Origin of the sequence: Bifidobacterium sp. UTCIF-39 (assembly GCF_006408715.1) — a bacterium.
In the GTDB taxonomy this organism is placed as follows: Bacteria; Actinomycetota; Actinomycetes; order Actinomycetales; family Bifidobacteriaceae; genus Galliscardovia; species Galliscardovia tissieri.
In genome coordinates this window covers 115,343-170,026 of record NZ_JEOG01000003.1, presented here as the reverse complement: position 1 = coordinate 170,026, position 54,684 = coordinate 115,343, and the positions used below count along the sequence as shown (strand labels likewise).

At 61.8% G+C, this 54,684-nt stretch carries 39 protein-coding genes and 1 tRNA gene (1 of these 40 running past the window's edge); 6 read left to right on the top strand and 34 right to left on the bottom strand.

Annotated features, from left to right (window positions below):
- Window positions 1-167: 167 nt before the first annotated feature.
- The gene (locus EP30_RS02700) at window positions 168-1,508 is read left to right on the top strand and encodes an MFS transporter (protein WP_140555943.1); all 1,341 of its coding nucleotides are present in this window, start codon (window positions 168-170) and stop codon (window positions 1,506-1,508) included.
- Window positions 1,509-1,598: 90 nt separating this feature from the next.
- On the opposite strand, the gene EP30_RS02695 is transcribed toward EP30_RS02700, so the two are convergent.
- Window positions 1,599-2,924 (bottom strand): hypothetical protein, encoded by a 1,326-nt coding sequence (locus EP30_RS02695; RefSeq protein WP_140555942.1) that lies wholly within the window; start codon window positions 2,922-2,924, stop codon window positions 1,599-1,601.
- Between the two features lie 105 nt (window positions 2,925-3,029).
- Between EP30_RS02695 and EP30_RS02690 the strand changes: the two genes are divergently transcribed.
- Window positions 3,030-3,758 carry a gamma-glutamyl-gamma-aminobutyrate hydrolase family protein gene (locus tag EP30_RS02690; protein WP_140555941.1) on the top strand — a complete coding sequence of 243 codons (729 nt, stop codon included), beginning with the start codon at window positions 3,030-3,032 and terminating at the stop codon, window positions 3,756-3,758.
- A 55-nt stretch (window positions 3,759-3,813) separates the two neighbouring features.
- On the opposite strand, the gene EP30_RS02685 is transcribed toward EP30_RS02690, so the two are convergent.
- Entirely contained in the window at window positions 3,814-4,764 is a 951-nt protein-coding gene (locus EP30_RS02685) for a 5'-nucleotidase (RefSeq protein WP_140555940.1), read from the bottom strand.
- A gap of 246 nt (window positions 4,765-5,010) precedes the next feature.
- Here EP30_RS02685 and EP30_RS02680 point away from each other — a divergent pair, with 246 nt between their 5' ends.
- Entirely contained in the window at window positions 5,011-6,831 is a 1,821-nt protein-coding gene (locus EP30_RS02680; RefSeq protein ID WP_094664788.1) for a long-chain fatty acid--CoA ligase, read from the top strand.
- Window positions 6,832-6,968: 137 nt separating this feature from the next.
- Here the strand turns inward: EP30_RS02680 and EP30_RS02675 are convergent, their stop codons facing one another.
- The 17 genes from EP30_RS02675 to EP30_RS02595 all read right to left on the bottom strand — a co-directional run bounded on the left by EP30_RS02675 (window position 6,969) and on the right by EP30_RS02595 (window position 33,844).
- Window positions 6,969-7,793 carry an SDR family NAD(P)-dependent oxidoreductase gene (locus EP30_RS02675; protein ID WP_140555939.1) on the bottom strand — a complete coding sequence of 275 codons (825 nt, stop codon included), beginning with the start codon at window positions 7,791-7,793 and terminating at the stop codon, window positions 6,969-6,971.
- Between the two features lie 32 nt (window positions 7,794-7,825).
- Complete coding sequence (locus EP30_RS02670) at window positions 7,826-9,037, bottom strand: hypothetical protein (protein ID WP_140555938.1); 1,212 nt, start codon at window positions 9,035-9,037, stop codon at window positions 7,826-7,828.
- Window positions 9,021-9,671, bottom strand: coding sequence for a 4'-phosphopantetheinyl transferase superfamily protein (locus tag EP30_RS02665; RefSeq protein WP_140555937.1), 651 nt, complete (start codon window positions 9,669-9,671; stop codon window positions 9,021-9,023). The genes EP30_RS02670 and EP30_RS02665 overlap by 17 nt, the downstream gene beginning before the upstream one ends.
- Complete coding sequence (locus EP30_RS02660) at window positions 9,668-11,263, bottom strand: condensation domain-containing protein (protein ID WP_140555936.1); 1,596 nt, start codon at window positions 11,261-11,263, stop codon at window positions 9,668-9,670. Before EP30_RS02660 ends, EP30_RS02665 begins: the two co-directional genes overlap by 4 nt.
- 15 nt (window positions 11,264-11,278) lie before the next feature.
- On the bottom strand, window positions 11,279-14,599 hold the full coding sequence (locus EP30_RS02655; RefSeq protein ID WP_140555933.1) for an FtsX-like permease family protein: 3,321 nt from the start codon (window positions 14,597-14,599) through the stop codon (window positions 11,279-11,281).
- A 7-nt stretch (window positions 14,600-14,606) separates the two neighbouring features.
- Window positions 14,607-15,266, bottom strand: a complete 660-nt coding sequence (locus EP30_RS02650) for an ABC transporter ATP-binding protein (RefSeq protein ID WP_094664859.1) — start codon at window positions 15,264-15,266, stop codon at window positions 14,607-14,609.
- 577 nt (window positions 15,267-15,843) lie between these two features.
- Window positions 15,844-16,068, bottom strand: a complete 225-nt coding sequence (locus EP30_RS02645) for an acyl carrier protein (protein ID WP_094664778.1) — start codon at window positions 16,066-16,068, stop codon at window positions 15,844-15,846.
- Between the two features lie 64 nt (window positions 16,069-16,132).
- A complete protein-coding gene (locus EP30_RS02640; RefSeq protein WP_140555931.1) occupies window positions 16,133-18,013 on the bottom strand; it encodes an AMP-binding protein in 1,881 nt (626 codons plus the stop codon).
- A gap of 742 nt (window positions 18,014-18,755) precedes the next feature.
- Window positions 18,756-20,273 carry an L-arabinose isomerase gene (gene araA, locus EP30_RS02635; protein ID WP_140555928.1) on the bottom strand — a complete coding sequence of 506 codons (1,518 nt, stop codon included), beginning with the start codon at window positions 20,271-20,273 and terminating at the stop codon, window positions 18,756-18,758.
- Window positions 20,274-20,573: 300 nt separating this feature from the next.
- Window positions 20,574-21,947 carry a sugar porter family MFS transporter gene (locus tag EP30_RS02630; protein WP_094664772.1) on the bottom strand — a complete coding sequence of 458 codons (1,374 nt, stop codon included), beginning with the start codon at window positions 21,945-21,947 and terminating at the stop codon, window positions 20,574-20,576.
- 3,379 nt (window positions 21,948-25,326) lie between these two features.
- Window positions 25,327-26,019, bottom strand: coding sequence for an L-ribulose-5-phosphate 4-epimerase (locus EP30_RS02625; RefSeq protein WP_140555926.1), 693 nt, complete (start codon window positions 26,017-26,019; stop codon window positions 25,327-25,329).
- Window positions 26,020-26,097: 78 nt separating this feature from the next.
- Window positions 26,098-27,729 (bottom strand): xylulokinase, encoded by a 1,632-nt coding sequence (locus EP30_RS02620; RefSeq protein WP_140555923.1) that lies wholly within the window; start codon window positions 27,727-27,729, stop codon window positions 26,098-26,100.
- 356 nt (window positions 27,730-28,085) lie between these two features.
- Entirely contained in the window at window positions 28,086-29,171 is a 1,086-nt protein-coding gene (locus tag EP30_RS02615) for a LacI family DNA-binding transcriptional regulator (RefSeq protein WP_140555921.1), read from the bottom strand.
- A gap of 356 nt (window positions 29,172-29,527) precedes the next feature.
- Window positions 29,528-30,520: a class 1b ribonucleoside-diphosphate reductase subunit beta gene (nrdF, locus tag EP30_RS02610; RefSeq protein WP_094661622.1), complete on the bottom strand. Its 993-nt coding sequence runs from the start codon at window positions 30,518-30,520 to the stop codon at window positions 29,528-29,530.
- Between the two features lie 406 nt (window positions 30,521-30,926).
- A complete protein-coding gene (gene nrdE / locus EP30_RS02605) occupies window positions 30,927-33,086 on the bottom strand; it encodes a class 1b ribonucleoside-diphosphate reductase subunit alpha (protein ID WP_140555918.1) in 2,160 nt (719 codons plus the stop codon).
- Between the two features lie 75 nt (window positions 33,087-33,161).
- Window positions 33,162-33,605 carry a class Ib ribonucleoside-diphosphate reductase assembly flavoprotein NrdI gene (gene nrdI, locus EP30_RS02600; protein WP_094661624.1) on the bottom strand — a complete coding sequence of 148 codons (444 nt, stop codon included), beginning with the start codon at window positions 33,603-33,605 and terminating at the stop codon, window positions 33,162-33,164.
- Window positions 33,602-33,844, bottom strand: a complete 243-nt coding sequence (locus tag EP30_RS02595; protein ID WP_140555916.1) for a glutaredoxin family protein — start codon at window positions 33,842-33,844, stop codon at window positions 33,602-33,604. The genes nrdI and EP30_RS02595 overlap by 4 nt, the downstream gene beginning before the upstream one ends.
- A 449-nt stretch (window positions 33,845-34,293) precedes the next feature.
- Here EP30_RS02595 and EP30_RS02590 point away from each other — a divergent pair, with 449 nt between their 5' ends.
- Window positions 34,294-35,235, top strand: a complete 942-nt coding sequence (locus EP30_RS02590) for an AEC family transporter (RefSeq protein ID WP_094661625.1) — start codon at window positions 34,294-34,296, stop codon at window positions 35,233-35,235.
- On the opposite strand, the gene EP30_RS02585 is transcribed toward EP30_RS02590, so the two are convergent.
- The 12 genes from EP30_RS02585 to EP30_RS02530 form a co-directional block, all read right to left on the bottom strand.
- Window positions 35,213-35,902: an HAD family phosphatase gene (locus tag EP30_RS02585; RefSeq protein WP_140555913.1), complete on the bottom strand. Its 690-nt coding sequence runs from the start codon at window positions 35,900-35,902 to the stop codon at window positions 35,213-35,215. The genes EP30_RS02590 and EP30_RS02585 overlap by 23 nt on opposite strands.
- Window positions 35,903-35,909: 7 nt before the next feature.
- Complete coding sequence (locus EP30_RS02580; protein WP_140555910.1) at window positions 35,910-37,247, bottom strand: Maf family nucleotide pyrophosphatase; 1,338 nt, start codon at window positions 37,245-37,247, stop codon at window positions 35,910-35,912.
- Between the two features lie 166 nt (window positions 37,248-37,413).
- The gene (thrB, locus tag EP30_RS02575; RefSeq protein ID WP_140555908.1) at window positions 37,414-38,460 is read right to left on the bottom strand and encodes a homoserine kinase; all 1,047 of its coding nucleotides are present in this window, start codon (window positions 38,458-38,460) and stop codon (window positions 37,414-37,416) included.
- 65 nt (window positions 38,461-38,525) lie between these two features.
- Complete coding sequence (locus EP30_RS02570) at window positions 38,526-39,857, bottom strand: homoserine dehydrogenase (RefSeq protein WP_094661628.1); 1,332 nt, start codon at window positions 39,855-39,857, stop codon at window positions 38,526-38,528.
- A 182-nt stretch (window positions 39,858-40,039) separates the two neighbouring features.
- Window positions 40,040-41,698, bottom strand: a complete 1,659-nt coding sequence (locus EP30_RS02565) for a diaminopimelate decarboxylase (RefSeq protein ID WP_140555905.1) — start codon at window positions 41,696-41,698, stop codon at window positions 40,040-40,042.
- 315 nt (window positions 41,699-42,013) lie between these two features.
- The gene (gene argS / locus EP30_RS02560) at window positions 42,014-43,792 is read right to left on the bottom strand and encodes an arginine--tRNA ligase (protein WP_140555902.1); all 1,779 of its coding nucleotides are present in this window, start codon (window positions 43,790-43,792) and stop codon (window positions 42,014-42,016) included.
- A gap of 128 nt (window positions 43,793-43,920) precedes the next feature.
- Window positions 43,921-45,318, bottom strand: coding sequence for an amino acid permease (locus EP30_RS02555; RefSeq protein WP_140555954.1), 1,398 nt, complete (start codon window positions 45,316-45,318; stop codon window positions 43,921-43,923).
- A 126-nt stretch (window positions 45,319-45,444) separates the two neighbouring features.
- Window positions 45,445-45,636, bottom strand: coding sequence for a hypothetical protein (locus tag EP30_RS02550; protein ID WP_140555900.1), 192 nt, complete (start codon window positions 45,634-45,636; stop codon window positions 45,445-45,447).
- A 199-nt stretch (window positions 45,637-45,835) separates the two neighbouring features.
- Entirely contained in the window at window positions 45,836-46,237 is a 402-nt protein-coding gene (locus EP30_RS02545; RefSeq protein ID WP_140555897.1) for a Rid family detoxifying hydrolase, read from the bottom strand.
- Between the two features lie 273 nt (window positions 46,238-46,510).
- A tRNA-Arg gene (locus EP30_RS02540) sits at window positions 46,511-46,586 on the bottom strand.
- Window positions 46,587-46,829: 243 nt separating this feature from the next.
- Window positions 46,830-47,645, bottom strand: coding sequence for an amino acid ABC transporter ATP-binding protein (locus EP30_RS02535; protein ID WP_140555894.1), 816 nt, complete (start codon window positions 47,643-47,645; stop codon window positions 46,830-46,832).
- Window positions 47,642-49,207 (bottom strand): amino acid ABC transporter substrate-binding protein/permease, encoded by a 1,566-nt coding sequence (locus tag EP30_RS02530; RefSeq protein ID WP_258185317.1) that lies wholly within the window; start codon window positions 49,205-49,207, stop codon window positions 47,642-47,644. The genes EP30_RS02535 and EP30_RS02530 overlap by 4 nt, the downstream gene beginning before the upstream one ends.
- Before the next feature lie 172 nt (window positions 49,208-49,379).
- Between EP30_RS02530 and EP30_RS02525 the strand changes: the two genes are divergently transcribed.
- Window positions 49,380-49,997 carry a hypothetical protein gene (locus EP30_RS02525; RefSeq protein WP_140555891.1) on the top strand — a complete coding sequence of 206 codons (618 nt, stop codon included), beginning with the start codon at window positions 49,380-49,382 and terminating at the stop codon, window positions 49,995-49,997.
- Window positions 49,998-50,003: 6 nt separating this feature from the next.
- On the opposite strand, the gene EP30_RS02520 is transcribed toward EP30_RS02525, so the two are convergent.
- The 3 genes from EP30_RS02520 to EP30_RS02510 form a co-directional block, all read right to left on the bottom strand.
- Window positions 50,004-50,960 carry a tetratricopeptide repeat protein gene (locus tag EP30_RS02520; RefSeq protein WP_140555888.1) on the bottom strand — a complete coding sequence of 319 codons (957 nt, stop codon included), beginning with the start codon at window positions 50,958-50,960 and terminating at the stop codon, window positions 50,004-50,006.
- Between the two features lie 84 nt (window positions 50,961-51,044).
- Window positions 51,045-52,049, bottom strand: coding sequence for a hypothetical protein (locus tag EP30_RS02515; RefSeq protein WP_094661637.1), 1,005 nt, complete (start codon window positions 52,047-52,049; stop codon window positions 51,045-51,047).
- Window positions 52,049-53,620 carry a hypothetical protein gene (locus tag EP30_RS02510; RefSeq protein ID WP_140555885.1) on the bottom strand — a complete coding sequence of 524 codons (1,572 nt, stop codon included), beginning with the start codon at window positions 53,618-53,620 and terminating at the stop codon, window positions 52,049-52,051. The genes EP30_RS02515 and EP30_RS02510 overlap by 1 nt, the downstream gene beginning before the upstream one ends.
- Before the next feature lie 63 nt (window positions 53,621-53,683).
- On the opposite strand from EP30_RS02510, the gene EP30_RS02505 reads away from it, so the two are divergent.
- Window positions 53,684-54,684, top strand: partial view of an FKBP-type peptidyl-prolyl cis-trans isomerase gene (locus tag EP30_RS02505; protein ID WP_140555883.1) — the 5' portion only. 19 nt of this gene lie beyond the right edge of the window; 1,001 of the gene's 1,020 nt are visible here — the first part of the coding sequence; its start codon is at window positions 53,684-53,686; its stop codon lies off the right edge, out of view.

Sequence of the window (54,684 nt, the reverse complement as noted above, 5' to 3'; positions counted from 1 at the left end):
CGCTCAGGTTGAGCGAATACTTGGCCTGGAGGGCATGTTGGTGGCAGCGCCTGTGGCGGCTGCCACCAACAACAATGACTGTGACGCCGAAAGTTCCCGGCGGATTCATGCTTTTGGACAATGATGAAAAATAGGACCGCGACGAGGCGGTTGTTAGGTGGATTGTTATGATTAAGGCGATTGAAAAGTTCGGAATCCCCCGAGCGTTGTTGCTGGGGTTCCTGGCGGTGGCCATCTTCATGACGGGCGATGGCTTTGAGCTGACGTTCCTGTCGAAGTACATGGTCGATCAGGGATTCACGGCGGCGCAAGCGTCCGGACTGGTCACCGTGTACGGTCTGTTCGCGGCACTCGGCGGATGGACGGCCGGCGTGCTCGCCGAGATGTTCGGCGCACGTCGGGTCATGATGTTCGGCGCCTGCTGGTGGATCGGCGTGCATCTGGTCTTCCTCGCCGTGGCACTGCCCAGCGGCATCTACCCGCTCATCCTCGGCGTCTACGCGATCCGCGGCATCGGCTACCCGCTGTTCATCTACAGCTTCGTGGTGCTCATGGCCCAGTACATCGCCCCCGCCAGGCTCGCCAGCGCCACCGGCTTCTTCTGGACCTGCTTCTCGCTGGGCATCGGCGTGTTCGGCGCCTACCTGCCGAGCTTCATCATGCCACACTTCGGCGAATACAAGACCTTCTGGTTCGCACTGCCGTTCTCGATCATCGGCACGATCATGTGCTTCTTCTGCGTCCCGAAGAACAAAGTGATCAAGGGCGAGGGCCTGAGCCGCGCCGAACAGCTCAAGGAACTGGCCGAAGGCGCCACCATCCTGTTCACTAACCGCAAGATCGCCATCTGCGCTATCATCCGCATCATCAACAACCTGCTGCTGTACGGATTCCCGGTGATCATGCCGCTGTACCTGTGCACCACGAAATACGGCGGCATCAACATCTTCAAGACCGAGGAATGGATGCGCATCTGGGGATTCGTGTTCGTCGTCACCCTGATCTTCAACACGTTCTGGGGCTGGTTCATGGACCGCTTCGGCTGGATCTGGCCGATGCGCTGGTTCGGATGCGGCGTGCTCGCTGTCGGATCCGTGCTCTTCTACTACATGCCGCGTTGGTTCGGACCGAATGCGCTGATGATGATCGTCGCCTCGATCGTGGTGGGCATCGGCACCTGCGCCTTCTCCTGCCTGCCCACGGTGATGACGCTTGAGGCCCCCGGCAAGCAGGGCGCGGCACTGTCCGCCTACAACCTAGCCGCCGGACTCACCACGTTCGTCGGCCCCGGCATCGCCACCCTCCTGCTGCCGGTCATCGGCATCGAAGGCATCTGCTGGACGTACGCCGGACTGTACATGCTGGCGTTCCTCCTCACGCTCACCCTGCACCCGAAGCAGCCCGGCTTCGACGAGAAGGGCCATCGCATCCCCGGCGCCAAGACGCTCGGCGACGCGCTCATGGAGGAGCAGGAGCAGATCGAACTCGTCGCCACCGCCAAGGCGTGACGACACCGACGACGAAAGGCCGGGCGGCTCGTATCCACACGAGTCGCCCGGCCCTTCGCATTGCAGACCTCGAAACCGAACCGACAGCCGTCATCGGATGACGAGATACATCAGCATGGCGGTCACGATGACCACCAGACCGATGACGATCACTGCGATCAGCCCAGTACGCACACCGAACATACGCCCCTGTTTCGGATTCTTCGGATCGACGGCACGGCCGCTTTCCAACAGCATGGAAAACGCGCCGAACGCCACCAGCAACGATCCCATGACGATCAGCACCATCAGGGTGCGCGTGGGGAACGACAGACCGTCGCCGAGCTGAATCGAGGCGATGACGAACGAGATGATGCCGGCGAAGAAGCCGATGAACTCCAGCATGTCGATGCGTTCGTTATCGAAACGCCGGCCAAGCTCGTCCATCTTGTCGTCAAGTTCGCGCGCACGGGCCCGCTGCGCGTCCTGCGCATCATCGATGACCGCCGACAGCGAGCGCATGTTCGACAGCATATTGCACGTGTTGCGCGCGTCGAAGATCTCATTCATCTCGGTCACGTACGTGCTGCCCTTGATCGTGGTCGTCTGCGCGGCATCACTGGACTCACTCCACGCGTTGTACCGGGCGTTCTCCAGATCCACGGCCTGGGAGAACTCGCTCTGTGCTTCGCCGTACCGGCCGAGGCATGCGAGGATCCGTCCGTAGCTCACATGGAAGATCGGATGCCATCCGTCCCTCGGACGCTTCTCGAAGTCGTCCAGAAGATGCTCAAGCGACTGCCGGTCATCCTCGTCGGGCATCTGCCGGCCCGAGGAGATGAGCTCATGCTCCACACGGTCCAGAATCTGCTCGGTGTAGGTGTTGAGAAAACCGATATGGTCCGGGGCCGTGTCGAGGGCGCGGCGGGCAGCCGCCTCGGCCCCCTGCTCGTCACCGCCATACAGGCAGAACATGGACAGCGCGTACTGGTAGAGCGAGAACCCGCCAAGACACGGACGCAGCAACGGCACGAACCGCCGCCAGTACAGCAACCGCTGATCGGCGTCGAATTCACACCGGTGGAACCACTCGAACGCGACGAAGAACGGCACCAGCAGCGCGGGATCGTTCTTGTGCCGGGCGCTGACGTCCAGCACGGAATCACTGATATCAATGGCCTCGGCACGCGTGAACGTCCCATGTTCGATCACGTCCTCGCGCAGGTACCGTTCGAATTCGGGATCGTCGGGCAAGACGTCGGCAAGACGATCGTAGATACCACGTAGGCGTTCGATCACGTCGTCGGATACAGGAAATTCGGATCGTGCAAGTTCATGCAGCAGCGCGTCGGCTCCTGGAAACGTCGCCGCGTCATCATGATGATCGTTATGCCCGGCAGTGGGATTGCCGCATTCCGCAGTGGAATCGTCAGCCATTGATGGAACCTCCACTCATGCACTCATGTAATCGCATCACTCATATAATCGCAATTGACATTCAGTGTATCGCCGCCATACGCGGCCCGGGGAAAGGCGACGTCGATGAAGCCTGTCGTGGCGTTGATGATGCAGTATTCGGAGACGGTGGCGGGAGCGTTCGACATCGATCCCGGATACCTGCGGCTGGTGGAGTTTGCGGGAGCCAACGTACTGACCGTGGACCCGTCTGACGACGACCGCTATCTCATCGACATGATCGACCGCGCCGACGGGCTGCTGATTCCCGGTGGCAATGACATCGATCCGGATCTGTACGGAGGCCGCCATCTGCCGGGCATGGACGAACCGGTCCCGTTGCGCGATCATGCGGAGGCAACACTGCTGAAGGCCGCCTACGAACGGCATATGCCCTATCTTGGCGTATGCCGCGGTCTGCAGATGATGTGCGTACTGGCGGGCGGCAACCTCTACCAGCAGATCGCCGACGATATTCCGGGTGCTCTGGATCACTGGCAGAAGCAGCCATTCAATCAGCCGAGTCACTCGGTGACCGTGCTGCCGGGCACTCCCCTGCGCGGCATTCTGGGATGCGACGGCATCATGGTCAACAGCGTGCATCATCAGGCCGTGCATAAACCGGGCGAGGGCGTGGCCGTGCAGGCGAGCGCCCCCGACGGCGTTATCGAGTCCGCGTATCGGCCGGATCGCGAGTTCTTCATGGCCGTGCAGTGGCATCCCGAGCAGACGCCGGACGACAAGCCGAGTCATCGTCTGGCGACGGCGTTCGTGGATGCCTGCCGCGCGTATCGGCGAAACCGCGATCGCGGATAGGCGCGGATAGGCGCGGATAGGCGCGGATAGGCGCGGATAGGCGGAAATGGGTCGCTCACTCGCCGTCGTTGCGGATGCCGAACGGGATGTGCACGGCGGGGATGTTGAGATCGGGGTTCTCCAGATTCATCATGTCGTCATCGAAGAAGATGTGCGGCTGCACCTCGTTGAGGAACGGCGTCTTGCTGAGCCCGCCGAGGAAGAACGCCTCGTCCACGGTCAGCCCCTTCTCCTCCAGCGTACGGATGGCACGCTCGTGGGCCGGCGCACTACGGGCGGTCATCAGATACACGCGCAACGACGGCTTGTCCGGCAACGTGCTTTCACGTGCCGCCCGCTGCAACGCGTTCAGTCCCTTCAGCAGTCGTTCGAGCGGCCCGTTCTCCAACGGCCGGTCCGCGTTCATCAGCTCATGGTCGCCGTACACTTCCGTCGCGTGTTCGGGATCGTTCCGACGGGCCTGCTGGAACACCCGCTCGGACGAGTCGCCGGCCAGCACACCGTCGAAGTCGAACGCCACCCGCAGCTCATTGTCATCATCAAGCTGGTGCGATCGACGACGGAACGGCAATACCAGACCGGCGGGCAGCCCCTTGTCCACGGCGCTTTTGACCTCGTCGGCGTTCGCGGACAGAAACAGCGACATATTGAACTCGCGCATCAGCGGAAACGTGGACATCCCGCTGCGGAACACCGCCCTCGTGATGTCGAGATCATGGGCGCGGATGCTATTCATAATGCGCAGTCCGGTACGCGGACTGTTGCGTGACAGCACCACCACCTCAACGCCCTCGTCGGGATCGTCGAACAGCCGGTTGAACCGGAGCAGACGCGAGACGAACGGGAACGCAGTGCCCGGGGCGAGCGTCTCGTCGACACGGCTTTTCTGATAATCCTCGTACTGTGCCACGCCGTCGTTGCGATAGACGTCGTTGGCCTCCTCAAGGTCGAACAACGCCCTGGATGAGGCACCGATCACCAGCGCCTTCCGTGACAGATCCGCCATCGCATCCCCTTCCGTGTCGCGATCATACGCACCGTGACCATGTCTGTCGTGATCATGCCTACCGTTCCCGTGCATACCGTTTTCATTGTACGGACGCGGCCCACGGCCGTTTGTACCATTCCACAACGTCGCGGCGGCAAGTTCATATCCCCCGACAATGCGCACCCGACTACGGCACCGTAACATAAAAGAGGACATAGGCATACCCGTACGCCGATCGTCTGATCGACGACATGAATTCGAGGCATGATGAAGGAATACACGGAACCCGGAACCATCGAGGTTCGCGACGACGAAACCCTCTACTCGCTGCTCACCGAACGCATCGACCGTACTGGCGAGGACACGGTGATCGCCAGCCGCAAGACCGGCCCCGGCGCCTGGTCCGACGTCACCACCGGCGAATTCCACCGCCTGGTTCGCGCGTGCGCCAAGGGATTCATGGCGTTCGGCATCCGCAAGGGCGACGCGGTGACCCTGTTCTCCAGCACCCGCTACGAGTGGGGCGTGCTCGACTTCGCGCTGGCCGCCATCGGCGCGGTGAACGTGCCGATCTACGACACCGACTCCGCCGCGCAGGCCAAGCGCATTCTCAACGACTCCGACGTGCGGATCGCCATCGCCGACGATCAGGAGCGGTTCGACCGCCTGCAGTCGGTGGTGAACGACTGTCCAAAGCTGGACCGCATCCTCATGCTCGACGCGAACGCGATGGGCGCGCTCGAAGGACTGGGCGTCACCGTGGGCGACGACGAGCTCGACGAGCGCATCGCCTCGGTTGGAGCCGACGATCTCGCCACGATCGTGTACACGTCCGGTTCCACGGGAGCGCCGAAGGGTGCCGAACTGACGCACCGCAACTTCCTGAGCATCGTGCGCGCCGGCTATGTGTGCATGAAGGAGATGATCTGCGACGGGCATCCGCGACTCCTGCTGTTCCTGCCCCTCGCCCACTGCTTCGCCCGCTACATCCAGTACTGCTCGATCGGTTCCGACGACGGCGTGGTCGGCTATCTGCCGGATACGCGCTCGCTGCTGCCCGACCTGCGTAGCTTCAAGCCCACGTATCTGCTGGGTGTGCCGCGCGTGTTCGAAAAGGTGTACAACGCGGCCTCCCGCAAGGCCGGCATGGGTATGAGGGGCCGGATGTTCGCCAAGGCCGCCGAGGCCGCCCGCGACTGGTCGCGCACCGCGCAGGAGGGCCGTCACCACACGTTGCGGCAGATCTCCGAGCACGCGATGTATGAGTCGACCGTGTACCGCACGGTACGCAGCGCGCTCGGACCGAACATCAAGTACGTGGCCTGCGGCGGCGCGCCGCTGAACCCGGATCTGGCGCACTTCTTCGCCGGCATCGGCCTGCCGATGATCCAGGGCTACGGCATGACGGAGACCGCGGCGCCGTTCACCGTCACCCGTGTGGACGACAACCGCATCGGCACGGTGGGACGCTGCGCGCCCGGCTCGTCGGTGCGCATCAGCGACGACGGCGAGGTGCAGGTCAAGGGTGCGAACGTGTTCCGCGGCTACCACAATCTGCCGGAGAAGACGGCCGAGGCGTTCACCGAGGACGGCTGGCTGCGCACCGGCGATCTAGGTTCGCTGGACGACGACGGCACGCTGACCATCACCGGCCGTGCGAAGGACATCATCATCACCGCCGGCGGCAAGAACGTCTCCCCCATTCCGATGGAGGAGACGATCAACGACTGCCCGATCGTGGAGCACGCCGTGGTGATCGGCGACGGCCGCCCGTTCATCGCCGCACTGATCACGCTTGACCCGGAGGGACTTGCCGTATGGCTGCCCGCACACGGTTTGCAGGCCGATATGCCGCTGGAGGAGGCCGCCGCGAACAAGACGGTACGCGACGAGATCCAGCTGTTCGTGGACAAGGCGAACTCGCAGGTGTCGCGTGCCGAATCGGTGCGTAAGTTCGTGGTGCTGCCCGAACGGTTCACGCAGGACAATGGATGCCTAACCCCGTCGCTCAAGGTGGTGCGTCCGAAGGTGAACACCGTGTTCGCCGATGTGATCGACGACGAGGTCTACGCAGGCAAGAAGTAACGGACGGCACCGCGGAAAAGAACGGAGAAGACCACGGCCGCGTATCATCCCCGATTCGGAGCGATACGCGATCGTGGTCTTCCGGTTTTTGCACGCCGGGTCCGAAGACATGTGTCACCGGTCCCGGCAGGTCTTGGTTAGAACGACGTCCATCCGCCGTCGGAGGCGATTGTCTCCGCGGTGAGGAACGAGGCGTCGTCGGAGACGAGGAACAGCATCACGGATGCCTGCTCGTCCGGTTCGGCCTCGCGGTCGATCAGCGAGCGCCGCTTCAGGCCCGCCATAGAGTTGGCCTCCTTGGGGTCCATGCCGGCGGCGATCGCCTGCTCGCGGTGGCGCTTGACGTACTCGTAGGCGGCCTTGGTCAGCGGCGTGGTCGTACCCGCCGGGTTGATCGAGTTGACGCGGATGCCCTTGCTGGCGTAGTCGATGGCCACGTTCTTGGTCAGGCCGTTCACCGCATGCTTGGATGCGCTGTACGGCAGGTTGCCGGGCAGACCGGTCAGGCCGGCGATCGACGAGACGTTGAGGATCACGCCGCCGTGGTTCTCCTTGAGGAATTCGATGATCTCGTACTTGCAGCTGAAGAACACCGAGTAGAAGTTGTTGGCCATGGTATGGTCCAACTGCTCCTTGGTGACGTCGACGATGCGGCCGGGCTGGCCCATGATGCCGGCATTGTTGATGGCGATGTCGAGCCGGCCGAATGTGCTGACGGCCAGCTCCACCATGTCACGGCAGGTGCTTTCCTCGGAGACGTCGCCGTGCAGGAACACAGCTTCTGCCCCGAGTTCCCTGACCCGGAGGAGGATGTCCTCGCCCTCCTTTTCGAGCTTGTCGACCAGAACGAGCTTGGCACCCTCCTGTGCTGCGCGCAGGGCGGTGGCTTCACCGATGCCCAGAGCGGCACCGGTGAGGATCATCACCTTGCCGTCGAAGCGGCCTTCGATTGGTTTCTTCATCGCTTTCCTCGATTCGGTTTCCTCGGGATGGATCAGTGCTCGTCTCCGGCGCGCAGGGAGTCGGAGAGCTTGCGGCGACGCAGCGCGAACATCATGGCGGCCACGACGGCGAGCACGACCATGACGGCGACGATGGTGCCGATGGCGGCACCGGTGGAGGCCAGCTGGCTGCCATCGGATGCGTTCGGCGTGGAGGACGACGGGGTGGTCGCCGTCTTGCCGGTGGTGGTCGGCGTGCTGGTCTTGTCGAGCTTGGACGGGGTGCCGTTGTTGGTGGTGGGCGGGTTCTTGGTCCACCAGGTCGGGATGACCACGTTGCCGTGGTTGTCGCGGTTCACAATGATGGTGTTGCCATTGCCATTGTTGTTCCCGTTATTGTTCCCGTTATTGTTCCCGTTATTGTTCAGGCTTCCGTTGCCGTTGTTGTTGCCGTTGCCGTTGCCGTTGTTGTTGCCGTTGCCGTTGCCATTGCCATTGCCGTTGCCGTTGTTGTGGTCAATGGGGGACAGCAGCGCCACGAGCGTGGTGTCGGCCGTGGAGTACACGCCGGTCAGGTCGGCGTCGTAGCTGCGACCGCACTCGTCGGCCCAGCCGACGATCTCATAGCCGGCGGGAGCCGACAGCTTGGTGTTGAACGGCACGTAGACCTTCTTGCCGTCCTTGAAGTCCTTGGACTCCTCGTGCACCTTCTTGCCGGTGGCCGGATCGTAGACCACGAACGTGTAGGTGTGGGACTTGGCGTTGTTGTCGCCGGGCTTGTCCGGGTTCTCCGGCTGCTCGGGCTTGGTGCCGGGCTCGCCGTTCACCGGGTCGAGACGGTCGGCGGCCTTGTACAGCAGATCGTAGGCCACGTTCACGCGAGCGGTGCCGGAGTTGGCATCGGCAAGCACCTCCTCGGCGTGGGCGAGACGCTGCTGGAAGATCGTCTTGTGCAGATTGTCCTGGTACTTGGACAGGTCGATCGCCTTGTCCTTGTCCACCTCGGCCTGCAGACGGGCACGCTCCTCGCTGGTGGCGGGGATGGACGTGACAGCCGCGTCACCGTTCTGGTTGGCAGATGAGAAATCGAACAGCTGGGACAGGTCGAAGTACTGGTTCGACTGCTCGCCCGACTGTTCCGTCGTCTGATTCTGGGTCTGCTCCGCCGCGGCATCACCGTCGGCGGCGAATGCGGCTCCGTTCACCGGCACCAACATCGCCAGACCGGCGACGGCACCAATGAGAGCCCTACTCCACTTGCTCATTTCCATTCTCCTTAGTGTTGGGAAACACAACTGAACACCAATACCGGCGGCCGTTCATCACATGTCGTGACTGTTTGACCGCCAGCCCACGGCGTTTGCAGAACAGCGGGTCGCATGCGCGTATCGCGGCACAGTCCGCGAGCCCGAGCCCTGTGAATTTGCCGTAAGCCTCCTTGAGCGTCCACAGCATGGTCGTCCGTTCGGCGAGCATTTCGGTGTCCGCTTCGACGTCGTCCATGACGACGGAATGATCCGACGAAATCGGATCACGCAGCTCCCCACGCTGGCGGGGAGAAAAACAGTGGCGCAGCACACCTGCGGTGGGGCGGCGCACCGACTCCACGTCGATGCCCACACGTCCTCCCCGATGCACGGCGCATGCGATCAGACCGTCGGCATGCGATATGCTGACCGCCCATGTCCGCGATTCCGACTCCGCGCCGGAAATCGCGCCCGTACCGGAAACCACATACGGCCGGCCATGCGCATCCTTGCGGATCACCGCATGATCGTCGCCGCTCATCGCGCGCACGAGACGCAGGGCCAGCGCATGGGCATGATCGGACAGCATCCTCCCGTAGGCGATGCTGTCGATCCCCTGTCGTAAACCCACGGTCTCCAACGCAATGCTCATGCGGTACCGCCCTTTGTCGCATCCACCGCGCCAACGCCGTCCGTGCCAGCCGCACCCACGGCGACGTCGCTTCCGGCACCCTGCATGGCGATCTCATACGGAAGATCGTCAGGCGTCTGCAGACGCATGGCCGACGCGCGACCGTGCGCGACCGTGGCGATCTGGTCAATCGTCCGATCCGGGTTTTTCGCCACCTCGTCGAGGAACGCAAGCATGAACCGGTGGAAACGACGGATCGACTCCGGATCCACATAGCCCACGATGTACTCGTAGTTCACCCACAGGTCGCCACTGGCATCGAGCGGCATGATGCTCACGTACAACGGCATCGCGTTCGCGCCGTTCGGACGGCGACGGAACCGGAACCGCACCGGCAGACCGCCGTCGAAATACGGCTGGAACGTGGTGCTGACGCTCGCATAGCCCCGGCACGCCTTGAGCCCGAAGTTCTGACGCAGCACCTCGAGAATATCGGCGGTGGCCACGTTCGCACGACGATAGGCGTCCATCTGCTCGTGCATCAGGATCTCGCAGGCGTCGGCAAACGACGTGGAACCGGGAATCACCGTACGCAGCGCCACCGCGTTCACCATGGTGCCGCCGGCACGCTTCTGCGCAAGCGTGGCGCGACGGGCCACCGCGTTCATGAACATCACGTCGTCGGTGCCGGACATACGGCTCAGGAACGTACGCAACGCAATGAAATACGGGATCTGCATGGGCAGATGCTCGCGCTCGCAATAGTCGCGCATGGCAGACACGAGCGAACGGTCGATGCGATAATCCACCATGCCGCCCTTGGTCTGCCACAACCGCAGCGTCACGCCGTAGCGCTCGCCCCTGATGAACTCCTTGCCCTTCAGGCCATTGACCGAGGTGAACTGCGGTTCGACGGAGAAATGCTTCCTCCACCACTCCACCTGACGCTTGTAGCGCTCGCCCTTCTGCTGCGCGAAGTCGGCCTTGTAGGCGGGCAGCGGCGAATACGGTTCGTCCGGCAACGCGGTGCCGTTGCACAGCGCCTGGTAAATGGCGAACGTGTATGTCAGGCAGCCCATGAGCGAGTAGGCGTCAAACACCACGTGGCTCACGCAGTAGTACAGGCTGACCCGGTCGTTGTCGCGACGGATGATCCGCACGCGATACAGCTGTGTGTCATTGCCGCCGTTCGGGAACGGCGTGGCACCGATCTCGTCACAGTAGCGCTCCACGTCGCGCTGCGAGCGCCCGCGCATGTCCACCAGTTCGATGTCGTGCGGCACGTCGGTGGCGAAGTACTGCATCGGACGCTTGTCGACAAGGTGGATGCGCACCGCGTTCGACGGGATGCGCATCATCGCCAAGTACACGGCCTGCACCAGACGATGTTCGTCGATCTTGTCGTACAGGTCCACCAGGCTGCAGACGTTGACGATCTGCTTTCGGAAGCTGAACTTGAGGTTGTAGAACATCAGGTTCTGCGACTGCGTGAGCGGATAGTACCGCACCGAATCGATCACGCGGCTTCCCATGCCGTCCGGATCGTTCACGCCGTCGGTGCCGTTCACGCCATTCGGACTATCTACGCTATTGTCGTGATTGTTCTCCGTCATCGGGACTCCTCTCTTCTACTCCACGCTCTTGAGTGATTCGACCATCGGAATACGCACCAGCTTGGGATACATGACCGCCATCACGATGATGGAGAACAGCAGGGTGAGCAGGAACGACCACACGTAGCTCCACGGGGAAATCATGTAGCCGAAGGTCACATCCTTCTGTTCGATGGATTGCATGATCAGCCGGTGCAGACCACTGCCGATGAGCAAGCCCAGCACCGCGCCCATGATGGTGAGCAGCAGATTCTCGCGGTAGATGTACATGGCCACCTCGCCGCGTTTGAATCCAAGCACCTTGATCGTGGCGATCTCGCGAATGCGTTCCGACACGTTGATGTTCGTCAGGTTGTACAGCACGACGAACGCCAGCAGGGCCGCGCACACGATGATCAGCAGCACGATGCTGCTCATGGCCTTGATCTGATCGGTGAACTCCTCCGCCACCTTCGTGTACGACGTCACCGACGCCACGCCGTCGCTGTTCTGCAACGCCTTGACCAGGTTGTCCTCCTGCCGGGCCGTCACCTTGTCGCTGAACTTGACCAGCAGCGTGTTCGGAGGCAGTTCCTCGAGGAAGTACTTGGCATACGATTTCTGCGTCATGTACGCGTAGTGGAATACATAGTTCTCAGTGACGCCGGTGACGGGGATCCGCTTGGTCATGCCGCCCGAATCACGTACCGCAACGGTGTCGCCTGCGCTGACGCCAAGGTTCTTGGCGAGCTTCTGGGTGAGCACGATGCCGTCGTCGGTCAGATGGATCGGCTTGCCGGTCGTTGGATCGTCCAGACGGATGTAGTCGGTGAACGAGTCGGGTTTGTTGACCGCGTAGATCGCCAGCGTCTCGTCGTCGCCACCGTTGCTGATACTCACGCTGCCCACTCCGGCCCGCGTATACGACTTGACCGACGGGTTGCCGTCAAGCGCACCGTAGACATCGGCCACCTGCGCGTCCGTCGCGGTCTGGTCGATCGACACCGACATGTCATAGGCGAACACCTGTCCGTACTGCTTGGCCACCACGGAACCGATCGTGTCGTTCATGCCCAGACCTGCCACCAGCAGACCGGTGCAGCCCATGATGCCGACGATCGTCATGATGAGACGACGCTTGTACCGGAACAGGTTGCGTACCGTCACCTTCTGCGAGAAGTTGAGCAGCTTCCACAACGCCGGAATGCGTTCCAACAGGATGCGCTTGCCGATCTTCGGCGCCTTCGGACGCATCAGCGCCGCGGCCTGGCTGTTGAGCTCGTTGCGGCAGGTGAGATACGACACCAGAGCCATCGCACCCACCGTGATCAGCAGGCTGATCAGCACGATGAACGGGTGGAACCCGTGCACCAGTTCGGGCTGACGGTACATCGCCGCCCACGCCTTGTACACCGACTCCGGGAATGTCCATACGCCCACGATCGCGCCGATCACACCGCCGACGGCGCTCGCCGCCACCACGTACAGCACGTACTTCATGGCGATCGCATTGTTCTGGTAGCCGAGCGCCTTGTAGGTACCGATCACCCCACGCTGCTCGCTGACCATGCGGGCCATCGTGGTCATGCACACCAGCACTGCCACGAGGATGAAGAACACGGGAATGATCTGCGAAATCGCATCCACACGATCCACGGTGTTCTTGTAGCTGACAAAACCGGCGTTCGCGTTGCGGTCGAGCACATACCATGTGGGGTTGTTCAGGCTGTCGATCCGGTACTTCGCAGCGATCAGCTTCTCCTTGGCGTCGTCAAGCTGCTGCGCACCGTCATCCTTCTGCGTTTCGAAGTCGGCCTTGCTCTTCTGATAATCGGACTTGCCCTGATCGAGCTTGGCCTTGGCGTCGGCGAACTGCTTGCTCGCATTGGCGTCGGCCTGGGCGAGCTGCTTCTTGGCCGCCTCCAGCTGGGCCTCACCCTGCTCATACTCCTTCTGCGCCTGCGCAAGCTGATCCTTGCCGTCCTGCAACTGGGCGGCGGCCGAGTCAAACGCACCCTGCACCGAACCCTGCAGCTGCTGCACACCCTGCGTGGTCTGGTCGAGCGCGGTCTTCTGCTGCGACAGCTGATCGTACATCTTCTGGTACGAGTCGATGATCGGCTTCATCTGCTGCTGCTGATCCGGCGGCAGCTTCGACATCTGATCGTTGAGGCTCTTGAGGTTGCCGCTCATCGAATCCATCTGCTGCTGCATCCACTGGGTCATGGCCGTGGCCTGACCCATCTGCTGGTTCAGACTGTCATACTGCTGCTTCAGACTGTCGTAGGCCTGCTGGCCGGCATCCACCTGCGCCTGACCGGACTCGATTTGCTGCTTGGCGGAGTCGAGCTGCTGCTGTCCGTTCTGGATCTGCAGCTGTGCGTTCTGCTTCTTGAGCTCGTAGTTCTCCTTGGAACCGTCGAGCTTGGCATCCCCGCTCGCCAGTTGGGCGTTCGCATCGTCGAGCTTGTCCTGCGCATCGGCGATCTGCTGGTCGTACTCGGCCTTCTTCTTGTCATATTCGGCCTGCGACTGCTGAAGCTTCTGCTGAGCGGCGTCACGAACCTCGTTGCCGCGCTCACGCGCACGGTCGGAACCGATGTTGTTGAGCGCGTCCTCGGTCTTGCCGACGAGCTTGTCGTACTTGGTGTCGAAGGCGTTGAGCTCCTTGGCCCCCTTGACGGTCACGGATGCCTGCGTGTAGATCGGGTCGCCGTTGTCGTCCTTCACGGTGAACGTGGAGTCGGGAACATAGGCGAACAAGTTGATCGACTTGCCGCCGATCTGCGACGTGCCTTTTTCGACCGTCAGATAGTACGGGGTGATGGCACGGCCGACGATGGTGAAGGTGTCGGTCGACAGCGTGCCGTCGGTGATCTTCTCGGACGTGCCGGAGACGAAGGTGATCCTGTCGCCCACCTTGAGGCTCCTGCCGTAGTTGGCGCTGTCCTCGATCACGATCTCATTGGGCTGCGAGGGCATACGTCCGCTGACCAGAGTCACCTTGTTGAGCATGTTGGATCCGGTGGGCAGCCCGTGGACGCGGAACACCAGCTGGCTGCCGTTCTCCTTGGCGATGGCGTCGGTGAAATGCCCGGGCTGGACGGCCTGAACACCTTCGGTCCTGCGGATGGCGTCCAGATCCTTGTCGGTCAGGCCAAGCGTGGACATCACGCTGATGTCCTCGATGTTGGACTGGTCGAAGTAGCCGTCCATCGTATGCTTCATGTCGGGGGCGGCGGACTTCAGACCGGCGAAGAATCCTACGCCAATGGCGACGATCAGCAGGATCGAGAAGAACCTGTTCGCCGAATGGCGGATCTCCCGCCAGAAATCAAGCAGTAGTGCCTTGGTCATACCGGTCCTACCACTCCACGTCCGCGATGTTCATCGGATGAGCGTTGAGTTCGATCGCCTCGATATGTCCGTTCTTCACATGCACCACCTTGTCGCCGATGCTGGTAAGCGCATAGTTGTGCGTGATGATGATCACGGTCATCTTGCTGCGACGCGCATAGTCCTGCAGCAGTTTCAGAATCTGCTTGCCGGTGTTGTAGTCAAGGGCGCCCGTGGGCTCGTCGCACAGCAGCAGCTTGGGGTTCTTGGCCAGTGCTCGCGCGATGGCCACACGCTGCTGCTCACCACCGGAAAGCTGCGAGGGGAAGTTGTCCTTGCGGTCGTCGAGGCCGACGGCGTCGATCACCTCGTCCACATCGAGCGGGTCACGACTCACCTGGGTGGCGAGCTCCACGTTCTCCCGTGCGGTCAGATTCTGCACGAGGTTATAGAACTGGAACACGAATCCGACGTCGTAGCGACGATAGAGCACAAGCTGCTTGTCGTTGTACGTGCTCACTTCGTTGCCGTCCACGAACACCTTGCCGGACGTGAGCGTATCCATGCCGCCAAGGATGTTGAGGATCGTGCTCTTACCGGCGCCGGACGCGCCCACCACGATCACGAATTCGCCGTTGTCGATGCGGAAGTTGACGTCGTCGAGCGCCTGGATGTGCGTTTCGCCCATCGTGTAGGTCTTCGACACATGATCGAACTCAATGAATGCGTGATCATCCGACGTGGCATCGGATATGGCATCGGACGATTCCTCCGCCGGGGCGCTCGCCGCGCCGTCGGGCGTCTGCGGGCGTTCGATCGGTTCCGTGACAGCCTTCGATGCCGCAAGCGGGTCGGAGGTCACGGGAACGGAGATTGGCTTCTGGTCCGCCGTGGCGTCCGGGTCGGTGGGCCACTCGGAAACGGCCGGAGTCACGGTCGGCACGTCGTTCGGCACGTCGTTCGGCACGTCGTTCGGCACGTCGTTCGGCACGTCGTGCACGGCCGACGACGCGGTACGACGATGACGTCCATCCACCGCACTGCCGGAAACCGTTCTGCCGGAAGGCACATGGGCCGGCACGCCCGGTACGGCGTGCATGGCCGGTACGGTCGGCACATCCGGTACGGTCGGCATGGTCAACGGCGATACGGACGGTGTCGATGAAGCGGACGACGGTGCCGCATCGTTCTGGTCGAACACGCCCAGATCATTCACATCCTCAATCGGTGTATTCATGATGTCGTTTTCCGATTCCCGTGACGTCTCACACGTTTTCCGACAGGTACTTCGCCAGATCACCGACGGTGAGCATGTCCTTGAGCTCGTCGTCGCTGATGTGAATGCCGAACTCGTCCTCCAGTTCGCCGACCATCGTCAGAATGTCGTATGACGTGACCTTGAGGTCCTTGAGGAACTCGGTCTCCGGGGTGATCGTCCTGGGATCGACATCCACGTACTCGAGCAACATCGTGCGTACTTTCTCAAACATCGTCTGAATCCTTCCTTCTGCTTCCTTCTGTTGTGTTCTGGTTCCAGTTGCGACCGTCAGACCGTCAGCTGTCGTTCCGTCCTCGTCTGCGCATGCGTTCGATCACTTTGAATCGTCGGATCTTCTGCGTGGTGGTCTTCTCGAACTCGTGGTCGGATATGCTTACGTCGGCGATCCGCTTGTACGACGGCACGGACCGGTTGACGATGCGGATGTCCTCCATCAGACGATCGTGCCGAGCCTGCTGATCATGCAATCCGAGCTGTTCGCACTGATCGTCGTCGAGGAAGCACACGGCGTAGATGCCGGTGCCCGCGTCGTCCGAATACACCACGCATTCGCGCACGTAATCGATGCCGTGCATGATGTGTTCCTCGATGTCCTCGGGGCTCACGTTCTTGCCGTTGGCGAGAATGATGAGGTTCTTGAGTCGTCCGGTGAGGAACAGGTATCCGTCCTTGTCCACATGGCCGAGATCGCCGGTGCGCAGCCAGCCGTCGTCGGTGAACACGGTGGCCGTGTCCTCGGGCATCTTGTAGTAGCCGAGCATCACGTTGTCGCCCTTCACCTGGATCTCGCCATTGCCGTGCTCGTCGGGATTGGCGATGCGCACGTCGATGTTGGGCAGCACATGGCCGACCGATCCGGCCCGGCGGTAATGGTCACCGCAGGATGCCACCAACGGCGCGCATTCGGTGATGCCATAGCCGTTCTTCACATCGATGCCGATGGCGTCGAGGAAGGATTCCGTCTCATGCGCCAACGGCGCTCCGCCGGAGACGACCATGGAGAGGTTCCCTCCCAGGGCCTGCAGCACCGGCTTGAAGAATCGACGACGACGGTCGATGCCGAATAGCCGCAATGCGGCGCTGACCTTCATGCCGTACTGGAGATGCTCCCACAGGCCGTTGCGTTTCGATTCGATGGTGATCTTGCGTACGAGCAGGTCGAGCATCATGGGAACCATGCTCGACATCTCCGGTCCGAAATGCTCCAGATTGCGGGCCACATGGCGCAGATCGTCGTTGATGGCGACGGTCGTGCCCTCCCAGATCGAGCAGATGATGTTACATACCAGTTCGTAGGTGTGGTTGATCGGCAGCACCGACAGGTTGGTCCTGCGGAAGGTGGTGAGCTGGCGTGCGCCCTTCATTACGGTGACGATGTTGCGGTGGCAGAGCATCACACCCTTGTTGGCGCCCGTGGTGCCGGACGTGAAGACCAGCAGGCTCATGGTATCGGCGTCGATGGGCGCCTCGGTGAACACCGTTTCGTGGGCGCGCACCAGAGCCCGACCATGGGCCACCAGTCTGGTGTAGGCGTAGTAGTCGCGATCCTGGTCCTCGACCGACAGCTTCTTGAGCAGGTCGACCGCCGAGCCGGTGCCACGCATCACAATGACCGCGCGCACCTTGGGCAGACGCGGAAGTAGCGGCTGGAGCTTGTCGAGGAACGATCCCTCACAGAAAATGGCGTCCACGTCGGCCAAGACCAACTGGGCGACCATGGTATCGGGGTCGAGCAGCCTGTCGATCGGCACGGCGCATCCCACGCCGTTCATGGTGGCGAAGAACGCGGTGAGCCATTCGATGGATGTGCCGCCGATGAGGGCGATATGCGATCCGGACAACGTGGTCAACGATGTCGTGGCGGTCGACGGCGTCGTGGCCGAAGACGACTGCTCATCGCCGGATCCGGACACGGCCGGCGTCGCTCCGCCCTCCGGGCGAGCCGTGGAGGAGAACGGTTTGGGCAGACGCATGAGCGCGGTTCCCAATGCGCTGATGTTGTCGGCGAAGCCTCGGAAGGTGATGGCGCTTTCGTAGATCGGCGTTTCGATCTGACGGTAGGCGATCTTGCTGGCGTACCGGCGCTTAGCATAGTTGATGACGTCCCGTAGATCGCTGACTTTCATCAGATTGGGAATTCTGTAAAACCGTTTCATTCCTTGTAAGACTCTCCTCAGTCATCGAACTCGCACATGTTCCATGCACCCGTTCGATGCCCACCAGCACATATGCCTCTCAATCCTGAACGCAAGAATATGCTTCTGGCATATCGCTGTCATCCCCCACTTTCCCCATCCACATCACACGACATGCACCCTTATGAGCCTCGCTACGTAACGGATGTATTCACTCGTGTCATCAGATGCCCCCCTTATGTGGCGCAAATCAATCGACTACGTACCGCATACGGGGGCTGGGAATTCATGCACTGTTCACATGTTGAGGCGTGGTCATATGGGTACTGCGGGCGACGGACGCCCGCATGGCCGTGCGCAATCCGGTTGTCCAGAAAAAATTCGATGAACTCCAAAATCGTTCTGGAGATAATTCGCCACGCCAATCAGGTGTATGCAATCAGGAGTATGCAATCAGGAGTATGCAATCAGGAGTATGCAATCAGGAGTATGCAATCAGGAGTATCGGAGCTTCACCGCTCACGGACCCCCATCCGTCATATAACCACAGATTGTGCAAGCGTCTGATACCGAACAACGAAAAGAGGGCCGCTTCCAATATGGAAACGGCCCTCTAGGGAAGGAAGGAGAAAAAGAATTCCGGCTACCGCCTGCGACGGCAACGACCGATCTTCGTCGCGGTCACAGGATCCAGCCATTCACGACATCAATAGTGAGGTGACGTCCATCACGGTGTCCGTCACCTCACTATTACTCCTATTGCTCAGTGGCGGTTGTTCAGACGGTGGTACATCTCCGACAGCTCCAGTTCCTTCTCGAACTGGCGGGCGGTGGTGTTCTCGTCGATCACGGCGAGCTCGACACCGGCGATGCGGGCGAAGTCCTCCCAAGCCTCACGACCAACGGAAGTGGTCATGCAGGTGTGGTGAGAACCGCCGGCGGTGATCCAGCACTGAACAGCGGTCTTCAGGGACGGCTGCGGCTTCCAGACGGCGCGGGCACACGGCAGCTTCTGGAGGGAGCCCTGCGGCTCAACGACGTCCACGACGTCCATGAGCAGACGGAAGCGCTCGCGCTCGTCGGCCATGGAGACCACGACGGCGTCCTTCTTCGGCTTGCCGGAGAAGACCAGACGCACCGGGTCGGCCTTGCCGCCGATGCCCAGCGGGTGGATCTCCAGCTTCGGCTTGGCGATGGTGCCGATGGCCGGGGAGACCTCGAGCATGTGGGAGCCCATGTCGAGCTCGTCGCCCTCGGTGAAGTTGTAGGAGTAGTCCTCCATGAGGGAGGCACCACCCTCGAGGCCGTAGCCCATGACGGCACCGATGCGCACAAGGACGGAGGTCTTCCAGTCGCCTTCAGCGGAGAAGCCCCAGCCGTACTCGGACGGGAAGCGCTGCGGGCCAACGCCGGGCAGCTGCGGGAGGGCACCGAGGTCCTCGAAGTTGTCCACGCCGGCGGTGCAGCCGTTCTCACGCATCATGTTGACCATGGCGGCCTCTTCCTTGGCCGCGATGAACAGGGAGTCGTACTTGGCGTCCAGCAGGGCCGGATCCACGTCGTACTTGGCCTTGTAGTCCTCGATGATGTCCTTGACCTGATCGTCCTTGACGGCGTCGTAGGCGGCGACGAGCTCGTTGACGGCCCAGGTGTTGATGGAGGCACCGAACACGCGCTCGGCTTCGGTCTTGTCACCCTCGGTGACGGCCACGTTACGCATGTTGTCGCCCCAGCGCATGACCTTCATGTTGTTGGAGGCGTCCCAGCCGGCGCAGGCGCGAGCCCAGGTGCCGACCTTCTCGGCGACCTCGGGATCGGTGTAGTGGCCGACGACGATCTTGCGCGGAATGCCGAGGCGGGAGACGATGTAACCGAACTCACGGTCGCCGTGGGCGGCCTGGTTCAGGTTCATGAAGTCCATGTCGATGGTCTCCCACGGGATCTCCTTGTGGTGCTGGGTGGCCAGCTGCAGCAGCGGCTTGGTCAGCACTTCAAGACCACGGATCCACATCTTGGCCGGAGAGAAGGTGTGGCACCAGGTGATGACACCGATGACGTTCGGGTTGGCGGAGGCCTCAACCATGAACTCCTTGACACCGTCGGAAGACTTCAGGGTGGGCTTGAGGACGATCTTGGCCGGGATCTTGCCGGTCTTGTTCAGGTAGTCGACCATTTCGCCGGAGTGGATGGCCACCTGGCGAAGGGCTTCCTCACCGTAGAGGTCCTGCGAACCGACGCCGAACCAGATTTCCTTGCCCTCGAAGGGGTTCTCCATAACCATAATTGACTCCTTTGTGCCTATTTTGGTGTTTGGTTTTGGATGATGCGGAATTAAGTTTTCGATGTGTGAACACCGGTATGTGAGCGTTCACATATCAGCCACTACACAGTGTAGCAGTAGCGGCCTCGACAGGCAACCGCGTCGCTCGTCAAAGTTGCTATATCTATTCGTTTTTCGTTTCGCAAGCGCGATGCGTGTGCGATACGTGTTGGATGCGTGTGCGAGTGTGGTGGTGTGATCACACCAGGACGATTCCACTAGTGTGATCACACCAAGGATTGAGGAATGTACCCGAGGGGATCACTTGGTCCAGAAGGACTGGATCTCCTCAAGGGTCTTGCCCTTGGTCTCGGGAACCAGGAACTTCACGCCGAGGAAGGCGACGAGATCCATGGCGGCCCAGAAGATGAAGGTGCCACCACCCCAAGCGCTGAACATGACCGGGGTGAACTGGGCGACCAGGAAGTTGGCGCCCCACAGGAACACGGTGCACAGACCAGCGGCACGACCACGCAGGTAGGTCGGGAACAGCTCGGAGATCATGACCCAGGTGACCGGGCCCATCGAGAAGGCGAAGGACGCGATGACCAGGCAGGCGAAGATCAGCGTGAGCACACCGGACCAGTTGAGCAGCATGGACAGACCCATGAGGAAGTAGAAGATGCACATGCCGAGGGAACCGGCAAGCATCAGCGGCTTACGACCGAGCTTATCGATGAAGTACATGCCCACGAAGGTGAACAGGAGCTCGACGAGACCGATCAGCGTGGAGCACAGGAAGGCGGCGGTGTCGCCCTGGAAGATCGGCTTGAAGATGGTCGGAGCGTAGTAGGAGATGGCGTTCTGACCAACGGCCTGGTTGAAGATGGCCAGGAAGATACCGACGAGCATGGCGTGAGCCAGCGGGGCGCGGAACAGATCGGACAGGGAGCCCTTGGCGTTCTCGGCGATGGAGGCTTCGATCTCAGCGGCTTCCTTCTTGGCGGACTCGGTACCACCGATGCGCTCGAGGACCGCGAAGCCCTTCTCCTTGTTGCCGGACTGGAGCAGGAAGCGTGGGGACTCAGGAGACAGAGCCAGGGCGATGAAGAGGATCAGTGCCGGAAGAGCACCGATACCCAGCATCCAACGCCAGGCCTTGTCGGCGAAGTCGGAGTGGATGCCACCGAAGCCGGCGATCCAGAAGTTGATGAGGTTGGTCAGGAAGATACCAAGAATGGTGAGCAGCTGGTACATCGAGGACAGCGTGCCACGGTACTTGGCAGGAGCGCACTCGGTGATGTACGTAATGGCCAGCGAGGAGGCGAGGCCGATACCAAGACCACCAAGGATACGAGCGATGATCATGGAGGTCGGGTCGTTCACCATGGCGGACCACAGGGCTGCCACGAAGAAGGCCGCGGCACCGATCAGCAGCACCGGACGACGACCGATGCGATCGGAGATGAAGCCGGAGACGCCGACGCCGATGACGCCACCAATCATAATGGAGGAAATGATGAGGCCTTCCATGGCGGCGGAAAGCTTCCACAACGAGGACAGGTACACGATGGCACCCGAGATGCTCACGGTATCGTAGCCGTACAGCAGACCGGCCAGACCGGCGCTGACCGCCAGAATGACCACATATTTCATCGAGCCCTGCTTAACAGCGCCCTGAGAAGTCTGAGACATTGTTCTTCCTTGATTTTTGTTTCACCCTTGTGACGGACGCATCAAGCGGGACTCCAACGACCCGGAATGCTCCATCAGCCAATCGATCAAGAACAAACATGTTCGCCCAAGTTCGTTCCCTTTCGGTAGCTGGTTGAAATGTTACCGCTCACAAAATGGCATGTCAAGCCACATGCGCATCGTTCACATCCGCCATTTATCATGCGTTTTCCAACTTTTTCCAAAAATATGAGAGCGTTCACATAAATCGACTCGAATCAAACATTTCTTATTGTTTCACTACCATAAATAGAACATTAATATTCGTTCTTGTGATCTCATGCTTGATAATGAGCACGTTGTGAAACTGATTACAAATACAATTGACTAATAACTCGCTATAACTTACGGCGTGTCGCCCACCGCCGTTGCGACGCCGCGACTGGCGTCGCGGCCAGCGCCACTGCCAACACCGTCGCCAACACCACACCAGCGTCGCGGACGACACCACGTCCGGCAAAAATCGCTACCACCAACGTCCCTTCGCAGCTGGTTCCCCACTGCCACCCGCCGCCAACGTTCCACCGCCATCAGCAGACCATTGCCTCCAGCCGTTAAGACTAATTTGTTCTAGCTTGCAGGACGGTTGCGTCCGTCCGCTCCAAGCCTCACCACCGTGGTGACTGCTTGGTTCGCACGTCACTGGGTCCAGAGTTGTACGACCGTGACTGCTTCGTCTTACAGCCCCTCCATGCGCGTTCAGGATCTTCGAGGCACTCCCGGCGACTTGGATATTGATCGCGGTGTTGAGCTCGCAGTTCTTTTCGAAACCGCATCCCTTCTTGCCGCTCGCCTCCCGTTTCCGCCAGCCTCTTGTCGCCGCCAACTCCCCCTGTTATCGGTGCCCACCGCCACTACCTATCCACACAACCACCAACACCAAGAACCCCTTCAGCACCACGACTTCACCATCACAAACACCATTCGCTACCGCTCTGCCACTTGCCACCACTCTCCGTCACCACTACCACTCTGTCGCCAGTGCTACGGCACCGACCGGCATTCCATCGTCGCCGATATCGCCTCACGAACACCCCCCACCTTCGATGATCGACATCGAGATCATCCGGGCATACTACGAGACGCCGGAAGGATTCCGGGGAAGAAGGGTGTGTCTCGGTAAGTGTGCAACTGGTCCTGGTCGCATGCGTGCGACAGATACGCACTGGATCGGGTTTCCAACTGCGGGTTTGCCTCACGTTTGTGACGAACCCGCAGCGAAGTACGCCCTTCGATGCGGGTTTGTCGTATATGGATGCCGGATACGCACTGAAGCGTGTCCCCTGGTGCGGGTTCGTCACAAACATGCGTCGGATACGCACCGAGGCGTGCGGCTCGCTGCGGGTTTGCCTCACGCGTGCGTCAAATGCGCACTGAAGCGTGTCTCCAGTGCTTGTTCGACGCATGCGTGTGCCATACAGGCGCCGTGGCGTGTCTCCGGTGCTTAAGTGACGTATTCGTGCGTCGTTTGAGCACCGGGCAGTCGCTTGGATGCTTGTCGGACGCACATATGCGCCATATGGGCATCGGGGCGTGCGTCCGGTGCTTGTTCGGTGCATGCGTGCGTCGTATATACACCGAAGCGGGAGACTGTCTTCTCATATGTCGTCACTGCTTCGATCAGCGGGGCCTCTTTCTGCCGACCTCGTAGCTGTCAGCCAAGACCAGTTGCACACCCACCGAGACACTCCCAAGAAGAAAGGGACATGGATCCACCCCGTCGTGGCAGACAATATATATAAGGCACGATTCTGCATTCTCTGCCACGGCTCATGGCAGAGAATGAACATATACCACGAATCCGTCGCTCGCTGCCACAAATCGTGGCAGCGAATGGCATATCACCGCCGATCGCCGTTCTCTGCCACATGATCATGGCAGGGAATGACGATTACCCGAAATCCCGCACTCTCTGCCACGCAGTCGACACTCAATAAGGTTCATGCTGTCCATAATCGACTTGAAGATGTCAAATATTGAAACTTCATTGGTCTCCAACGCTGCACTTTGCGATTCTGGACCATAATTCTTGTGGCAGGGAATGCTCAAACGTCGTAATTCGTTATTCTCTGCCAAAACCGATGGCAGAGAATGGCATATCAGCTTAATCCGCAATTCTCTGCCACACGACCACAGATTCGCAGCATACGATCATTCCCAACGCACCAACCACGCCATCAACAGGAGATCTACTCACACCGATACGCCCCACTCTCACCGCGGAGCGGTACGATGCCGATCATCATTGTCCCGCGCCAAATGCTCCCCGGAAATAATAAAAGGTTCTCGTGCAATGACCGCAGCCATCAGAGAACCTCCAATGATCGGAGTCTTATCTCGCCCTATTCCACCTTGCCATAGTACTGACGAACGCATCCGGTTCTGAAGCAAACCGAAGGAAACACACCGCACGTCCACCAAAGAACACCGCCCTTGCCCCTGTTGCGCAACACTGCTGCAATAATGCGTGCGGCTCCAAGGCGCACGGGATGAGGACGCACGAAAGGTTGTCGGATACAACGCAAACCCGCAGTGTCTCTCGCTCATCACAACATCAGAAGAATTAAGAAATCAAGTCGGCCACCACACCCCCGTCCTGTTCACTCCACACCTACTCCCATACTTAACCGCGCGCGCAATCTCATATTCCAAAACCTGCCCGAATAGAGAGCGCCCCGTCCCTTAGTGTGATCACACCAAAAGACGGGGACGTTGGAATTTCAACGTTTTGCAGGCCTACGACGCTAGTGTGAGCTCACACTAATGAAAGACCTCGCACCAACACGGGACTCACGCCAACGGGGCTCACACCAGCAACGGAAGCCTGTGCCGACCGCTCCAGCCCACAAGCCAACGTTGAATCCCGTGTCTATTCCCGCGTTCGATCCTGCACTTAATCCCACATCCCAAAACCTGCCCGAATAGAGAACGCCCCGTCCCTTAGTGTGATCACACCAAAAGACGGGGACGTTGGAATTTCAACGTTTTGCAGGCCTACGACGCTAGTGTGAGCTCACACCAGCGACGGGACTCACACCAACGGGGTGCGCGACACCCTCAGGACCACGCGCAATCCCATATTCCAAAATCTGCCCGAATAGCAGACACCCCCATCCCTTAGTGTGATCACACCAAAAGACGGGGGTGTTGGAATTCCAACGATTCGGAGGCCTACGACGCTAGTGTGAGCTCACACCAACGAAAGGCCTCACACTAACGGGGCGCGCACCGGCGACGCGGGCCGCGGCACCGGCGTGATGCGTGCGACTCCAAGGCGCGCGGGACGAAGGCGTACAACGGTACGCCGAGCCCCGCGCAACGCGGGAGGCGCCCCGGCACGTCAGTGCTGGCCGTACACGTTCTGGTAGCGGTCGTTGAGCTTGTCGATGTCCGCCTGATCGATCTCGATGATCTCGCCCAGCTGACGGGCCGCCCACATCGTATGCGCGACCTCCTCGGTCATCGCCGCGGCCTTCACCGCGCCCTCCGCGTCCCTGCCGATCGTGAACGGGCCATGGTTCTGCATCAGCACCGCCGGAGACTTCGGATACTTCCTCAGCGTCTCGACCACGCCCTCGCCGATCGCCTCCGAACCGATCAGACGGAACGGGCCCACCGGCACCGGGCCACCGAACTCGTCACCCATCATCGTCAGCCCGCACGGGATGTTCTGACCCGTCGCCGCCCACGCCGTCGCATACGTCGAATGCGTGTGCACCACACCATACACGTCCGGCATATGACGGTAGATGTACGCATGCGACGCCGTATCCGAGCTGGGGGCCTCCGTGCCGTCGACCACGTTGCCGTCCAGGTCCACCACGACCATCGAGTTCGGCGTCAGGTTCTCATAGCGCACGCCCGACGGCTTGATCACGAACAGATCCGCCGTGTGCAGACGCTGCGACACGTTACCCGCCGTCCACACCACCAGATTCCACTTGATCAACTGCTGATGCAACGTGGAGACCACCTCACGCACCTGCTTGACCTCGGCACGCACCTCAGGACCAAAATCAGCCAAAGTAGCCATAACTCATTCCTTTCGATTTGATCAAATATTGTGGCTCCCCCGGCGAGGGAGCCGATTACGTGATTCGTGATTGTGGGTTTACTTGCTTTCGAGATCGATGTTGCGCACGGCGCTCTTCTCGATCGCGAGACCGGCCTGGAAGCGGGCGAAGAAGTTCTCGAAGCCTTCGACGTCCTTCGGATCCGGGGTTTCAGTGGTGGACTGGGCGTCCTTGAAGACACGCTGGTCGAGGTAGTCGGCCAGCGGCCACGGGGTGTGCCACAGGTAGTCGGCGAGCACGGCCATACCCCAGGCACCGCCTTCGGCTGCGGTGGACATGACCTTGATCGGGGTGTTAAACGCGGCGGCGAGGATCTTCTGCGCCACCTTCGGGGTGGTGAAGATGCCGCCGTGGCCGACGAGGGAGTCGATCTTGACTTCCTCATCCTTGGTCATGACGTCCATGCCGATCTTGACGGGGCTGAAGGCACTGAACAGCTGGGCGCGCATGAAGTTGGCGAGGTTCATGTGGGCCTCGGGGCTACGAGCGAACAGCGGGCGGCCTTCTTCGAGGCCGGCGAGGAATTCGCCGGAGCGGAACGGGTAGTTCAGCAAGCCACCGGCGTTGGAGTCGGCCTGATCGCTGATGGCAAGACGGAACAGCGTGCCGTACAGGGCACCGGTGTTGACCGGCTGATCGATGGCCTTGGCGAATTCGCCGAACAGACCGACCCATGCGTTGAGATCGGAGGTGAAGTTGTTGGCGTGGCTCATGCCGGCGAGATCACCGGCCGGAGTGGTAACGAGATCCACTTCGGGGTGCAGACGGGCGAGCTTCTTCTCAAGCACGACCATGGCAAAGATGGAGGTTCCGGCGGAGACGTTGCCGGTGCGGACGCGCACGGAGTTGGTGGCGACCATGCCGGTGCCGGCGTCGCCTTCCGGCGGGGCGAGGACGATGCCCGGCTGGAGGTCGCCGGACGGGTCAAGCAGCTTGGCGCCTTCGGGGGTGAGCTCACCGGCCGGGGTGCCGGCGACGAGCGGTTCGGGGAGCAGGTCCTCGATCTTCCAGGGCTGGGCCGCGACTTCGGGCAGGGCGGAGAACTTGGCGAGCAGGTCCTTCTCCCAGGTGTGGGTCTTGGGGTCGATGGGGAACATGCCGGAGGCGTCGCCCACGCCGATGACCTTCTTGCCGGTGAGCTTCCAGTGCACGTAGCCGGCGAGGGTGGTGAAGAACGCGACCTTGTCCACGTGCTCTTCCTTGTTGAGCACGGCCTGGTACAGGTGCGCGATGCTCCAGCGTTCGGGGATGTTGTACTGGAACAGGTCGGAGAGCTTGAGGTGGGCTTCGTGGGTGTTGGTGTTCTGCCAGGTGCGGAACGGAACAAGCAGTTCGCCGTTCTTGTCGAAGGCGAGGTAGCCGTGCATCATGGCGGAGAAGCCGATGTGGCCGATGCGGGTGAGCTTCACACCGTAGGCCTGGCTCACATCCCATGCCATGGCACCGTAGGCGCTCTGCAGACCCTTCCAGATCTCATCCTGCGAGTAGCTCCACAGGCCGTCCTCGAGGTGGCTGGCCCACTGGTAGTCGCCGGACGCGATGGTCTTGTAGTTGTCGTCGATCAGCACCGCCTTGATGCGGGTGGAACCGAACTCGATGCCCAGCGAGGTCTTGCCGGCTCGAATCTTTTCTACGATCGCGGAGATGTCGCTCTCGGATACATCGGTCATTCGTGTACTCCTTATGGTCGATCCTTGGTGACGGTTTACGCCGCCGATGGTTACCAACGCCGTCGTTGCGCCGCAAAGTCAAACAGGGTCTGGGACAAATCCGCGACCCCGGTATGTGGCACTCTGCATGTGAACGCTCACATAACTAGTTTCAGTGTAGCGCGACGACAGCCCGCCACGCAAGCTGAGCGGAGGGAAATTTGCGGATATTTTTCCGCCGGATCAGACCATGAAAAACGGCAAAGGCCGGCGCATAAGGCACCGGCCCGGCAAGGTCCGTCACATCGAATCAGTCGAAGGAATCATCGCAACAATCAGAGCCGATTACCGACAACACATCGACGACACATCGACAATCATCGAACCGCGGGAGCCGCCGTGGACTCACGAACCACAAGCGGCGCGCCGATCACACCCACACCGTGACGCAGAGGCAGATCCAGGGTGCTCTCACCGCCTCCCATCATCGAGAGCACGGTACCCATGGCTACCACGCCAAGGTTCGGAAAGTCCGGGGAGATCGTGGTCAGCGGCGGGATGGCGTTGTCCACGCCGGGCATGTTGTCGAATCCGACCAGGCTCACATCACGCGGCACGTAGAATCCATGATCGTAGAGCGCACGACGCACGCCGAGCGCCTGCATATCGTTGGCGGTCACGATGGCGGTGGGCAGATCGGCTTTGGGATCGGCGAGCGCGTTGAGGTAGGCGCTCATACGCTGGTAGGCGTCATCCCCCGACCAGCTGTCCACGTTGATCACGGTGGAGTCGATGCCCGCTGCCTTGGATTCCTGCGCCCACGCGTCGCGACGGGTCGTGGCGTCACGCCAGTCGAACGGTCCGGCGAGATACAGGGCGTTGGTGTGGCCGAGCGCGGAGAGATGCTTGGCGATGGTGCGCATAGCTCCCCACTGATCGATGCCCAGGCACGCAATGTTGTGGCTTTTGGTTATGGCGCTTTCGATATCGGCGTCGCCGTGCGATGAGGTGAGCAGCACGCGGGGCACTTTGATGCGGGCTCCGAGCGCCGCCTGGACCATCGGTTCGGTGGGAGCCACGAATACGAACGCCTCCACGCCCTGTTCAAGGCATGCGTCGGCCACCTGTTCGAAGGCGTCCTGCGTGTATTCGTGGTCGTTGAGAATGGAGATGGACACGTAGAGATCGTGCTTGCGGGCCATACCCTCGATCGACGCGATGGTGGCGAGCGGTCCGAAGTAGCTGACGCCGCCGGCGATCAGCGCGATCGTTCTGGTGCGTTGCGTGGCGAGCGCGCGGGCGGCGCTTGATGGCCGGTATCCCATGCGGTCGATGGCCGCCTGCACTTTGGCGCGGGTGGCCGGCGACACGTTTGGGGAATGATTGATCACACGAGAGACCGTCTGATGTGACACTCCCGCCGCTTTGGCAACCTCGAAAATGGAAACGCGCTTACCCGCCATGCTGACAACACCTCACTATCACGGCACATACAAAAAGCCGTTTCGGCGCACAACACGGAATAGTCATGAACGGTCATTCATTGCCGACCATGCGGATACACGTGAACAGTGAGCGTTCACAGCCTTTCCGCAATACTACCCGACATCCGTGGTTTCCGCCTCCGCCGTCGGCATGCCGCACGCATGCCCCCTTCATAATTCTCCATAGTCAGGATGGCAACGTACGGCAACGACGACGACAACGCATGACGGACGACAACAGACAACAACGACAACAGACAACAACAACGTTGCTGCCCGCGTGCGGATTCGACGATCGCCGGGCATCCGATCGTCCGTGTACCCGATCGGAACGGTCAGAAATCCCAGTCCTCGTCGTCGGTGTCTTCGGCCTTGCCCATCACGTATGACGATCCGGAGCCGGAGAAGAAGTCGTGGTTTTCGTCGGCGTTGGGCGACAGCGAGGCGATGATCGCGGGGTTGACGTCGCAGGCCTCGGCGGGGAACAGCGCGGGGTATCCGAGGTTCATGAGCGCCTTGTTGCCGTTGTAGCGCAGGAATTTCTCCACGTCGTCCACCAGGCCTACGCCGGAGTACAGGGATTCGGTGTATTCCACTTCGTTGTCGTAGAGCTCGTTGAGCAGTTCGTACGTGTATTCGCGCAGCTCCTCGCGCTTGGCGTCGCCGACGCGTTCGAGCCCGCGCTGGTATTTGTAGCCGATGTAGTAGCCGTGTACGGCTTCGTCGCGGATGATCAGTCGGATCACATCGGCGGTGTTGGTGAGCTTCGCGTGGCTGGAGAAGTACATCGGCAGGTAGAAGCCGGAGTAGAAGAGGAATGATTCGAGCAGCGTGGAGGCCACTTTGCGCTTGAGGGGGCTGTCGCCTTCGTAGTAGTCGAGTACGATCTGGGCCTTGCGCTGGAGGTATTCGTTTTCCTCGCTCCATGCGAATGCCTCGTCGATCTGCTCGGTGGAGCAGAGTGTGGAGAAGATGCTGGAGTACGACTTGGCGTGCACGGATTCCATGAACGCGATGTTGGTGTAGACGGCTTCCTCGTGGGGGGTGAGCGCGTCGGGGATGAGGGAGACGGCGCCGACGGTGCCCTGGATGGTGTCGAGTAGGGTGAGTCCGGTGAACACGCGCATGGTGAGCGTGTGTTCCTCCTCGCTCATGGACTGCCAGCTGGGGATGTCATTGGAGACGGGGACCTTTTCGGGCAGCCAGAAGTTGCCGGTGAGTCGGTCCCACACCTCGAGATCCTTGTCGTCTTCGAGTCGGTTCCAGTTGATCGCGCTGACGCGGTCGATGAGTTTGAGCGGCTTGCGCGGTACGGAGATCGGTGCCATGTCAGTTCTCCTTGTCGTTGTTCTGGTCGTTGAATTCTTCCGGTGCGGTAAGGCGCAGAATCGCGCGATAAATCATCGGTGACATATTGTTCTTCTCCTTTTTATATACGTCGTACATACGTCTGCCCGTCCGCCACTACCCCCGCAGCCCCGCCCCCGTGACGCGCAACGCGCCATCACGACGCCCTCCCCCCCCCGACCGAAGGACCCCTGCACCCTCTGACGCGTGCGGCGTCAAGGCGCACCAGACGAAGGCGTACAAAGGTACGTCGAGTCTGGAGCAACGCAGACGACGCACCTCCCCGGACCGCAGGTCCTGCACCCTCTGACGCGTGCGGCGTCAAGGCGCACCAGACGAAGGCGTACAAAGGTACGTCGAGTCTGGAGCAACGCAGACGACGCACCGTCAGAGGGTGCAGGACACGCAGTCGGAGACTTCGGTGCCCGTCAGCGCCTTCTGACGAATGCGGATGTAGTAGAGGGTCTTGATGCCTTTGCGCCAGGCGTAGATCTGGGCTTTGTTGACGTCGCGGGTGGTGGCGGTGTCGGGGAAGAAGAGGGTGAGGGAGAGGCCTTGGTCGACGTGGGGGGTGGCGGCGGCGTAGGTGTCGATGATGGCTTTCCAGCCGATGGTGTAGGCGTCGCGGAAGAGGGGGAGGTTGTGGTTGGTCATGTATGGGGCCGGGTAGTAGACGCGGCCGAGTTTGCCTTCCTTGCGGATTTCGATGGTGGAGACGATGGGGTGGATGGAGGAGGTGCTGTGGTTGATGTAGGAGATGGAGCCGGTGGGTGGGACGGCCTGAAGATTCTGGTTGTAGATGCCGTCGGCGAGGATCTGGTCGCGGAGGGCGGCCCAGTCGTCGGAGGTGGGGATGGCGATGCCGTAGTGCGCGAACAGGGAGCGGATGCGATCGGTTTTGGGACCGGGGACGTAGTGTCCGTCTGAGTAGGCGCCGAGGCCGGTGTACTTGTCGAAGTAGTTGCCGTGACCGGCGGGCTTGGCGTAGGCGGAGCGTTCGAAGCCGACGAAGGCACGGCCGCGTTCGACGGCGAGCGCGTGGGAGGCGCGGTAGGCGTGGTAGGCGACGGTCATGAAGTAGACGTCGGTGAAGTCGAGGGCGTCGTCGCTGCCGTATTCAATGCCTTCGCGGGCGAGGAAGCCGTGGAGGTTCATCTGGCCGAGGCCTATGGCATGGCCTTCCTCGTTGGCGCGGCGGATGGAGGGGACGGAGTCGATGCTGGTGTGTTCGGCGACGGCGGTGAGGGCGCGTACGGCGGTTTCGACGCTGGTGACGAGTCCGCCGTCCATGGCCTTGGCGATGTTGAGGGAGCCGAGGTTGCAGGAGATGTCGCGGCCGATGTGGGAGTAGCTGAGGTCGTCGTTGTAGGTGCTGGGCTCCTGGACCTGGAGGATTTCGGAGCACAGGTTGGACATGGTGACGCGACCGTCGATGGGGTTGGCGCGGTTGACGGTGTCTTCGAACACGATGTAGGGGTAGCCGGATTCGAATTGGAGTTCGGCGAGGGTGGTGAAGAACTTTCTGGCGTCGATGTAGGTCTTGCGGATGCGATCGTCGGCGACGAGCGCGTCGTAGTTGTCGGTGATGGAGATGTCGGCGAACGGCTTGCCGGTGACGCGTTCAACGTCGTAGGGGCTGAACAGGGCCATCTGTTCCTTGCGTTTGGCGAGCTCGAAGGTGATGTCGGGGACGACGACGCCGAGGGCGAGGGATTTGATGCGGATCTTCTCGTCGGCGTTCTCGCGCTTGGTGTCGAGGAAGCGCAGGATGTCGGGGTGGTGCGCGCTCAGGTACACTGCGCCCGCGCCCTGGCGTGCGCCGAGCTGGTTGGCGTAGGAGAAGCTGTCTTCGAGGAGCTTCATGACGGGGACCACGCCGCTGGACTGGTTTTCGATGTGCTTGATCGGGGCGCCAAGTTCGCGCAGGTTGCTGAGCAGCAGGGCGACGCCGCCGCCGCGCTTGCTGAGCTGGAGGGCCGCGTTGATGCCGCGGGAGATCGATTCCATGTTGTCCTCGATGCGGACGAGGAAGCAGCTGACGGGTTCGCCGCGCTGGGCTTTGCCGAGGTTGAGGAAGGTGGGGGTGGCGGGCTGGAGGCGGCCGGACAGCATTTCGTCGAGGTAGGCGTTGGCGGCCGATTCGTCGCCGGCGGCGAGGCTGAGGGCCACGGCGACGCAGCGCTGCGGGAAGTCTTCGAGGTACTCCTTGCCGTCGAAGGACTTCAGGGCGTAGGAGCGGTAGAACTTGAATGCGCCGAGGAAGGTTTCGAATTCGAATCCGACGGAGGCAGCACGGTCGTAGATGGCGTCGAGGAATTCGGGGGTGTAGCGGTCGAATACGTCGGCGTCGTAGTAGTCGTTGGCGATGAGGTATTCGAGGCGCTCGCGGGTGGATGCGAATCGGCGGGTGTGCGCTTCGACTTCGGATGCGGCGAACGCGCGCTCGGCTTCCTTGTCCTTGTTGAACTGGATGTTGCCGTCGGCGTCGTAGAGGTTGAGCTGCGCGTTGAGCGCGTGGTAGTCCGTGGAGGGATCGTAGGTGGTCATGGTGGTGCGGTCCTTGGTATCGGGAGTGGCGTCAGAGGTATCGGAATTGCGATCTTTTTTTGGGAGGGGGCGGGGTCACGAATTGCCGTCGGCACGGCCGGAGAAGAACCGGGCGAGTCCGTCGCGCGTTTTCGTCATGTCTTCCGGCGTGCCCATGAGTTCGAAGGTGAAGAGCAGTGGCACCTGGCATTTGGCGGCCACGATGCGACCGGCGGCCGCGTACGCTTCGCCGAAGTTGGTGTTGCCGGAGGCGATCACACCTCGGATCCAGCTGCGGTTGTCGGGATCGTTGAGGAATTTCTTTACCTGGATCGGCACGGCTTTGCGCACGTCTCCCCCGCCGTATGTGGGCACGATCAGCACGTAGGGTTCCCGGACGGCGAGCGCGGGCTCGTTGGCGCGCAATGGGATGCGGTAGGTGGCGATGCCGAGCTCGTCGAGCCGGCATCCTTCGATGAATCGTGTGGTGTTGCCGGATGCGGATGAGAAGTAGACGACTGCGCCGCCGGCTCCGCTCATGCGTGGACCATCGCTTGTTTCGCGTAGGCGCGGATGAGGTCGGGGCGGTATCCGCTCCACGAGTCGGTGGGGGTGATCACGACGGGAGCCTGTCGGAATCCGGCCTGATGCAGCTGTTCCAGGGTCGACGGGTTCTCGCTCAGGTCCACGGCTTCGTACGGCAGACCGAGCTTGTCGAACTGGCGCTTGGTGGCGTCGCACTGCGGGCAATGCGGTTTGGTGAATACCGTGATGGGCATGGAATCCTCCGTTTTGGTCGACTGCGGACGTCGTCGTTCCACGGTTGGCGTGGGCGTGCGGGACGGCGTCCGAATCCTGCGTGCGGACCGTTTTTTCCGGACCGCGATAGCTTGCGTTCACCAAGACTACATCACCATCAGACCACTCAAACCACTACATATAGTCGTCAAATCAGCGTGTCGTCACTATATATGGATTCACCAAATCAAGGCAACACTAGGCGATCGGCAATGTCGACGCTCGCCGCCCGCGTTCACCGACAACGAAAAAGTGATATACGCCACAACGAGGTACAGATCACATTCGTCGTCAAGATATCACTCAGACCGTGCGCGCCGATGAATCATACGAACCAATACGACCCGTACACGGACCACACTGCGAAACATATAGCCCCTAGTACGGAAGATGTGGCAGTATTGACGCGTTACCGATCGAGGGGAGTATCATGCCGGGCTTGCTGAGCGCCATGGAGGGTTTCTGTGTCATCGGCATCGTGATCGCCGTGGGATATGTGGCCGCACGTATGCGCATCGGCGGACCGCAGGCGCAGATGGTGTTGAATCGGTTCAGCTTCTTCGTGTCCAGCCCGTGTCTGATGTTCGCGATCCTGTCGAAGGAACCGATTTTCGAGATCTTCCATTCGTCGATCATCGTGGCGTTCTTCTCGGCTGCGCTGGTGGGCGTGATCTTCATCGTGCTCAACCGGTTGTTCTTCCATCTCGGCGCGGCCGACGCGACGATCGGCGCGCTGAACTCCCTGTATTTGAATTCGAATAACATCGGCCTGCCGATCGCCACGTATATTCTGGGCAATCCCGCGCTGGTGGCACCGATTCTGGTCATGCAGCAGGCCGTGTTCACGCCGGTGGGCCTTACGGTGCTGGACGTGACGACCAAGGGCAAGGTGTCGATCAAGGAGATCGCCAAGCAGCCGCTGCATCAGCCGCTGCTCATCGGTTCGCTGTTGGGTATCGCACTGTCGGCCGTGCATGCGAAGACCGGATGGTTCCTGCCGAACTATCTGTTCGATCCGATCGATATGATCGGCGACTCCGCGGTGCCGATGATTCTGATGGCGTTCGGCATGTCGCTGCATGGCACGAAGCCGCTGCAGCAGAAGGGCGATCGTCCGGCGATCTTCACCGTGGCGATTCTGAAGAACATCGTGATGCCGATCATCGCGTTCCTGCTCGCGTATTTTGTGATGGGATTCCGCGGCCCCACGCTGTATGCGTGCGTGGTGCTTGCCGCATTGCCGACCGGTCAGAACGTGTACAACTATGCGGCCCGGTACAACGTGGGTCTGACGTTCGCGCGCGACGGCATTCTGCTGTCCACGATGACGAGCCCGATCTTCATTGCGATCATCGCCGCGGTGTTGAGCTGACCGTCAGCGTCAATCGATCCGCGGAAATCGTCACGTCGGCGAGCGAGTCGACGGTGATGTGATCGGCGGATTCGGGGACCGGGTTGCGAGCGTGGGCGCGCACGGCCACCGCATAGGCTCCCGAGGCGATCGCAGAAGTGAGACCCGTGGCGGAATCCTCGAACGCCACGCACTCCCCCGGTTCGACGTTGGCAAGCGATGCCCCGCGCACGTATGGTTCGGGGTCCGGCTTGTCGCGCACGTCGTCGTCGCCGGTCACACAGCCGATGAAGGCCCCTTCCGGAGCCGCAGCCAGCACACGCTCCGCCAGCACGCGAGGCGACCCTGTGACCAGCACCGAGGGCACGCCGGCATCGCGGAATGCGGCCAGCAGCTTCACCGCTCCCGGCACCCATGGCACGCTATCCCCATACTTACGCACAACGCTGTGCACAAGTTCGGGGATAATCTCGTCGTCGGTTAGCGGCACGCCGGCGCTGCGCAGCACCTGTGCGCAGGTGATCAGCGACGCGCCCGCCAACGAATCGGCGATGGCGTCCGTCCAGGTTCCGCCATGACTGATCACGCATTCGCGCTCCGCCGCTGTCCACAGCGGATCGGAGTTCACCAGCGTACCATCCAGATCCCACAGCACCGCCTTGGGCAGCGGTCTCGATATTGCAGTCATGGGTGAACTACTGCTCGTAGTCGGCGGCGATCTGGCGGAGGCGCTCCTCGAAGCGCGGCCAGTCGGTCTGCATGGCGGTGAGCAGTTTGAGCGAACCGACCTTGTCGAACGGCACCCATGCGATCTCCAGACTCTCGTCGTCGTTCGCACGCGGCTCCACCGTATGGCCGGGCTTTTCGAATGCGAACACCGTGGTGTAGCTCCACGGGCCATGGTCCTCCACATAGGATCCAACCACGGCGATGTCCTCGGGATGGATGTTCGCCTCCTCGAAGCTCTCGCGCAGCGCTCCCTCGAGCGAGCTCTCGCCATCGGCCGTGGCACCGCCCGGAATGCCCCAGGTGCCGCCTTCCGCGCTCCACAGCGCACGATGCTGCATCAGCACGTCGGTGATCTCACCGGACTCGGGGTCACGGCGGCACAGCAGCACACCGGAGGCCCCGTTCAGGCCCCAATGCTTGTGCCCGCACGCGCAGTCGATGAACCCGTCACCGGGCTGGTTCACATTGTCGCGCGGCGCCTTGGGGTCCACGGCCTTGCCGCTGCCATAGCCGGTGCCCTGCTGCTCGTCGCGATCGAGGTTCCACAGGTCGGTCCAGCTGATGCCAAGTTCCTCCACCAGCTGGCGGGTGAGCGGCAGGCTCAGGCCGATGATGCCGCTCGGATCCCCTTGGATGCCGTCGATGAACGCGCCGCCGAATCCGTCAAGCGTGAATGATCCCGCCACTTCCAGCGGCTCGCCGGTGGCGATATAGCGTTCGATGTTATCGTCAGAATAGTTCGCGAACGTGACCTCGGCGTGGCTGGCACGGCTGATCATGGAACCGGTGGCCGCGTCGATCACGCAATGGCCGGTCCACAGCGTGCCGGTGCGTCCGCGCATGAGCGCCAGCCGTTCGCGCGCGTGCGCCACGGTGTGCGGCTTGCCGTAGGGCACGCCGTCAAGCTCGAACATGGAGTCGCAGCCGATGATCAGCGGACCGACGGCACGATTGGCCATGCCCCCCTCGGCGTCGATCGCGTCATGGATCGGCATGACGGACGCGATGCTGCCGAACCCGTCGGTCAGCGGACGCGAGACATGCTCCTCCCCCACCGCGGCGACCGCGGCTGCGGAAATGGCGATGTAATCGCGGTACACGGCGGCCGCCTTGGCGCGAGCCAGCAGCGGCACCCGCTCCTGTGTGGTCATGGAGTCCGGGTCGATCCCCTGCTGCGCGGCTGTATTCACGATCACCGCGGCCTCGTCCACATGGGACACGCGGATCGTCGGACGGATACCCGCGTGGAACAACACATCACGTCGCGCCTTGGACTGGGACGCGAGAATCACTGGAATCGACAACAGACACCAACTTTCCAGAAGATACGGGGAGCCCCGACCGGACATGCCGGTCAAGGGCTCGTCAAGAACAACACATCACATAGTCATCAGATCATCAGACCGCCAAGATGGCCCGCCACGGAAAACGGACGTCCACCTGACCATCCCTGCGCACGGCCGCAGACCGCTACAGCTCCATCGGGCCGAACTGCACGCCCTTGCGGTCGATCGCCGGGTGCAGCATGCGCCAGCGCCCACCGGCCAGCCACTGATCGTGAATCAGATCGGTGATGGCCTCAGTGGCGTCACCCTCATGCAACACGAGCACGCAGGGGCCCGCACCGGAGATCGTGGACGCATAGCCGTGCGCACGCAGGAAGGTCATCAGCTCCCACGAGCCCGGCATCAGCGAGCTGCGGTAATGCTGATGAAGCGTATCACCAGTGGCGCTGAACAGCAGCGAATTCGTGTCGCGGCCGGAGACGCCGCTCAACGCCGCGGGAAGCAGGGCCACGCGCGACACGTTGAACAGGGCGTCGGCACGCGGCACCTCATATGGCAGCGCCTTGCGCGCCTCCTCGGTGGAGAGCTTGAAGTCCGGCACGAACACCCACGCGTTGATCTTCTCACCCACCGGATAGTTCACGGTGTGATAGCCGCCCTTGAACGGTTCGGCCGCATCGGGGAAGATCGCACGATCCGCCTCCACCGGCACCACGCCCGACGGCTTGGCGTTCGGCGCGTCGACGAGCGGCACCTCGGTCTTGGGCTCAAAGTCCCAGGAGACGGTCATGCCACCGTACACGGCCGGAGCCACGTTATCCGGATGGCCCTCGATGTGCGCGGCCAGATCGAAGATGAAGTCACGTTCCTCGTCGCCATAGCCGGCGAACGCCACGGCCGCGGACACGCCGGCCACGATCGCCTCGGCGGACGACCCCATGCCACGCTCCTGCGGGATGGTGTTGTTGGCGACCAGTTTCACGCCGGCCTGCGGCAGACCGAGTTCGTCAAGCGTGCGGCGGAACGTGCGCATCACCAGATGCGACTCGTCGCGCGGCAGCGTGTTCTCCCCCTCACCGTGGATCTCGATCGACGATTCCAGCGACGGCGACAGCGTGAACGTCAGCTCGTCACGCACATCCAACGCCAGGCCCACGGCGTCAAAACCGGGACCCAGATTGGCACTGGTGGCGGGAACGGTTACACGCACGGCATCGGCGGCGAACTTCATAATGCTCCTTACAGACCCTTACAAACCTTGCGAATTCTGCAAATCTTGTAAACCGCGCCGGACGATCAGTCCATCACGCGCAGGATGGTGGCCTCACCGGTGACGAAGTCGAGCTTGGTCACGGCGTCCACGGCCTCGCGCAGCGTCACCTCATCGCACAGGTGGGTGACCAGACGCAGCTGCTGCAGTTCGCCGCTGTATCCCGGTTCGTGCAGGGTGGGCTTGAGATCCTGGTTCACGCCGTTGATCGACAGGCCGCGCTTGGCGAACTCTTCGGCGATGGCGGCCAGCGTGCCCGGCTTGTCGTGGATCACGAAGCGCACGGCGAACGCGGAACGCGAGGCGTTGAGCGGGGCCTTGGGCAGGTCGGCGTACATGGGGATGGACGGGCCGACGCAGCCGTGGGTGATGTGACGGGCCTCGGTGACCACGTCGCCCACCACGGCGGAGGCGGTGGGATCGCCGCCGGCGCCACGACCATAGAACATGAGATCGTCGGCGGCCTCGGCCTTGACGAACACGGCGTTGAAGCTGCCGCGCACGCTGGCCAGCGGGTGCTCGTTCGGGATCAGCGCCGGGTAGACGCGGGCGGAGATGCCGGCCTCGGTGTTCTCGCATACGGCCAGCAGCTTGATGACCTTGTTCTCCGCGGTGGCTGCGGCGATATCGTCGGCGGTGATCTTGGTGATGCCTTCCACGTTCACGTCGCTGATGCGCACGTCGGTGTGGAATGCGAGCGAGGCCATGATGGCCGCCTTGTTCGCGGCGTCCTCGCCCTCGATGTCGCCGGTCGGATCGGCCTCGGCGTAGCCTTTGGCCTGTGCGTCCTTGAGGGCCACGTCGAAGTCGAGGCCCTTGGTGGTCATTTCATCAAGAATGTAGTTGGTGGTGCCGTTGACGATGCCCATGATGCTGGTGATCTTGTCACCCACCATGGATTCGCGCAGCGGGCGGACGATCGGGATGGCACCGGCCACGGCGGCCTCGAAGTAGAAGTCCACGCCCTTGGCTTCGGCTGCGGCGTAGATCTCCGGGCCGTACTTGGCAATGAGGGCCTTGTTGGCTGTGACCACGGAGGCACCGGATTCGATGGCCTTCATTACGAAGGTGTGCGCGGCGGTGGTGCCGCCGATCAGCTCGATCACGATGTCGGCCTTGGTGCACAGATCAGCGGTGTCGGTGGTGAGCAGGGACTTGTCGATCCACGGCACGTTCACTTCGTCCGGGTTCAGGCAGGCCACGCCGACCAGTTCCAGCGGACGGCCGATGCGCTGGGCGAGCTCCTCGTTCTGCTCGACGATCAGTCGGGCGGTGGCCGAACCGACCGTACCCGCGCCCAACAGCGCTACGCGAATCGGAGTCGTAGCGTTTTCTGCAGCATGCGCAGTGTGTGCCATTTGTCTTGTCCTTCCCAACCGGGCGTTGTCCGCCGTTTGAACAGATACAACCTATCCAATCCTAAGGGTGCAAAGCGACAGCGGCGGCCAACGTCCGGTTGAAGGGAGGTACGGGAGGCAGGTCAGGCCGAATCAGTCTTGGTCGGGCCCAGTCAGACCTGTTCAGTTCCGGTCAGTCCTGATCAGTCCTGGTCCAGATCCAGTAGGTCCTCCACGGTCTGGCGGCGGATCATCACGCTGGCGCCGGACTCGCCGATGCCCACCACCGCGGGGATCAGCGCCTGATTGTAGTTGCTGGCCATCGTACGACCGTACGCGCCGGTGACCGGCACGGCGAGGATGTCGCCACGATGCGTGTCGGCGGGCAGACGCACTTCGTGCACCACGATGTCGCCGGACTCGCAGTGCATACCCACCACGCGGGCGAGCATGGTCTCATCGGATCCGGCGCGGTTGGCGAGCCGAGCCGTGTAGTCGGCACCGTACAGCGCCGGACGGATGTTGTCGCTCATGCCGCCGTCGACGGACACGTACACGCGCTCGTGGATCGGATTGCCCGCGGAATCCTTGGCGTCCGCGAGTCGCACGGGCTTGACCGTACCCACGCGATACAGGGTCACGCCGGCAGGGGCCACGATCCAGCGGCCGGGCTCGAAGCTGATCGACGGCGCGGGCATGCCGAGGGCCCGGTTGATCGCGACCACCGCGTCGGCCAGACGGCTGAGCTCCACGCGCACGTCCATGGAATCCTCGCCATCGGTGTAAGCCACGGAGTATCCGCCACCGAGATCGACCTCGGGCAGCGTGTAGGCGTCGGTGGCGTAGAACGTCTTGCGCAGCAGCATCATGCGCCGTGCGGCCTGGATGAACGCGTCGGCGTCGTGGATGTTCGAGCCGATGTGCGAGTGGATGCCCACGAGTTCCAGATCCTCGGCATGGGCGAGGATGTCCTTGAGCACGGCAAGCGCGGGACCGTCGGCCACGGTGGTCATGGCGGCGGCGAGTGCCTTGTCGGCGTCGGAGACCTCTTCGTGGCTCAGATCGTAGGGGTATTTGACGTCGTAGCGCAGTTCGCGGGGCTTGCTCGTGGCGGCGGCCGGTTGCGCGGACTGCGTGGATTCGGCGGACTGCGCGGGCTGATCGGCAGCGCCGGCGGACAGGCGGGCGTTCGTGGCGGCGGGGGTCACATCGCCAAGGTCGTCAAGTACGCCGAGCGCCGAGGTGTCCGCGCCGGCGGGCAGCAGCGGCACGCCGAACTTCTGGTCCTCGTGCGCGGTGGAGATGTATTCGTGGCCGCCGGCGTGGATGCCGGAGGTCACGCGCAGCATCACCTTGGCCCGCTTGCCGAGTCGGTGGGCGATGCGGGCGATGCGCTCGGGCTCGTCGGCCGAATCGATGACGATCTTGGCGAATCCGTTCTCCACGGCCAGTTCGATTTCGGCGTCGGATTTGTTGTTGCCGTGCAGCACGAGGCGACGGCCGGGGGCACCGGCGGCGAGCGCGATACGCATCTCACCCATGGTGCAGGTGTCGACGAGCATGCCGGCGTCGATGACCTCGCGTACCACGCGCTTGGAGAGGAACGCCTTGCCGGCGAAGCTGACGTGCGTGGTGGAGTTGTTGAAGGCGTCGGCGGCCGCGCGTACGAAATAGCGGGCGCGGGCGGCGACCTCGTCGGTGTCGATCAGGTAGAGCGGGGAACCGAATTCGTCGAGCAGTGATGCTACGGTACGGCCGTGGAATTCGATGGCCCCGTCGTCGTTGATCGTGGTGGCCGCCGGCCAGATCGGCGTGATGCCCGTGCCGAGTGCAACGTCCTGTTCCGCAGTCTTTCCGCTCATCGTCTCTCCATTCATGATTCGTGCCGGATGCGCATGTCCGCATGCGCAATACGGTTCACATTCTGCCAGAGTCGTCGGCATTCCCGTGACCATCGTCCAGATCAGCCGGTTCATATCAACGACTCTGGGTATGACCAGACCAATATCTCTGGGTCAAACCGGCCCATATCAACGACTCTGGGTATATCCATGTCATGAGGACCGACTTGTTGCCGGCTTCGTGACATGGATATACCCAGAGTCAGATTTTGGAGTCCGGGTATACCCAGACTTCGGTCCGGTTATACCCAGATTCGAGTGTGGTTTCGGTCGGGATCACATCTTTTCCGGAGCGGTGACGCCGAGGAGATCAAGACCGTTGGCGATCACCTGGCGGGCGGCGTCGTTGAGACGCAGGCGGGCGGCGGCACGTGCCAGCTCCGGGTTCTTGGCAATCTCGAGGGCGGCGCGCTCGGCTTCCGGCAGACGCTGCTCGGCGTCGGTCAGGGCCATCGGGGCCACGCGCTCGGCGGCATACCACTTGTGGTAGCGGCCGGCCAGATCCTCGAGATAGTGGGCCACGCGGTGCGGCGCGCGACCGTCGCCGGCGGTGGCGACCATGCTCGGGTACTGGGCAAGCGCGGCGATCAGGTCGCCGTCGGCCTCGGTGTCGAGCAGGGACAGGTCGGCACCCTCGGTGGTCACACCGGCGGCGGCCGCGTTGCGGTCCACGTTGCAGCTGCGGGCGTGCGCGTACTGCACGTAGTACACCGGGTTCTCGTTGGTGTGGCTGGAGAGCAGGTCGAGGTCGATGTCCACGCTCTGGTTGTAGTCGGTACGGGCCAGCGAGTAGCGGGCGGCGTCCACGCCCACGGCATCCACGAGGTCGTCGAGCGTCACGACGTTGCCGGCGCGCTTGGACATGCGCACGGGCTTGCCATCCTTCATCACGTTGACCAGCTGACCGATGAGGATCTGCATGTTCACGCCCGGCTCATCACCGAACGCGGCGCACATGGCCATCATGCGGCCGATGTAGCCGTGATGATCGGCACCGAGCATGTAGATGGCCACGTCGGCCGGGTTGAGGATGCGGTGACGCTTGTTGCGGTAGTAGGCGATGTCGGCAGCGAAGTACGCGGCGTTGCCGTCGGACTTGATGATCACGCGGTCCTTGTCGTCACCGTGCTTGGTGGACGCGAACCAGGTGGCACCGTCCTTCTCATAGATGTCGCCGCGCTCGCGCAGTTCGGCGATGGCCTTCTCCACCTCGCCGTCGATGTACAGGCTGTTCTCGTGGAACCATACGTCGAAGTCCACGCGGAATTCCTTCATGGAATCCTTGATCTCGGCGAACATCATCGGCACGGCGCGCTTGCGGAACTCCTCGCGCTGCACGGAATCGCCTTCGGAGCCGTCCTCGGCGGTCACGCGCGGCAGGTCGAGCACGTCCACGCCGTCGGCCTTGGCCTCGTCGATCACACGCTGGGCGATCTCGTCGATGTAGGCACCCTTGTAGCCGTCGGCCGGGGTCTCCTCGCCGTGGGCCGCTGCCACGAGGGAACGGGCGAAGCGGTTGATCTGCTCGCCGTGATCGTTGAAGTAGTATTCGCGCACCACCTTGGCGCCGTTGGCTTCGAGCACACGGGCCATGGAGTCGCCGACGGCCGCCCAGCGGGTGCCACCGATGTGGATCGGGCCCGTGGGGTTGGCGGAGACGAACTCAAGGTTGAGGGTCTTGCCGGCCAGATGCTCGTTGCGGCCGAAGTCGGCGCCCTGCTCGAGCACGGTGTCGACCACGCCGGCTGCGGACGCGGAATCAAGCGTGATGTTGATGAAGCCGGGGCCAGCAATCTCCACGGACTTGATGCCCGTGTTCTTCTCGAGTTCGGGGACGAACAGTTCGGCCAGGTCGCGGGGCTTCATGCCGGCCTTCTTGGCCAGCTGCATGGCGATGTTGCTGGCCCAGTCGCCGTGCGCACGATCCTTCGGACGCATGACGGTGATCTTTTCGATCGGGGGAATCAGGTCGTCGGTCAGCTCGCCGGCGGTACCGGCTGCGGCGAGGTCGTGTGCAATTGCGGAAATCAGTTCACTAAGCGCTTCAGGACTCATTCTTCAAAGTCTACCGAGAGCGCTGACGTTCCTTGGAACACGCCGAACGCACACGCCGGAACGTGCCTTGGTCACCGACGCGCCGCAGACCGCACCAACACCAACACCAACACCAACGGAACGGTTACCTAGTTGTTGTCGCCCTGCGCACCGTGCTTCCTTCGCCAGGCCTCGCGCGCATAGTAGAAGGCGTAGCAGAGACCGACGAACGGAATCATGTAATACAGCGTGGATCGCTGCGATTCGTCGAACACCACCAGCACCAGCGCAAGCGCGCACATCACGATCGCGGCCCACGGCACGAACGGGTAGCCGGGAGCCCGATATCCAAGCTCATCCACGCTGTGCCCCTCGGCCGTCCACTGCCGACGGAATCTGATCTGGCATACGGCCACGGACGCCCAGACCACGATCGTCGCCAATCCGGAGACCGCCACCAGCGCCAGATACACGGTGCTGGCCGCCACCACGGACGAGAGCAGCGCGAGCAGACTGCCCGCCATACTGAACATCACCGCGAATACGGGCACTCCACGGAAATTGGTCTTCGCAAGCCCGACTGGGATCATGCGCTCCTTGGCCAGCGACCACACCATGCGCGAGCACACGTACAGGCCGGAATTCGCCGCGGACAGGACAGCAGTAAGCACCACGAAGTTCATTATGTCGCCGGCGAACGGCATGCCGATCGACTGGAACACGAGCACGAACGGACTGGTGTCCACGCCGGACTTGTGCCACGGGATGAGCGCGGCCATCACGGCGATCGATCCGATGAAGAAGATGGCGAGCCTCAGCACGGTGGTGTGCACGGCCTTGGGGATGGCCGAGCCCGGATCGCGCGTCTCCCCCGCGGCCACGCCGACCACTTCGGTTCCGGAGAAGGCGAAGACCACGGTCAGCAGCGTGGAGAAGATCGGCGCGATGCCGTTGGGGAACCATCCGTCAGAGACGAAATTGCCGAACAGGGGCGCGGAATCGTAGCCGGAGATCGGAATCGCGCCGAATATGGCCAGCAGGCCGATGATGATGAACGCGACGATGGCGAACACCTTGATCGAGGCGAACCAGAATTCGGATTCGCCGTACAGCCGCACGGACAGGATATTCAACGCGAACACCACGGCAATGAAAATAGCGCTCCACATCCATGTGGGGCTGCCGGGGAACCATCGTTGCATGAGCAGACCGGCCGCCGTGAATTCGGAGGCGAGCGCCACCGCCCAGTTCAGCCAATACAAAATGGCGATGGTGAACGCGGTGCCGGGGCCGATGAACCGGTTGGCGTACAGGTGGAAGCTGCCGGCGTACGGCATGGCCACGGACAGTTCGCCTAGGCACAGCATGACGAAGTAGACGAGCAGCGATCCGATGGCGTAGGCGATGATCGCGCCGAGCGGTCCGGCCTGATGGATCGTGTATCCGGAGCTGAGGAACAGTCCGGTGCCGATCACGCCGCCAAGCGAGATCATGGTCAGATGCCGGGATTCCATCTTGCGTTCCAGCCCGGTGGCTTCGGGCTCCATAGTGCGCGGTTCTGCGTTCTTCACCCCAGCAGACTACCGCAACCCATCCAAAAACAATAATCCGCCCAACCAAAGCGAACGGGACAATGGAACAGCACACGTGCTGCGATCACGCGATCACGCAGATCACATCAACGCGGAAATGCCATAGATCAAAAAGATGGCCACGAACGCGACCGTGGCGACTCCGCCCACCACGGCGAGCGCCAGACCCAATGGATATACGGGCACCCGCGTCTTCGCCCGCATCAGTCGCAGCCCCAGCGTCAGCACTGCCGCCGCGATGCATGCGAGTACGCCGATCAATACGAGAAACATGGTTGCATTGTAGGCTTTCCGCGGCGAACCCGACAGCAATATGGTCCGGATCCGCCGCGTCCACCCCTATCAGGTCGTATCAGGTCAGGTCGTATCAAGCCGCCCAGTCGTCGTTGATCATCCAACCGTCGACCATCCGATCATCCGATCGGAAAACACGAGACCGCCTGAACCACGATCGATCATGCCATTCGTGTCATTATTCGGCGTCGTTGAGCACGGCAATGGCGTCGATCTCCACCAGCGCGCCCTTGGGGATGTTGTTACCGCCGAAGGCCACGCGCGCGGGCTTGACCGAGCCGATGAACACCTTGGCGTACTCGCCGTCGATCTCCTTGAAATCGTCCACGTTCTTCATGTAGATGGTGGCGCGCACGATGTTCTCGATGCCGCTGCCGGCCGCGTCGAGAATGTGCTTGATGTTCCTGAGGGCCTGCGCGGTCTGTTCACCAGCGGAGGTGCCGGCCAGTTCGCCGGTGTGCGGGTCGATGCCGAGCTGACCGGAGACGAACACGAATCCGTTCGCCTTCACCGCCTGGCTGTATGCGCCGAGCGCGGCCGGAGAGTATGCGGTCGCAACCTCTTCAAGCTTGTCTACCATGATGTTCTCCTTCGACTCCTGTGGTCTGATGATGTGATTACGTTCGACCGCCGCCCACCGATGGCACCGAATGGCACCGGGCAACGTCCCCGACAGGCCGGCGGCCAACGCCGGTATGGTTCCGCATTGTACGGCGATCGGCCGGCCGGTATCCCCAAACGCCCGGCATTCGATCACGACGACAGAAGGCGCGTTTTTTCTTTACGTAGTCCATACCCAGATACGCCCCAGATACGACAAAAGGCCTCATATCAACGATATGAAGCCTTGCACTGGTGGGCTCGATGGGGATCGAACCCACGACCTTCTGTTCCGGAGACAGACGCTCTATCCACTGAGCTACGAACCCGAGTCCGTTTCACGGGCAGCACCCGTAAAACACGCACCCCACTAGTGTACACGCATCCTCGACTAATGCCGGGATTGTCATAGGACGCAATTGGCGGTCATGGGCGGTCACGCCTGACCATAATCAAGACCATAATGAAAACGCGCGAATCACGAGTACGTCAGTATCTCATGATTCACGCGCATATGAGACATAAGCGCCAGGCTATATCAGCGCTACAGCACTACAGCACCTACAACAGCACTACAGCACCTTCGACAGGAACGAACGCAGACGCGGACTCTGCGGATTGCCGAAGATCTGCTCCGGAGTGCCCTCCTCCTCGATCACGCCGGCGTCGGTGAAGATCACGCGCGTGGAAACCTCGCGGGCGAACGCCATCTCATGCGTCACCAGCAGCATGGTCATGCCCTTCCTGGCAAGGTCGCGGATCACCTGCAGCACGTCGCCCACCATCTCCGGGTCGAGCGCGGACGTTGCCTCGTCGAACAGCATGATCTGCGGATCCATGGCCAGCGAGCGCGCGATGGCCACACGCTGCTTCTGACCGCCGGACAGCGAGTCGGGGTTGGCGTCGATCTTCTCCTCAAGCCCCACCATACGCAGCAGTTCAAGCGCACGGGCGCGCGCCTTGTCGGCGGGCACCTTCTTGATGAGCGTGGGTGCCAGCATGATGTTCTCCGCCACGGTCATGTTAGGGAACAGGTTGAAGTGCTGGAACACCATGCCGATGTGTTCGCGCGTCTTGTCGATGTCGGTCTTCGGATCGGCGATGTCGTTGCCGAGCACCACGATCGATCCGGACGACGGCGTATCGAGGCCGTTGAGGCAGCGCAGGAACGTGGACTTGCCGGCACCGGACGGGCCGATGATCGAGATGACCTCGCCCGCGTGCACCTGGCAGTTGATGCCCTTGAGCACCTCGTTGCCGCCGAAGCTCTTGCGCAGGTCCTTCACGTCGATGACGACGTCGGCAGTGGTGGTATCGGCAGCGGCGACTTCGGCAGCCGTAGCGTCGGCAGCCGTGGTAACAGTGTTCGTGTTGGTTGCTTCACTCATCGCTTGTTCATCCTCCGATCAACGATGTTGGCGAGCCAGGTGAGCAGGGTGATCGCCACGAAGTAGATCACGCCGACCATGAGCAGCGTCTCGGTGACGCGGAAGTTGGCCGCGTAGATCTGCTGGGCCTGATAGAGCAGTTCGCCGAAGCCGATGGCCAGCAGCAGCGAGGAGTCCTTGAGCATGATGACCAGCTGGTTGATGATGGCGGGGGTGCCGATCTTCACCGCCTGCGGCAGGATCACCTTGCGCATCGCTTGGTTGTAGTTCAGGCCGAGCGAGCGGGCGCCCTCCATCTGTCCCTTGTTCACGGATTCAATGGCACCGCGCACGATCTCCACCAGGTAGGCGCCGGAGTTGAGCGACAGCGTGAGCGCGCCGGCCACCCAGATGTTGATGCTGTGGCCGATGAGCTGCGGAATGCCAAAGTAGAAGAAGAACGCCCACACCAGGATCGGCGTGCCGCGGAAGATGGCCACGTATACGCGGGCGATCCAAGAAAGCACCGGGTTGGGGGCCACGCGCATCAGGCCGAGCACGATGCCGAGCACAAGCGCGATCACGAAGGAGATCGCGGTGATGAGCAGTGTGTTCTTCAGACCGATCATCAGTGCGGGGAACGAATCCTTGGCCAGATCGAGGAAGCTCTTCTTGGCACCCGATGCATTGGCGTTGGCAGTGTTGGCGGTACCGTTCTCGCCGAGGTACTTGGCGAGGATCTTGTCGTACTCTCCGGACTGCTTCAGATTGGCGAGACCCGCGTTGAACGCGGCGAGCAGGTCGGCGTTCTGTCCCTTGTTGACGGCGAACCCGTAGGAGCCTCCGGGCACCTTGGGGGTGACGGTCTTCAGGCCATTGCCCTGCGTGATGCCGTAGGCGAGCACCGGGTAGTCGTCGACCACGGCGTCCGCGTTGCCGGACTTGACCATTTCGTACATGGTGGCCGACTGGTCGACGGACTTGACGGTGTAGCCGTACTTCTTCGCGTTTTTCTTGGCGAAGGTCTCACCCTCGGCACCGGTTTTGGCTACAACGGTCTTGCCCTTGAGATCCTCATATCCCTTGATCTCGTCATTGTTCTTGGCGATGGCCATCTGCACGCCCGATTCGAAGTACGGGTCGGAGAAATCATAGACGGCCTTGCGTTCGTCGGTGATCGACATGCCGGCGATCACGCCGTCGGCCTGTCCGGACGACAGCGCCTGCAGTGCGGCGTTGAAGCCGAGCGACTGGATCTCCACCTCGAAGCCCTGATCCTTGGCGATCGCACGGAGCATATCCATGTCGATGCCGACCATCTGTCCGCTGGAATCACGGAATTCGAATGGCGCGAATGTGGTGTCGGTCGCGATCTTGAAGGTCTTGCCCTTGACGGCCGCGGCGTTTCCTGCGGTCGTGGTCGTCGTGGTTGCGGCCGTATCTTCGGCGGCGTTCACCGTGGAGACTCCGAGGGAGCCAAGGCCGGCCACGCACAGCAGCATGGCCAGCATCATGCCGACCATCGTTCGCCACTGCGAAGCGCGCCGCATCACGGCGACGCCGAACTTCTTCTCAATATGCATAAATTGAGCTCCTTTACAAAAACGCAAATACTCTACGTTCGCGCGGTTTCCATCCTGTTACCGGCCGTTACCTGCCGTTATCGGCGAATTTGCGCCAGATACATCAATGCCGACAGGTGCGACAGCGGTTGCATCGCTTTCATCGTCGTTTGATTTTCGTTACGATGGTGCCATGGTGGATGAATTCGAATACGAGCGTCGATTCTATTGCCGGGAGTTTCCCGACGAATGCGATGACGGCGACGCTCCCCTGCTTATGGTGCAGAGTTATTTTCTGCATCAGGATGGATTTGCGTTGCGTTTGCGCGTGCAGGCGCGGGGCGTTCGTGTGCCGATGGGCTCCCAGACGGATGGACTGACCACGCTGATGCAGCATCGTGAGGCGTTTCGTGAGGCGTACATCACGGTATTGGGGTCGCCGGTGAGCGGTACGCGATACGAGGCCGAGCGCACGGTGGACGCCGACATCGCCGCGGAGATGATACTGCGCGGGGGTACGCCGATCATCAAGAACCGCTACAGTGTGTGGATCGACGAGGATGGATGGAACATCGACGTGTTCGGCGCGAACAACGCCGGTCTGATCGTGGCGAAGGTGGAGCGCTCAAGTCCGGTGACGAACCTGCTGATTCCCTCGTTCTGCACAACCGAAGTGACCGACGATCATCGTTTCTACAACGATGGGCTCGCGTCACGGCCGTTCATCACCTGGCGGGATGATTTTCTCGCCGGACTGCACCGCGACGGAGCCCAATACTCCCAACTGTTCGGTGAAAACCGCTACGAGTAACTACTTTCAGTACATCAACGTGGCCAGACGCCTGCGGGCGCGGGCGACGCGAGGATCCTTCTCGTCCGGAATGGAGAAGTACTCCAGCAGACGCTTGCGCACCGGCTCCACATCGGCCTTGTGACCGGCGAGGAAGTCAAGCAGACGATCGAACGCATCCTGAATCTGACCGCCGATCATATCGATGTCGGCGACGGCAAGCTGCGCCTCCACGTCATCCGGGGACTCGGCGGCAGCCGCGCGCACCACGCGCACGTCAGCCGAACCGGAACGATCGAGCAGCAGTGCCTTGGCATGTTCGCGGGCCGCACGCACATCATGCGGATCGGCCTCCATGAGCTTGGCGTATTCCGCGGCGGCACCGGCGTAGTCGCCCTCCTGGGCAAGCTGGTGAGCCTTGGCATGCGATTCCGGAATGGCCTTCGACTCTGGCGCGGTTGCGGCGCCATCTCCGGCAGCTCCCTCCTGATACGGAGCGGTACCGGTCACGCCGGCCTGCTGGGCCATCTGAATGAGCTGCGGAATAAGCTGCTCCACAATCTGATTGAGTTCCGCATCGGAAGGCACACCCTGCAGAATCGGCATCGGACGGCCGCCGATCAGACCGTACAGGGCCGGAGCGCCCTGCGCCTGCAATGCCTGAGCGATGGTCGGGCTCTTGGCGATGTCGATACGGGACAACTGGATCTTACCCTCCAGCTTGTTCACGGTCTCGCCAAGCTTGCGTGCGATGCCGAAGCACCGATCGTCATCGGTGACCCACAGCAACAGCAGGATCGGGAACGTGGCCGAAGTCTGCACCATGGCCTGGAAGGTGCTCTCATCGGTATCGATCACATATCCGCCGGCCGCGGGCGCTCCCCCGGCCTGCCCGGCCTCGGCGTCCACCTTGTGCTTGAGGGCCTCCAGATCCACGGCCCCCGCCAACGAAATACCCGGATTGAACGGCTTCTTGTCCGCCATCGCTACTCCTTACTGTGCTGCTGTATGTACGATTACGTTCTCGCGCGCGTTCACGCGTTCACACGTTTGCGCGTCGTGCCGTCGTTACTGAGCCTCGACCTTGATCGGCTGACGCTCGGCACCCACGGCCTGGATCTTCTCGCCGGAATCCGACGTGGGAATGAACAGGGCCACCACGTTCACATAGGTGACCTTCATGCTGCTGGTGGCCGTACCACCACCGAACAGCGCCTTCTCCGCATCCGAAGCAGGCAGCGATTCGCGCCCCTCGCCGGCGGTACGGGTCCATTCGGAATTGATCTGCGCCACCACCAGATCGCCGCCGCGGGCCGCACGCATGATCTTGATCTGGTCCGGCTGCACAGTGAACGTCTGCGACTGGGTTCCGGCATTCGCCTCGATGCCCTTCTGCACCGTGGCGGTGAGCGAGGCGAGATCGTTGCGCAGCTGGTCGTCGTTGAAATCACCCGCGTACTTGCTGTTGCCGCCGTTCTGCAGCACATCGGCATAATGCGCCACGGCGTCGGCCGGAGTGCTCACCAGTCCGGAATCGTCCACGTCACCCATCTTCGAGCCCAGCTTGGGCACCTCGAATGCGGGCAGCTGAGCGCCCTGGAACAGACGAACCAGCCCCCACAGCTTGTAGTTGCTACGCGCACTGTCCTGATTGAACACCAGCAGACGCTGCGACTGCTGGTCGTCAGTGGTGGTGGTGATCGTGAAGACCGACCTGGGCCAGCTGGAATCCGTGGGGATCACCGTCTGGCTGATCTTGTCGGGGATGGTCGCATGCGGATCAAGATTGCCGGTGGCCTGCGCGATGGTGAGCTGGCTGGAACGCACTTCAAGCTCCGGGCCCTCCACACGCTCGGAGAGCGCATTCGCGTCCTTGGCGTCGTCCGCCTTCTTGAGCACGTCGAGGATCTTGCCGCGTAGATTTTGTTCCTGGGCCTCGGTCAGCACCGGAGCATCGGTAGCGGATGTGGTGGCGGTCACCTTCGGCACGGTTTCGCTGCAGGCCGCGAGCGCGGGTAGCATGGCCACGGTAAGCGCGGCCGCGGTGATGCGTACGATTGTGGATTTTCTCATCACTTGGCCTCCTTCGTGCCGTCGGTATCGTCATTGCCTGGGTTGGTGTCGTTGTTGGTAGCGGTGTCCGCGCCGTCGGTATCGGCTGCGGTATCCGCCGCTTCGGCGTTCGCCGCGTTCTCGGCGGCCAGACGCGCGAAGTACTCCTGCAGTTCGTCGGTGCTCACCGCAGGCGTGTTCTGCTGCAACAGATTGACCGACGTGACGTCAAGCACTTCCGGGCCTTCGGCTTCGTGCTCCTCGCGCAGTTCCTCCTCGACTGCCTCCCTGCGATGCGAATGATGACGGCGTCGACGCTCACGACGTTCACGACGTCGGCTGCGTTCCGGCGACGGCGGCTCGGATCCGGCATGCATCCAATGCGGCTTGCCGTCCTGATCGAGCATCTCCTCTTCGGTGAGCGCAGTCACGTGCGCATTCTCCAGCGTCTTCCTCTTCCGACGACGGTGGCCTTCCAACGAGAACAGCGTCGCGGCGAGAATGGCCATCACGGTAAGCAGACCACCCACGAAGAAGAACGGCATGGCGAAGTCCGGCACCGTGGCGCGAGTCCAGCTCATCGTGAAGTCAAGCTTGGTGTTTGCCTTCGGATCGGCACCCTGAGCGCTGACAAGAATCACACGATCGCCGCCATCGCCCTTCCACTGCAGCGTGGTCTTGTCGTTGTTGCACGAGACCTGCTCCCACATATCGGAGTCGGCGAACGCCACGGTTCCGGTATCGCCGGAGTCCTTGGTCGACGACGTCTGCGTGGTGAAGCTCTGCCACGTGGCCAGACCGTTCACACGCGTGTACTTCTGACCGGACAGCCAGCCGGTGGCGTCACGCGCCGACGTGACCGCAATGCACACCTGATCGCCGGACGCCGCAGTAGCGCTGATATCCACGGTGTTGTCGGCAAGGGCCAGCACGCCCGGATCGGTGACCACATAATTCGTCGACAGTGTTCCAGTGGACACGGTGACGTGCGGGTTCGGCTTCCAGATGGTCGCATTGAGCCCGCCGAACACGAAGGCGATGATGGCCAGCACCCCCAGCACCGGCGTGACGATGCCACGCATGATCTTCACATGACGACGATGCTTGCGCTTGGCGATCTCCTCCGGATCCAGATTCTCGTCATCCTCGGATTCGTTCGCATCCGTGGCGTCAGCAGTGCCAACGGTCGGATCCGTGACGTCCGTAGCGATAACGGCGGCATCAGCACCGTTGGCATCGGCATCCGTCGTGCCCGTAACGGAAACGTTCTCCGCCACATCATCAGCACCGTTCTCCGCATCGACGGATCCAGACTCGGCATCCGCCACCACAACCGGTTCGGCGATGGCCACGGTATCCGTCGACGTATCCGTCGATTCAGAGACTGCGGCAACCCCATTGGGATCAGTGTCATCGTCGGAATCCGCATCATCGGTTTTGCGATGCGGCATGAATTTAAACAGGTCCAACTCAGCAAGCGACGCCTTCTCACGTCGTTCAGGCACAGTCGAACCACCGACCTTCTGCCCGGCCGGCCCCTTCACGTCCTTGGACGATTCGTCATCCTGATTCTGCAGGTTCGTATCACTCATATTGATTGCCATTCTACAAGCCACCGCTTATTACAGTCAGGAAATGCCGATACAGTAGGGATCATGCGTGATTTCCAATCCAACATCCGTCAGCGCGCACGTCGCGCAATCGCCCTGGCCTGCACCGTTGCGCTGGGCCTCTCCCTGTCCGCATGCGGCTCCAGCGACTCCGACTCCACCGACAAGTCAAGCAGCTCCTCATCGGCATCATCCTCCACCAAACTCACCGCCATGACCGGCATCTCCGCCGAAGGTGAACTCGGCAAGGAACCCACAATCTCCTTCAAAGCCCCGCTGGACGTCAAAAACTACAGCTACCAGATCCTCCAGAAGGGCAACGGCGACACCATCGAAGATGGCGACCGACTCTGCGTCCAGCAAATCGCCTACGACGCCCAGACCGGCAAGCAACTCGACAACGCCAACACCTGGACCACCAACTCCCCCGAATGCTCCATGGTCATGAACACCAGCGCCATCAACCAGGAATACTACGACCTCTTCAAGGGCAAGAAGGTCAACACCACCATCGCCTTCGGCTTCGACGACAGCTCATCCTCCTCACCCACCGCCTCCTCCAGCTCCGACGGCGTCACCACCGCCACCGCCACCAAATACATCATCGCCCTCACCGTCGTCTCCAAGTCCAAGTCACTCACCCGCGCCACCGGCGACAAAGTGACCGACATCCCCGCCGATCTCCCCAAAGTCACCCTCGACAAGGACGGCAAGCCCTCCCTAGACATGAACAACTACAAGCCCGGTGACCAGCTCGTCGTCCAGACCCTCATCAAAGGCACCGGCCAGGAAGTCAAGGACACCGACACCGTCAGCGCCCACTACACCGGCTGGGTCGCCAGCACCGGCAAACAGTTCGACTCCTCCTGGGATCGCGGCGCCGCCAGCGACTTCTCCCTCGACCAGGTCATCAAAGGCTGGAAGCAAGGCCTCGCCGGCCAGACCGTCGGCTCCCAGGTCCTCCTCATCATCCCCCCGGACCTCGCCTACGGCTCCACCGAACAGAACGGCATCCCGGCAAACTCGACGTTGGTGTTTGTGGTAGA

Bases quoted from the DNA above. Each gene is read 5' to 3' on its own strand.
- EP30_RS02555 (WP_140555954.1), bottom strand. From the start codon at position 45,318: ATGGAGCCCGAAGCCACCGGGCTGGAACGCAAGATGGAATCCCGGCAT.
- EP30_RS02515 (WP_094661637.1), bottom strand. From the start codon at position 52,049: ATGAGAAAATCCACAATCGTACGCATCACCGCGGCCGCGCTTACCGTG.
- nrdE (WP_140555918.1), bottom strand. From the start codon at position 33,086: ATGACCACCTACGATCCCTCCACGGACTACCACGCGCTCAACGCGCAG.
- EP30_RS02625 (WP_140555926.1), bottom strand. From the start codon at position 26,019: ATGGCTACTTTGGCTGATTTTGGTCCTGAGGTGCGTGCCGAGGTCAAG.
- EP30_RS02620 (WP_140555923.1), bottom strand. From the start codon at position 27,729: ATGACCGATGTATCCGAGAGCGACATCTCCGCGATCGTAGAAAAGATT.
- EP30_RS02700 (WP_140555943.1), top strand. From the start codon at position 168: ATGATTAAGGCGATTGAAAAGTTCGGAATCCCCCGAGCGTTGTTGCTG.
- EP30_RS02650 (WP_094664859.1), bottom strand. From the start codon at position 15,266: ATGGGCGAAACGCACATCCAGGCGCTCGACGACGTCAACTTCCGCATC.
- EP30_RS02640 (WP_140555931.1), bottom strand. From the start codon at position 18,013: ATGAAACGGTTTTACAGAATTCCCAATCTGATGAAAGTCAGCGATCTA.
- thrB (WP_140555908.1), bottom strand. From the start codon at position 38,460: ATGAAGTTCGCCGCCGATGCCGTGCGTGTAACCGTTCCCGCCACCAGT.
- EP30_RS02630 (WP_094664772.1), bottom strand. From the start codon at position 21,947: ATGTCTCAGACTTCTCAGGGCGCTGTTAAGCAGGGCTCGATGAAATAT.
- EP30_RS02585 (WP_140555913.1), bottom strand. From the start codon at position 35,902: ATGACTGCAATATCGAGACCGCTGCCCAAGGCGGTGCTGTGGGATCTG.
- EP30_RS02590 (WP_094661625.1), top strand. From the start codon at position 34,294: ATGCCGGGCTTGCTGAGCGCCATGGAGGGTTTCTGTGTCATCGGCATC.
- EP30_RS02660 (WP_140555936.1), bottom strand. From the start codon at position 11,263: ATGACGGAGAACAATCACGACAATAGCGTAGATAGTCCGAATGGCGTG.
- EP30_RS02565 (WP_140555905.1), bottom strand. From the start codon at position 41,698: ATGAGCGGAAAGACTGCGGAACAGGACGTTGCACTCGGCACGGGCATC.
- EP30_RS02510 (WP_140555885.1), bottom strand. From the start codon at position 53,620: ATGAGTGATACGAACCTGCAGAATCAGGATGACGAATCGTCCAAGGAC.
- EP30_RS02655 (WP_140555933.1), bottom strand. From the start codon at position 14,599: ATGACCAAGGCACTACTGCTTGATTTCTGGCGGGAGATCCGCCATTCG.
- nrdF (WP_094661622.1), bottom strand. From the start codon at position 30,520: ATGGCACCGATCTCCGTACCGCGCAAGCCGCTCAAACTCATCGACCGC.
- EP30_RS02690 (WP_140555941.1), top strand. From the start codon at position 3,030: ATGAAGCCTGTCGTGGCGTTGATGATGCAGTATTCGGAGACGGTGGCG.
- EP30_RS02695 (WP_140555942.1), bottom strand. From the start codon at position 2,924: ATGGCTGACGATTCCACTGCGGAATGCGGCAATCCCACTGCCGGGCAT.
- araA (WP_140555928.1), bottom strand. From the start codon at position 20,273: ATGGTTATGGAGAACCCCTTCGAGGGCAAGGAAATCTGGTTCGGCGTC.
- EP30_RS02550 (WP_140555900.1), bottom strand. From the start codon at position 45,636: ATGTTTCTCGTATTGATCGGCGTACTCGCATGCATCGCGGCGGCAGTG.
- EP30_RS02675 (WP_140555939.1), bottom strand. From the start codon at position 7,793: ATGAAGAAACCAATCGAAGGCCGCTTCGACGGCAAGGTGATGATCCTC.
- EP30_RS02545 (WP_140555897.1), bottom strand. From the start codon at position 46,237: ATGGTAGACAAGCTTGAAGAGGTTGCGACCGCATACTCTCCGGCCGCG.
- EP30_RS02570 (WP_094661628.1), bottom strand. From the start codon at position 39,857: ATGGCACACACTGCGCATGCTGCAGAAAACGCTACGACTCCGATTCGC.
- EP30_RS02595 (WP_140555916.1), bottom strand. From the start codon at position 33,844: ATGCCCATCACGGTATTCACCAAACCGCATTGCCCGCAGTGCGACGCC.
- EP30_RS02670 (WP_140555938.1), bottom strand. From the start codon at position 9,037: ATGAGCAAGTGGAGTAGGGCTCTCATTGGTGCCGTCGCCGGTCTGGCG.
- EP30_RS02645 (WP_094664778.1), bottom strand. From the start codon at position 16,068: ATGTTTGAGAAAGTACGCACGATGTTGCTCGAGTACGTGGATGTCGAT.
- EP30_RS02525 (WP_140555891.1), top strand. From the start codon at position 49,380: ATGGTGGATGAATTCGAATACGAGCGTCGATTCTATTGCCGGGAGTTT.
- EP30_RS02615 (WP_140555921.1), bottom strand. From the start codon at position 29,171: ATGGCGGGTAAGCGCGTTTCCATTTTCGAGGTTGCCAAAGCGGCGGGA.
- argS (WP_140555902.1), bottom strand. From the start codon at position 43,792: ATGAGTCCTGAAGCGCTTAGTGAACTGATTTCCGCAATTGCACACGAC.
- EP30_RS02530 (WP_258185317.1), bottom strand. From the start codon at position 49,207: ATGCATATTGAGAAGAAGTTCGGCGTCGCCGTGATGCGGCGCGCTTCG.
- EP30_RS02535 (WP_140555894.1), bottom strand. From the start codon at position 47,645: ATGAGTGAAGCAACCAACACGAACACTGTTACCACGGCTGCCGACGCT.
- EP30_RS02685 (WP_140555940.1), bottom strand. From the start codon at position 4,764: ATGGCGGATCTGTCACGGAAGGCGCTGGTGATCGGTGCCTCATCCAGG.
- EP30_RS02665 (WP_140555937.1), bottom strand. From the start codon at position 9,671: ATGAGCATTGCGTTGGAGACCGTGGGTTTACGACAGGGGATCGACAGC.
- nrdI (WP_094661624.1), bottom strand. From the start codon at position 33,605: ATGAGCGGAGCCGGCGGCGCAGTCGTCTACTTCTCATCCGCATCCGGC.
- EP30_RS02520 (WP_140555888.1), bottom strand. From the start codon at position 50,960: ATGGCGGACAAGAAGCCGTTCAATCCGGGTATTTCGTTGGCGGGGGCC.
- EP30_RS02680 (WP_094664788.1), top strand. From the start codon at position 5,011: ATGATGAAGGAATACACGGAACCCGGAACCATCGAGGTTCGCGACGAC.